The organism is Bradyrhizobium cajani (assembly GCF_009759665.1).
GTDB lineage: Bacteria > Pseudomonadota > Alphaproteobacteria > Rhizobiales > Xanthobacteraceae > Bradyrhizobium > Bradyrhizobium cajani.
In genome coordinates, this window is sequence record NZ_WQNE01000014.1 from 57672 (window position 1) to 114524 (window position 56853).

The window sequence follows — 56853 nt, forward strand, 5'->3', positions numbered from 1 at the left end:
TCGTCGTCATCATGGGCGGTGTCGGCAATGTCATGGGCGCGCTGGTCGCGGGGTTGCTGCTCGGCGTGGTCGAAACCGCGGTGGCCCGGCTGGTCGATCCGGGCCTGACGCTGGCTGCGACTTATGCGTTGTTTCTCGGCGTGCTCCTGATCAAGCCGACCGGCCTGTTCGGGAGAGCCGCGTCATGACGATGCTCGTCCGCACATCGCTGTGGTGCGCCGGCCTCGCCCTGGCCGTGGCGATCGTCGCCTATCCGCTTTATGCCAACGGCTATTATCTCGCACTCGGCATAAGCGTTCTCTATTTCACGATCCTGGCGACCGCCTGGGCGATGTTCTCAGGTCCCACCCGCTACATCTCGCTTGCGACGGTCGCCTTCTTCGGCCTCGGAGCCTACACGGCTGCCGTGCTTGGGGAGACGACGCCCTGGCCGGTCGTGCTGCTGGCCGCGGCCGGCGTGGGCGCGGTGACCGCCGCCATCACCGGGCTTTCCACCCTCCGCCTCTCCGGCATCTATTTCGTGATCTTCTCCTTCGGGCTCGCCGAGCTCATCCGGCAACTCGTGATCTGGTACGAGGTCAACATCCACAAGTCCGTCGGCCGCTATCTGTTCAGCGCCGTAACGCAGGACATCCTGTACTGGCAGCTCCTTGGGCTGACCGCGCTCGTCTTTCTCGTGGGATGGCTGCTCGGGCGCTCACGCTACGGGCTGGCGCTCCGCGCCATAGGCGCCGACGAAACCGCCGCCAGCCATTCCGGCATCGACGCCACGCGGGTCAAGCTCGGCGTATTCATTCTCAGCGCGACATTCATGGCGATGACCGGCGCGGTGATGGCGCCGCGCTGGACCTATATCGATCCCGCGATCGCCTTCAATCCGACGATCTCGTTCCAGGTCGTGATCATGGCCTTGCTGGGCGGCGCAGGCTCGCTGTTCGGGCCCGTGCTGGGCGTCATTCCGCTGGTCTTGCTGTTCGAGGTGCTGACCGCGACCCTCCCCAACCATTTCAGCATCGTGCTCGGCATCATCTTCGTGCTCATCGTCATGGTGCTGCCGAATGGCGTGATCGGCCTGTTCGGAGCCGGACGCCGCCACGTCCCAGCGGGTGCTCCCGCCGCGGCGTTCGCCCGCACGATGGACGATGCGCCGCTCCTCGCCGTCGAAGGCGTCAGCAAGTCCTTCAGCGGATTGCGCGCGGTCGATGGCGTCAGCTTCACGGTCGCGCCGGGCGAGATCATCGGCATCATCGGCCCCAACGGCTCCGGCAAGACGACGCTGTTGAATACGCTGTCCGGCGCCTTGCGGCCCTCGTCGGGCACGATCCGGTTCGGTGGCACCGTCCTCACCGGCCTGCGCGCGCACCAGATCGCGCGCCTTGGTCTTGCCCGCACTTTCCAGCTGGTGCGCGTGATGCCGGACCTCACGGTTGCCGAGAACGTCGCTACCGCTCGCCTGTTCTCCGCACCCGCCTCATCGAGCGGTTCGGACACGACGGGACGCGAGCTGCTCGACCTGGTCGGGCTTGGCGCAATGCACGACGCGCCCGCGCGCGAATTGACCTATATCGACCAGAAGCGGCTGGAGCTTGCCCGCGCGCTTGCGCTTCGGCCGCACCTTATGCTGCTCGACGAATGGCTGGCGGGCCTCAATCCGAGCGAGCTCGAAACGGGTATCGCGCTGATCGCGAAACTGCGCGAGCGCGGCCTGACCATCATCATGGTCGAGCATGTCATGGATGCGATCCGGGCGCTCTGCGGCCATTGCATCGTCATGAACGCCGGCAGCGTGATCGCGCGCGGAGCGCCCGACGAGGTGCTGTCCGATCCCAAGGTCGTCGCTGCCTATCTCGGAGGTGACGATGCTTGAGGTCGCCGCCCTCTCCCATTTCTACGGCAAGCATCAGGCGCTGGCCGACGTCACGCTCGGCATCGCCCAGGGCGAGATCGTCGCGATCCTCGGCGCCAACGGCGCCGGCAAGTCGACCTTGCTCAAGAGCATCGCCGGCCTGATCAAGCCAGCCCCGGGGGCGACCATCCGGTTCGAGGGGCAAGATATCGGCGAGTTGCCGGCTCATCTGATCGTGGAGCGCGGCATCGCCCTGGTACCGGAAGGACGCGGCGTGTTTGGTGACCTGACCGTCGCCGAGAACTTGCAGCTTGGCGCCTACCCAGCCCGTGCCCGCGCCGGCGAAGCGGAGCGGCTCGCGAAAACCCAGGAACTCTTCCCGCGCCTGGCCGAGCGCCTGACCCAGGCCGTTCGCACCATGAGCGGCGGCGAGCAGCAGATGGTCGCGATCGGCCGCGCCCTGATGTCGAACCCGCGGCTCCTTCTGCTCGACGAGCCTTCGCTCGGGCTGTCTCCCCTGCTCAGTCGCGAGGTCTTTCGCGCGCTGACGCAGATACGCGCCAGTGGCGTCGGCGTGCTGCTGGTCGAGCAGAATGCCCGGGCAAGCCTCGACATCGCCGACCGGGTCTATCTGATCGAGTCCGGCCGCAACGCGGGCAGCGGGCTGGCCAGCGCGATGAAAAACGATCCCGAGATCCAGCGTGCCTATCTCGGCAAGGCGCGCGCCGCATCACCCCCGCAATAATCACCCCGGCAACCCACGGAGGGCTCCATGAACGCAATCGACCTTCTCATCGGCGGCAAGGATCAGTCGGCCAGCAATCAGCGCACCTTCCAGCGTCACAACCCCATTTCCGGCGAGATCGCGACCATCGTGGCGGCGGCCTCGATCGACGATGCGATGCGCGCTGCCGACGCTGCGGCCGCGGCTTTTCCGGCCTGGTCGCAGCTTGGCCCTTCCGAGCGCCGCAAGCGGCTCAGCGCTGCCGCCGACATCCTCGCGCGCCGGGCGGCGGAGTTCACCGCGCTGATGGTGGCCGAGACCGGTGCCACCGCGGGCTGGGCCGGCTTCAACGTGCATCTCGCCGAGGGCATGCTGCGCGAAGCCGCAGCAATGACCACGCAGATATCCGGCGAGGTCATTCCGACCGACAAGCCCGACAATCTCGCCATGGCGTTCCGCCAGCCCGTTGGTGTCGTGCTCGGCATTGCGCCCTGGAACGCACCGGTCATCCTCGGCGTGCGGTCAGTTGCCATGCCGCTCGCCTGCGGCAACACCGTGGTGCTGAAGGCCTCCGAGATGAGTCCCGGCGTGCACCGCCTGATCGGAAGCTGCCTCACTGAGGCCGGCCTTGGTGACGGCGTCGTCAATGTCGTGACCAACGCGCCCGAGGATGCGCAGGCCGTCGTCGAGGCGCTGATCGCCCACGCTGCCATCCGCCGCGTCAACTTCACCGGCTCGACCCGGGTCGGCCGCCTCATTGCGCTGGCTTGCGCCAGACATCTGAAGCGTGCGCTGCTGGAACTCGGCGGCAAGGCCCCGCTCGTCATCCTCGACGACGCCGATCTCGACGCGGCCGTGAACGCGGCTGCCTTCGGCGCCTTCATGAACCAGGGTCAGATCTGCATGTCGACGGAGCGGATCGTCGTGGACGACAAGGTCGCCGATGCCTTCGTCGCCAAATTCGCGGCCAAGGCCAAGGGGCTTCCTTTCGGCGATCCAAGCAAGGCAAATGTCGTGCTCGGCTCGCTCGTCAGTGCTACTGCCTGCGACCGTGTCAGGGGCCTGATTGACGATGCCGTCGCCAAGGGAGCAGTGATCGCGGCGGGCGGACACGGAAGCGGCACCATCATGCCGGCCACCATCGTCGATCACGTCACGCCGACAATGCGCATCTACGGCGAGGAAAGCTTTGGTCCGGTCGTGACCGTTGTCCGCGTCAGCGGAATCGACGAGGCCGTGCGGGTCGCCAACGACACCGAATACGGCCTCTCCTCCGCCGTGTTCGGCCGCGACATCGCGCGCGCCCTCGGCGTTGCCAAGCGGATCGAGGCCGGCATCTGCCACGTCAATGCCCCGACCGTGCACGACGAACCGCAGATGCCCTTCGGTGGCACCAAGGCGTCGGGCTACGGACGCTTCGGCGGCAAGGCGGCCATCGACGAATTCACCGAGCTGCGCTGGATCACCGTGCAGACTGGGCCACGGCATTATCCGTTCTGACCGGAGGACGGACTATCTCTCTTGGCAGCACGAGCGCCCGGCATCCTTCTCGTTTCCAGCCAGCACGCTGCGGCTGTTGCGGTCCGGCGGGATATCGCCGGCTGCATTGGCTGCAAAGAAGCCGGTCGGCTTCAGCGTGAAGCCGGCATACTCGACCGGCATGATCGGGAAGTCCTCGGGCTTGCAGACATGGGTGTGGCCGAAGGAGTGCCACACCACGATGTCGGCGTTCTCGATGCTGCGATTCTGCGCGGCGTAGCACGGCAGGCCGTCGCCGCCGGCATGGACGTTGGGATAATCGCCACTGGCGTACTTTTCGCGCGCATCGAACGCCGTGACCCAGACGTGTTTGGTGGCAAAGCCGCCGCGCTTGCGCACATAGCTGCCCTCCTGCGCCAGCATCAGCGGGCTCGGATTGACGACGAGCTTGTAGGCCGGCGCATTGCCGACCGAATTGGTCTCGTTGGGATTGCTGATCTTCCAGAACCGGCCGGTCTCGCCATTGGCGACCGCCGCTGCGTCGCGCTCGCGTGACAGCACGCGCGTCGTGACGTCGAAGACGTTGCCATGGGGATTATCGTGGCCCCAGGGCCGCGGCACGAAGTCGTGCTCCGTCACCGTGTTGCCGCCGTCGTCGAGGTCCATGTGCAGGCGCACGTTGAAGAAGTGCTGATGGGTCGGCCCGCCCAGATAGTCGTCGACCATGCCGCCCCATTTGTACTTTTCGCCTGATAGCACCGCAGCGGTCTGGATGATGCCGGTGAGTTTTGTCTCGAGCTGGATCGTGCCGTCCTGATAGAGATACCAGTAGAAGCCATAGTCGTAATTGCCGACGGTGGCGAAGAACGAGATGACAAGCCGCCGGGATCTGCGGACCTCGAACAGGCCGTTGCGGAATTCGTAGTGTTTCCAGGCAATTCCGTAGTCTTCTTCATGCATGCAGATCGCGTTCTGCATGACAAAGGGCTCGCCCTTGCTGTCGGCGGCCGGGATGTCGAAATAGTGGATGTTGCCGAGGCAATCGCAACCGAGCTCGAGCGCATTGGCGAGCATGCCGAGTCCGTATTCACCGGCGTCGAAGGCCGACTTCCAGAAATGGTTCGCGGTCGGATCGGCATAGGGCACCACCATCTCGGTGACGCTGGCGCGGTGGATGAGCGAGCGCTTGCGCGTCCCGTCCTGGTAGGCGAGCTGATGCAGCACGAGCCCCTCGCGCGGCGTGAAGCCAACGCGAAAGCTCCATTTCTGCCAGTCGACCTTCCAGCCATCCACGCGAAAGCACGGGCCTTCGGGCTGCTCGATATGCAGCGGCTTGATGTCTGTGCGCGGGTTTGTGGTTTCGTGCGCGCCATAGTTCCGCTTCTTGCGTGGGATCGGCACGATGGGGTCTTCATCGGTGAGGTCGATCACCCTGCCGCCGATCAGGTCGACGACGGCGACCACGCCCTCGATCGGATGGGCATAGCCGTTGTCCTGGAGATGCTCGCGGAAATAGCTGACGGCGCGGACGATCCGGGCGCCGCGCTCGAACTCCTTGTCGAAGAAGCCCGAGGAGAACGGATCGACTTGGACCAGCTCGATATCCGCGGCGGTGAGCCCGCGCCGATGCATCGCCGCGCGCCAGCCGGGATCGGCCTTCACCACGGCTTCGCACTTGAAGAACTCCTCCAGCATCACCGGTGGCTGCCCGTAGGGCGCCTCACGGTTGGGAAGGACCTTGCGTGCGACGATCTCATTGCGGGCGAGGTCGACGATGTGCTCAATCGCCTCGCCGGTGGCCAAGTCGAGCGTCAGCGCAAAGGCGCGGCGCCCTACCCCGCCAGCGGCCAGCTCCTGTTTGGTCGGTTCCTCCAGCCGCACCGTCGGGAAGCGGCAATTCTCCGGCGAGGTCGCGGCGGTACGCACCAACGTGCAGGCCGCCTTGATCTCCTCAGCGGTTAGCGGATCGAGCGGATGCGGCGCCGCGGCCAGCGCTTGCGATTTGACGATATCGAGCATCGTGATGTCCAAAGGTCAGCGCGGAGCGAGATGCGCGGTGATGGCGTGGAAGCCTGCGAACCAGCGCAGATCGATCGGCACGTCCATCGCCTTCGGCTGCGTCGCGAGCTTGACGATGACGGTGTCCGAGTCCAGGTCGACGTAGAGCAACTGGCCGTGAATGCCGATCGCTGTGAGCGCGTGGCGCGACGGATCGATCGTGAACCATTTGCTGCGGTAGCGCGCACCCGGGAAGAACTCGGCGAGGTCGCCGTCGGCCCAGGCCTTGGGGTCGCCGTTCTCGCGGATGTCATCGATCCACCAGCCCGGCACCACCGGTCGTCCCTCGACGACGCCGCGGCAACGGATCATCTCACCGAAGCGGATGAGATCGCGTGCGGTGACGGAGAGACCGCCGGCGATGCGGCCCATGCCGTGGCTGTCGAGCGTGAGGGAGCCGTCCTCCTCCGCGCCCATCGGCTGCCACAGGTATTCGGAGAGGATGCGCTGGTATGGCATGCCGCAGGCGCGTTCATAGATCCAGCCCAGCACCTCGGTGTTGGGCGAGACGTAGTGGAACACCTTGCCGTGCGGTTTCCCCGTCCCGCGCAGCGTGGCGAGATAGGAGCGCTGATGGCCAGCCTCGACGCCGGGCGGCGGCACGTCCCAGCCCGAGGAGAAGCGATAGCGCGCGACGTCGCCTGCGGGGTCCTCGTAGTCTTCCTCGAACTTGATGGCGACGGCCATGTCGAGGACGTTGCGGACGGTGCAGCCGCCATAGACCGACGTCTCGAGCTCCGGCACGTAGCGCACCACGCGCGCCTCCGGATCGACCAGGCCGCGCGCGGCCAGCACGCCGCCGAGCGTGCCGGCGACCGCCTTGCTGATCGAGCAGATCAGATGCGGCGTTGTCGCGCTCATGCCGTCGCCGTACCATTCATGGACCAACGTACCCCGGTGCATCACCAGGAGCGTATCGGCAAAGGTTTCGCGCAACGTCGCCTCGATCGTGGTGGGCTGTCCGTCCGGCGCGGTGAAGCCGAGCTTTGAAAGCTCGCGCGGCGCGGTCCTCATCGGTGTCGGCTGCGCCGAGCGGCGGACCTCAGCTGTCGGGAGCACCTCGCGTGTGTGGGTAAAGCCCCAGCGGATGGCGGGAAAGCTGCGCCAGTTGGCGCGGGTTACCTGGGCCTCGGGTGCGGGCGGGCTGCCGCGCATGACATCGGTCGGTCGCATGTCGATCCTCCGCGAAGCGCCCCCAAACCTGATGTCGGGAGCGGCCGGGAGGGAGAGTGCACGGAAGGCCGCATCGGGCGTTATCGAGATCCGGCAATATTTTGCTGGACTGCGCCCGTGGTCGTGCCAGTCTGGCGTGGTTCTTGCTGGCAATTTGACTTGCAGATTCCGACGTAAGACCATGGCCTTAGGTGCAACTCTTCCGATTCAAGACTCGGCTGCGAACCTGTTCCAGGCCAGCAGCACGGATGTCGATGAGCATTGCGCCAGCCTCGGCCGCTGGCGGCTGAGCTACGACCAGATCAGCGCCGGTGCCTTCCGTGGCAGCTTCACGCAACTCTCTTTGCCTCGGCTCGAGGTCTTCTGCGAGATCACCAGCCAGCAGGTCCGCCAATATGGCCAGTTAGGAGCCGACAGCTTTGGCATCGGGCTGCCCTGGCACGGCGACGGCGAGGTCAATTGCAACGGCGCCAATGTTGCAGGCGCCCAGGTCATTGCGTGCATCGATGCAGAGGTCGACATGTGCACGCCGAAGGCGTTCGAGCTGCGCGGTGTCGTCGCCAGCGCGGCGCTGATCGAAGAGCTCGCCGCCCGCCTCGACATCGTGCTGCCGCGTGCCGTCTGGCACCAGCTACGGGTGATCGAAATGGCGGAGGAGCCCGTCGCGCGGCTCCGCGCTCATCTTGCTGCCATCCACGAGACCATCACGACCGCGCCAGAACGATTCAGCGATCCGACGACGCGACAGGCGCTGGAAGACGCCCTCCTCGTCGAAATCATGGACATGTTGCCGACGGCTCGGCCCAGCGATCCCGGCCGCAGCTCTGCGGCGCGCAAGCGGACCGTCGATCGGGCCCGCGAGCTGATGCACGGCAGCGGCGAGCGCGCCCTGTCGCTGCTGGAGGTCTGCAAGGCCGTTGGCGCGAGCCCGCGCAAGCTCGGCTATTGCTTTCAGGAAGTCGTGGGCACGAGCCCGATGCACTACCGGCGCGCGATGCGCCTGAACCGTGTCCGGCGTGACCTGAAGCGTGCCGTCGGCGTCGAGACCTCGGTCTATGATATCGCCGTGCAGCACGGCTTCTGGCACTTCAGCCAGTTCTCGCTCGACTACAAGCGCCATTTCTCCGAGCTGCCCTCGGAGACCCTGCGGCGCGCCAGGCTTGCCGCCTGAGAAAGCGCGTTGAAGGCTTCGCTATCCGGAAGTCGGTGTCAGCGCTGGCGCAGCCGGCGGTTGACGCGGCGCGCGAGATAATCGCCGGCGCTCTGGACGAGCTGCACCAGTGCGATCAGCACGACCACGACGGCCAGCATCATCTCCGGCATGAAGCGCTGGTAGCCGTAGCGGATGCCGAGATCGCCGAGGCCCCCGCCCCCGACGGCGCCGACCATCGCGGAGTAGCCGAGCAGGCTGACGATTGCGAGCGTCAGCGCCAGCATCAGGCCCGGCAATGCCTCGGGGATCAGCACCTTGAACACGATCTGGATCGGCGACGCCCCGAACGAGGATGCGGTCTCGATCAGGCCGGCATCGACCTCGCGGATCGCGGCCTCGACAAGGCGCGCGATGAACGGCGTCGCTGCGATCGTCAGCGGCACGATCGCCGCGGTTGATCCGATCGAGGTGCCGGCGATGAGGCGCGTGAACGGAATGATGGCGACGACCAGGATGATGAAGGGCGTCGAGCGCGTTGCATTGACGATGACGCCGAGCACGCCATTGACCGCGGGGGCCGCGAACAGCTCCCCCTTTCGGCTAGTGGCGAGAAAAACACCGATCGGCAGGCCGAAGACGGTGCCGAGCAGCGCCGCGATCCCCACCATGAACAGCGTTTCGCCGGTGGCCTGGACGATCAGGTTGATGAGTTCAGGCGACATGGCCGAGACGCTCCGCCGGAGATTGATGTTGGGAAAGCCAGGCGAGCGTCCGCGTCGCCGCGCCCTCTCCGCCGGGAATGCCGAGAACCAGCGAGCCGACGTGCTGGCCGCCGATCTCGTCGATGCGCGCCGAGAGCAGCGAGACGTCGAGGCCGAGCTCGCGGGCGAGCCGCGCGACCAGCGTGTCGCCGGCGCCCGCGCCCCGGACCTGGACGCGGATCACGGCCTGCCCGCCCCCGACAGGTTCCGGAACGATGCGGCTCGCCAGCGACACCGGCAGACTGTCGCCGATCACCTCCGCCAGGAAGGACTGCGTGATCGGATGCCTGGGATGCGTGAAGATGTCGGCGACATGGCCGCTCTCGACCACGCGGCCGGCATCGAGCACCACGACTTCCTTGGCGAGTTGGCGCACCACGGACATCTCATGGGTGATCAGCACGATGGTCACCCCGAGCTCGCGGTTGATGCTCGCCAGCAGATCCAGGATCGCACGTGTGGTCTGCGGATCGAGCGCGGACGTCGCCTCGTCCGACAGCAGCACGCTCGGCCGCGTCGCCAGCGCCCGCGCGATACCGACGCGCTGCTTCTGGCCCCCGGACAGTTCCGACGGATAGCGGTCGTGCTTGTCGGCGATGCCGACGAGTGCAAGCAGTTCGGCGACCCGCGCCTTGATGTCGGCCTTGGTCCAGCCGGCGATCTCGAGCGGCAGCGCGATGTTGTCGGCGGCCGTGCGCGATGACAGCAGGTTGAAATGCTGGAAGATCATGCCGATCGAGCGCTGCGCCAGCCGCAGCTCGCGCCCTGCAAGTGCCGAGATATCGCGGCCATCCACGATCACGCGGCCCAAGGTCGGCTTCTCCAGGCCGTTGATCAGCCGCACCAGGCTCGACTTGCCGGCGCCGGAGCGGCCGATCACGCCGGTGATGGAGCCGCGCGCAATCGCGAAGTCGATGTCTTGCAGCGCGTTGACGCCCGCCTTGCCGCGATAGGCCGGATAGGTCTTCGAGATGTTCTCGAACCGGACCATCGCATCGGCAGCGGTTGCGGCAGGTGAAATCGCTTCGAGCGTTTCGATCGGCTGTCCGATCGCGAGCGATTGGTGGGCGTTCATGGAGGCGGCTTTCATGCACAACAGTTCGCTAGCCCGCCACACGTGCGGGAAGCCCTGGTCGCATCACGCGACGGGGATGGGAACCGCGATGAGGGCTGTGGGAAGCGCGCTGCACCGCAGCACGCACCATCGCCGTTTCAGGCCTTTCTTGCAATGTCAGATATTTGCGGGGAGTTGGACAAAGTTTTCCAAATCCCTCCCCGGCGAAGAAAATTCATCTGCCGGGGATCAGCCCCGCCCCGCTCACCGGACCATCTGGAGCCAGGGCAGCACGATCAGCAGGAGTCCCGCGAAATAGAGCAGGCCGAAGATCAGGCCAAAAGCCCAGAACTGGCCCTTGCCGATATAGCCGCTGCCGAAATACATCGGCGCGGGTCCGGTCCCGTAAGGCAAGATCACGCCCATCAGGCCGAGCGAATACATGCAGAGCATGGCGAGCGTTCCGACCGGCAGGTCGGCGATGCCCGATCCGACCGCGAGCACCACCGGCAGCACGGCGGCCGCATGCGAGGTGATGCTCGAGAAGAAATTAATGGATCCAGAAGAACAGCGTGACCAGGAGGATCATCGCGGTCGAGGGCGACAGCCCGGCGAGCGGTTTGGCGTATTCGGCCGCGAACCATTTGATGAAGCCGATCTCGTTGAGGCCCCGAGGCCAGCGTCAGCAGCCGCGTATACGGACTGACGCCAGCGCACAAACGGCGTCACGAACACGTGGCCGGATTGCGCTGCAACGAACGCTCGACAGAAACGGACCATTCCGACTATCTTTCGTCCCATGAGCCATGATCACGACCACCACCATCACCACGATCACGATCATTCGGAACTGTCCGAGACCGAGCTGCGCGTGCGCGCGCTCGAGACGATCCTGACCGAGAAAGGCTATGTCGAGCCGGCCGCGCTCGACGCCATCATCCAGGCCTACGAGACCAGGATCGGCCCGCATAACGGCGCGCGCGTCGTCGCCAAGGCCTGGACCGATCCGGCGTTCAAGACGGCGCTGCTGGAGGACGGCTCCAAGGCGATCGGCACGCTCGGCCATGTCAGCCGCGTCGGCGACCATCTCGTCGTGGTCGAGAACACGCCACAGCGGCACAACATGGTCGTGTGCACGCTGTGCTCCTGCTACCCCTGGGAGATGCTGGGCCTGCCGCCGGTCTGGTACAAGGCTGCGCCTTACCGCTCGCGCGCAGTAAAGGACCCGCGCGGCGTGCTCGCCGATTTCGGCGTCACGCTGCCCAAGGACATCGAAATCCGTGTCTGGGACTCGACGGCCGAGACGCGCTTCCTGGTGCTGCCGATGCGCCCCAGAGGCACGGAGGGCTGGAGCGAAGAGCAGCTCGCCGAACTCGTCACCCGTGATTCCATGATCGGTACCGGTTTCCCCAAAGCTCCGGGAGCACCGTCATGAACGGCGTGCACGACATGGGCGGCATGGACGGGTTCGGCAAGGTCAAGCCGGAGCCAAACGAGCCGATGTTCCACGCCGATTGGGAATCGCGTGTGCTCGCGATGGTGCGCGCGATGGGTGCAGCCGGCGCCTTCAACATCGACACGTCGCGGTTCTATCGCGAGACGCTGCCGCCGCATGTGTATCTGTCGAGCTCCTACTACAAGAAATGGTTCCTCGGGCTCGAGGAGATGCTGATCGAGAAGGGCTACCTCACCAGGGAGGAGGTCGCCGCCGGTCATGCGATGCAAGCCCCGAAGGCGCTCAAGCACGGCAAGTTCGATCTCGCCAATGTCGAGCGCGTGATGGTGCGGGGCAAGTTCGCCCGCCCTGCTCCGGCGCCGGCGAAATTCAAGATCGGTGATCGTGTGCGCGCGAAGAACATTCATCCGGCCACGCACACGCGGTTGCCGCGTTACGTCCGCGGCCATGTCGGTGTCGTCGAATTGAACCATGGCTGCCACGTGTTTCCGGATTCGGCTGCCATGGAGCTCGGCGAGAACCCGCAATGGCTCTACACGGTCGTGTTCGAGGGTCGCGATCTCTGGGGCGAGGATGGTGATCCGACCCTGAAAGTCTCGATCGACGCGTTCGAGCCGTATCTGGATCCGGCGTGATGACCGCCAATGCTGCGGCCGCCGCGACGGCGGCCATCCCGAGCATCCCGCACGATGACGAGGGCCCCGTCTTTCGCGCGCCCTGGGAGGCGCACGCGTTTGCCATGGCGTTGACGCTGCACGACCGCGGCGTGTTCACCTGGCCGGAATGGGCCAGCGCGCTTGCCGACGAGATCAAGCGCGCGCAGGCCGCCGGCGATCCCGACACGGGCGAGACCTATTATCTGCACTGGCTCGCGACGCTGGAAGGCCTGGTCGCACGCAAGGGCGTCGCGTCGATCGAGGCCCTGCACCGCTACCGCGACGCCTGGGACCACGCGGCGCATCGCACGCCGCATGGCAAGCCGATCGAGCTGCGGCCGGAGGATTTTGGTTAGCCCGCGCCACATACTCCGTCATTGCGAGCGCAGCGAAGCAATCCAGAATCTCTCCGCGGAGGGACTCTGGATTGCTTCGTCGCAAGAGCTCCTCGCAATGACGGCGGGACTACCGCCCCGCCACAAACTCCCGCCATCCCTTCGCCCGCAGGCTGCACGCCGGGCACTCGCCGCACCCGTAGCCCCAATCATGCTGTGCGCCGCGTTCGCCGAGATAGCAGGTGTGCGACTGCTCGCGGATGAGGTCGACCAGCCCCTCGCCGCCGAGGTCATGCGCCAGCTTCCACGTCGCGGCCTTGTCGATCCACATCAGGGGCGTATGCAGCTCGAACTTGCGCGCCATGCCGAGCGAGAGCGCGGCCTGCATCGCGCGGATGGTCTCGTCGCGGCAATCGGGATAGCCGGAATAGTCGGTCTCGCACATGCCGCCGACGATGTGGGTGATGCCGCGCCGGTATGCCAGCGCCGCGGCGAAGGTCAGGAACACCAGGTTGCGGCCCGGCACGAACGTGTTGGGCAGGCCGTCGGCGCCCATCGCGATCGCGACGTCGCGCGTCAGCGCCGTCTCGGACACCGCCGCCAGCGTCGGGATCGACAGCGTGTGGCTCTCGCCGAGTTTCGCGGCCCAGTCGGCGCGCAGGTCCTTGATGCCGTCGAACAGCCGGTCGCGGCAGGCGAGCTCAATGGCGTGGCGCTGACCGTACTCGAAGCCAAGCGTCTCCACGCGGGCGAAGCGGCTGAGCGCCCAGGCGAGGCAGGTGGTGGAATCCTGGCCGCCGGAAAACAGCACCAAGGCGATTTGTGATGAAAATGCGTCGCTCATGGCCCGCGCTTTAGCACTGCGCAGACCGCCCGCCAATCGGTGGAAATCAGCCCGTTCCGTCCCGCCGCGCTGGGAACGGCGGCCCGCTTTTGGCATAAGGCTTTGGAGCCAGGAGACTGCCCCGCAATGACCCCTTCCCGCGACATTTCCCGCCTGATCGAGATCATGGCGGCGCTGCGCACGCCGGTGACCGGCTGCCCCTGGGACCTCGAGCAGGATTTCGCGACCATCGCGCCCTACACGATCGAGGAAGCCTATGAGGTGGTCGACGCAATCGGCCGCGGCGATCTCGACGATCTGCGCGAGGAGCTCGGCGACCTCCTGCTCCAGGTCGTGTTCCACGCCCAGATGGCTTCGGAACAGGACGCGTTCGCGTTTGGAGATGTCGTCGAGGCCATCACGCGCAAGATGATCCGCCGCCATCCCCATGTCTTCGCGGACAAGGACGGCAATCTCGCCTCCTCCCACGTCAAGGAAGTCTGGGACCGTATCAAGGCCGAGGAGAAAGCCGAGCGCGCCGCGCGTCGGCCGCCGGAGGCCAAGTCATCGCACAAATCGCTGCTGTCGGGTGTGAAGGCCGGCCAGCCGGCGCTGACGCGCGCCATGGAGCTCCAGCGCAAGGCCTCCACCGTCGGCTTCGACTGGAACGATCCGCGCGCGGTCCTGCAAAAGATCCGCGAGGAAGCCGACGAGATCGAGGCCGCCCTCGACCGCAACGACAAGCAAGAGCTTGCAGAGGAGACCGGCGACCTGATGTTCGCCCTCGTCAACCTCGCCCGCCATGTCGACGCCGATCCGGAAAGCGCGCTGCGCGCGACCAATGCGAAGTTCGAGCGGCGGTTCGCCTATATCGAGCGGACGCTGGAGGCGCAGGGGCGGACGCTGGAGCAGGCGTCGCTGGCGGAGATGGACGCGCTATGGAATGCGGCGAAGGGCGAGGAGAAGAAGGCATCGGTGGGACTCAAGGAAGCGCGCCGCTAACCCTGGTGTTGTATGTAGGGTCGCAAGCGCCCAACCTGCTCGCTGTCGTCCCAGCGAACGCAGGGACCCATACCGCGTGATTTCTCCGCAGCACGACGCGGCCAATATCACGCACCAAACTACATCCTGTGGATATGGGTCCCGGATCTGCGCTTCGCTTGTCCGGGACGACACCATTTACGCCGACAGACGCGGCACGGCGTCGAACCTGTTCACCACGATGTCCCGCTTGGTCTCGTCCACGCGCACGGTCATGTCGAAGCGGCCGTCGTGCAGCTCCTTGGCCAGCACCTCGGAATTGCGATGCAGCCAGCTGATACCGGCGCCGTCGGCGGCGTCGATCGACAGGTCGAGCGTGGTGCGTTTGGCCGCCAACCGCTGCTCGATGGCGGCGAGCAGTGCATCGATCCCCTCGCCCGACACGGCGGAGACCAGCATCGCCGGGTGATCTTCCGGCCGGCGCGCCGCGATGTTCAGGAGCTCTTCGCGCTGTTCGGCGTCGTAACGGTCGATCTTGTTCCAGACCTCGATGATGCGGCCGGAATCGTCGGGATTGATGCCGAGCTGGCGCAGCACCGCATCGACGTCGCTCTGCTGCGCCTCGGCGTCCTCGTGCGAGATGTCGCGCACATGCAGGATGACGTCGGCTTCCAGCACCTCCTCCAGCGTGGCGCGGAAGGCGGCGACCAGCTGCGTCGGCAGGTTGGAGATGAAACCGACGGTGTCGGACAGCATCGCCTTGCCGCCAAGCGGCAGGTTGAGCGCGCGCAAGGTCGGGTCGAGCGTCGCAAACAGCATGTCGGCGGCCTGCACGTGGGCGCGGGTCAGGCGGTTGAACAGCGTCGACTTGCCGGCATTGGTGTAGCCGACCAGCGCGACCACGCGATACGGCACGCGCTGGCGGCCTGCCCGGTGCAGGCGCCGCGTCGCCTGCACCTTCTTCAGCTCACTCTCGAGCTTTGAGATGCGCTCCTGGATCAGGCGGCGGTCGGCTTCGATCTGCGTCTCGCCGGGACCGCCCATGAATCCGAAACCGCCGCGCTGGCGTTCGAGGTGGGTCCAGGAGCGCACCAGGCGCGAGCGCTGGTAGTTGAGATGCGCCAGCTCGACCTGGAGCGAGCCTTCCCTGGTCTTGGCGCGGCGTCCGAAGATCTCCAGGATCAGGCCGGTGCGGTCTAGCACCTTGGCGTGCAATTCCTTCTCGAGGTTGCGCTGCTGGATCGGCGCCAGCGCGCAATCCATCACCACGAGCTCGACATCGAGGCTCTTGATCAGCCCGGCGATCTCCTCGACCTTGCCCTTGCCGATGTAAGTCGCGGGCCTGATCTGGCTGATCGGCGCGATGATGGCGTCGGCAATGACGAGATCGATCGCACGCGCGAGGCCCGCAGCTTCATCAAGCCGGGCCTCGGCGTCACGCAGGACATGACTGGACGAGCCATGACTGGACGAGCCATGTTTGGACGAACCATGGCTTTCCGATTGCGCGTCGGCACTTCCCGCACGCAGTCGCAAGTAGGGGCCGATGACCAGCACCCGCCCCGTTTGCTTAGCCCCTGCCGGCCGCGGACGGTCGGCATCCCCGTCGAAATTCCGGGGTTCCAATCAGATCACTCTCAAGCCGGCTGATCCTCGCCGCCTTCGAACAGCTGGATCGGAGCACCCGGCATGATGGTCGAGATCGCATGCTTGTAGACCAGCTGCGAATGACCGTCGCGCCGAAGCAGCAAACAGAAATTGTCGAACCAGGTCACGATGCCCTGGAGCTTCACTCCGTTGACCAGAAAGATCGTCAGTGGCGTCTTGGTTTTGCGAACGTGATTAAGGAAGGTGTCCTGTAGGTTTTGTGCGCGGTCTGCCGCCATTGTTTTTTTCTCGCTTTGAGTTTCTTTTTATTGCGCCGGTTGCGGCCCTCTTTGCGAAATTCGGGGCCTCTCCCGGTTGCCGCTCCTCATGAGATCCCCCTCGGAAGGAACAGCTGTGCGATTAGAGGACAGGTGGACTTATTAGGCAAGCCGCTTCACGCGGCAGCCCCCGTCGTATTGCTCCGAAAAACTACGGAAATCGATGATTTTCCTCGCTTATTGTGAACGTGTGCCCGTCAGGTTGCATCATCATCCGACGCCGAGTGCCTTCAGTTTCCGGTGCAGCGCCGAGCGTTCCATGCCAACAAACTCAGCCGTGCGAGAAATATTTCCTGAAAAACGGCTGATCTGTGCAATCAAATAGTCGCGCTCGAACACTTCGCGCGCTTCGCGCAGCGGCAGGCCCATGATGTGCTCGCCATTGTTGCTGGTGGGCATCGCCGGCACCATGGATCCCACGTCCTGCGGCAACATGTCGGCGGTGATGATCACCTCCGGTCCGCCCGCGGCCAGAATCATGACTCTCTCAACATTGTTGCGAAGCTGGCGCACATTGCCTGGCCAGACGTGCGATTGCAGCACCGCCATCGCGTCCTGCCCGATCTGGCGTCTGGGCAAACCGCTTCCGGCCGAAATCTGCTCCATGAAATAGTCGATCAATTCCGGAATGTCCTCGCGCCGCTCCGACAGTGCCGGCACGCGGATCGGCACCACCGAGAGGCGATGATAGAGATCCTCCCGGAAATGACCGGCCGCGATCTCCTCTTCGAGGTTGCGCGCCGTGGAGGAGATGATGCGCACGTCGACCTGCACCTTGGCGGTGCCGCCGACGCGCTGGAACGATTGCTCGACCAGCACGCGCAGGATCTTGTTCTGGGTCTCGCGCGGCATATCCGCGATCTCGTCGATGAACAGCGTGCCGCCATGGGCTTCCTCGAGCGCGCCGGGCTTGCGCGGCTGCTCGCCATTGGACTGCTCGACGCCGAACAGCTCGTGCTCCATGCGCTCGGGCGTGATCGCAGCCGCGTTGATGACGACGAAGGGACCATCGGCGCGGCCCGAGGCCGTATGCAGCGTGCGTGCGGTCAGCTCCTTGCCGGCGCCGGCGGGGCCGACGATCAGGATGCGGCTGTTGGCCTTCGCCGCGCGCTCGATGGTCTGGCGCAGCTGGTTCATGCTGGGCGAGCGGCCGACGAGCTGGCTGGCGCTCGGCGCGAGCTGCTTCAGCTCCTTGACCTCGCGCTTGAGCCGCGAGTTCTCCAGCGCCCTGGTCGCGACGAGGATCAGACGGTCGGCCTTGAACGGCTTCTCGATGAAGTCGTAGGCGCCGCGCTTGATCGCGGCGACCGCGGTCTCGATGTTGCCGTGGCCGGAGATCATCACGACCGGCAGATCGGCGTTGTCCTTCTTGACCTGCTCCAGCAGCTGCAAGCCGTCGAGCTTGGAGCCCTGGAGCCAGATGTCAAGGAACACCAGGTGCGGTCTGCGGTTCGCGATCTCGGCGAGGGCCGAGTCGCTGTCGCGCGCGGTTCGGGTGACGAACCCTTCGTCTTCGAGGATGCCTGCAACGAGATCCCGAATATCGGCCTCATCATCGACAATCAGAATTTCACTTGCCATGGGTCGCGCCTGTCTTGTCAGCTGCCTGTTGAGGCTTCGATTTTCGTTGAATCATTGGTCTTTTCAGCCGGCTCTTTGGTTTCGGCCGCCGGCTCTTTTGTTTCCTGGTCCCTGGCCGGGTCGCTTGCCGCTTCCTTTGCTGCCGGCGCCGGCTCGACCGCCTCGGCCTTCGCGGCCTGGCCGGAGATCGCAAAGCGCATCCGCATCCAGGCGCCGCGCTGGCCTTCGCGGAAGTCGGAGGCGTCCTTCAACTCGATGCGTCCGCCATGGTCTTCCAGCACGCGGCCGACGATCGCAAGGCCAAGGCCGGTGCCCTTGGCGCGTGTCGTGACGTACGGCTCGAGCAGCCGCGAGCGCGCGACCTTGGGCAGGCCTATGCCGTTGTCGACGACGTCGATCAGCACGTCCTCGCCCTCGCGCGACACCACGACATCGATGCGCCCCTTGCCGAGCTCCTCCGGCGGGACCTGCTCGATTGCCTCGGTGGCGTTCTTGACGATGTTGGTGACCGCCTGCGAGATCAGCCGACGGTCGAACTGGGCGCGGAGCGGATCACTCTTGAACTCGGCCTCGATATCGATCTCGGGATGGGCGACCTTCATCAGGAACACCGCCTGCCGCACGGTATCGGCGACGTCCTCGCCCTCCATCACCGGCTTCGGCATCCGCGCGAAGCGCGAGAATTCGTCGACCATGCGCCTGATATCGTCGACCTGGCGCACGATGGTGTCGGTGCACTGGTCGAAGATCGACTTGTCCTTCTCTTCCGTGATGGTCCTGCCGAACTTGCGGCGGATGCGCTCGGCCGAGAGCTGGATCGGCGTCAGCGGGTTCTTGATCTCGTGGGCGATGCGGCGCGCCACGTCGCCCCAGGCCGAGGTGCGCTGCGCCGACACCAGCTCGGTGATGTCGTCGAGCGTGATGATGTAGCTGTCGCGCGGCTGGCTGGTCTTCTCGGCGCTGACGCGGACCGACAGATTGCGTTCGGTGCCGTCGCGCGTGATCGTGATCTGCCCCTGCACCAGGCGCTGGGTGCCCTCCCGCGCCGCCTTCATCATCTCGTCGAGTTCGGGCAGCACGTCGGAGAGCGGATGGCCGAGCGTCTCCGCCTCGGAATGCCCGATCAGCTTCTCGGCGGAACGGTTGAGGATGCCGACGCTGCCGGAGGCATCGACGCCGATGATGCCGGCGCTCGCAGAGGACAGCACGGCCTCGATGAAGCGTCGGCGGCTGTCGATGAGCTCGCTGGCGTTGACGAGCTCGTCGCGCTGGCTGCGCAATTCCTGCGTCATCTTGTTGAAGGTCTCACCCAACTGGGCGAGGTCGCCTTCCGACTGATGCACCGGCACTTTCACATGGAGGTCGCCGGTCGAGACCGTATGGGCCGCATTCATCAGCCGCCGGATCGGCGCCACCAGTGAATTGGCGAAGTTGAGCCCGATCAGCACCGAGGCCATCAGGATGGTCAGCGCAATCACCGCGAACATCAGCGCGAAGGCGACCTGGATGCCGAGCCGGCGCGACTCGATCTGGGCGTATTCGGCGACGCTGACCTCGGTCTGCTTGAGCTGGTTGACAACGTTCGGATCAAGCGGCCGCGCGACGTAGAGGAATGTGTCGTTGAAGGCGCGCAGGCGGATCACCGCAGCGACGAAGCTGGCGTCCGGCAGCACCGCGATCTCGGGCTCGGATTCGTTGACGTTGCTGAGGAAGTCCGGCGCCGGCGGGGAATAGGCGAGCCGCATGCCGGTATCGGCGGATTCCAGGATGTTGGTGTTCTTGTCGATGAGCATCGCGCCCGGCAAATTGCGCGAGCCCGCGCTGGCCGTCAGCATCTCGCGGAACGAGCGGCGATCCTGGTCGTAGAGCGGCCGGGCATGGGCGATATCGTTGGCCATGCCGAGAATGTCGCCGCGGATCAGTTGCGCATGGTCCTGCATGTAGGCCCGCGCGATCGTGAGCGAGTTCTGGATCACTTCCTTGGTCGGCCCCGAGAACAGCCGGTCGAGGCCGCGCTCGATGGTGACGTTGGCGACCACGGCGACCAGCACGGCCGGCAGCACCGCCACGATCGAGAACAGGCTGACGATCTGGACATGGAGGCGCGCGGCGGCCCTGCCCCGCCGCCGCGCCAGGATCAGCTGCCAGAGCTCGCGGACGATGATCCCGACCAGGAGCAGGATCGTCGCCGCATTGATCAGATACAACGAGCGGACCACTTCCGGCGTCGGATCGATGCCCGTCAGCCCGGTCAGGACCAGGAAGGTCAGGAGGGCCGACAGCAGCGCCAGCGCCACGGCAAAGGGTGCCAGCCAGCGGCGCAGCGACCAGCGCCGCGGCTCTTCCGCTGGGGCCGTGTCAAAGGATGCGGCCGAGGTGTCTGCGCTGGTCATTCCGGCAATGGGGTGCTGAAAAAACGGGTCCGCGGTGGGCGGATACTGATGTATTCGTACCACATTGTTGCCGAATTGCGACAATTCCGCGGCGCCCTCACCGCTACGGACCGGGGCATCCACAGGCCAGTCGTCTGGCAGACCTGGTTTGTGGGAACGGATTTCCCTCCCCGCGGCTTGTCCGCGATGGATAGGTTCTTTCTCGCAGTGATGGTGTCGGCCGTGCTGCTGCTGATCGTGGCCGCCGACCTTCTGGTCAACGGCCCCGGCTTGCAGGAGCCGCCGTCGAACTTCGCCAGCGCCATGCCCACATCAGGCCGGCTGGTCAGATAGGCGTGACACTGTGCCCTGCGGACGTACAACGAATTCGTGTGCTCCACGGAACATTTCGGTCCGATTCGGACTTCTGCTCTCCGCGCCAGCCACAACGGCCAGCGCGATCCGGACAGGCTCAGCTCCGCTTTGGTAGGGGGAGCTGAGCCACCGTCCGTTTGCGCGAACGACTTTGCCCGCGCCATCGCGGCTCACCTCTTGGTGCGGTCGTCTATTTCGGGGGGACCTGAAAGAAGTTCAAAGTTTGGGGCCGCGGAGCTTGATCCTGTCGGCGACCAAAAGACGCGGCCTTGAGACGTTTGCTTGAAGTCGGGCCGACGCTTCCACGCGAAGAACAGTTTTGCGTCGCCTCCGGGGCCGTACAGGCGGTGTACAGAAGGTCGATAAGTATGAGGTTGCGAGCTGATAAAGTCGAAGTCGAAGCGCTGAGCATCGAGCACGAACATGAAGCTAAAAAAGGCGAGGTTGATATGAATTCCAACAACCGCGCCCAAAGCTGGGTTGTTGTGAAGCGTGTGCTGTAAGCCATGCTCATTTGGACGAATGTTGGCCAAGACGTACATGCCGGCCCCCTCTTCCAGCTCCCCTCGTTCGATCACCGCGCGCACTTTGCTATAGTTGAGAGAATAGTCGAGTTTCACTCCTGCGCGTCGATTCAGCCCAGCGGCATGTGTCCCCGCGAGAACCTTCGCACTCCAAGCTTCAAGACGCGGACCGTCCATAAAAACCCAGCGGCTAGCTAAGGCAGCGCCGAAACGTCTTTTTGAAATGTACTGAGTAGCGGGCAGCAACCGCTCCAGCATCTTTCCAGCTCTATGATCGAGCGGCGAAAGAGCTTCATTATGCCTCTTGCAAAGGACTCGGGAACCTTGCGCTTCAACCGGCACAATCACGTCCACAGTTGGATCGGCGCCCGGGAAACCTCGAACCGCCACGCGGTCGCCAAGTTTCCTCATGACGGTTTGAGAGACGATATGCTCGCGAGTGAGAGGCCCACCACAATTTTGTGTAAAGCTGAGATAGCACCCCTCGCGTGAGTAACCGGTCGGATCACCTGCGGGAGAACAATCAAATCGCTTTGAGCGCGGACTACCGTCAATGCCCCTGCAACAAGCAGAGTAAAGTTCGCCACTCTGGCAAGGACACGCCGGCCCCGACCAAGGCAATTTGACCTTGAACTTCGACATGTGGAGCAAGGTAGTAGTTCGCGCAACCCAAGTCGACTGGGCGCGCTCACGAATGCTGTAGGAGGGCACTCTTCAAAGCCGCCGAGCGGGCCGCAGATGGCGGACGGGCCAGCGCGATCCCGACAGGCTCAGCTCCGCTGTGGTAGGGGAGTTGAGCCACAGTCCCGGACAACCGGTCCCCGCTCCGATAGACTTGGATATCGAGATCCCGGATCTTCTTCCGCAACGTATTGCGGTTGAGGCCGAGCAGCGTCGCGGCTCGAATCTGGTTGCCGCGGGTGGCGGCGGACGCGGCCGTGAGCGGCCGCACCAATCTCCTTCAAGAAGAAGCAGACTAGCACAAGTTGGCACCAACCGCGTCGCTCCCGGCATAGACCATTGGATACGACCCCAAAGTTCTGTATAGAAAGCTTGGCAGGTTTGGTTTCGGTTTGCGACCGCCAAAGCCGCCGCGATGGTCTGCGAGCCGCAGATCGCCTGATCGACGGGACTCAAGCGCGCCGCTTGGGGCGTTCGAACGCCATAACCCTCAATCAGACAGGAGGACAGCTATGTCCGACTACGGCGATATTCTGCGTGCTCGAATTGCGGCTAAGCAATGCCAACTTCAACGGATGCAATCATCGCCCGCTTTAGTTCCAATCGGGGGCTCGGTTGATGCGCCCTCGATTGTCGAGCGAGAGCTACGCCGACACCTCGCCGTGCTTGAGCGGTTGTTGGCCGAGACAGGCTCTTAGCTCAACAAGCCGTTTGAAAGGGCCAATCTGAGCTCACCGGAAGGCGAACCCGGAATCCCAAGATTCTGGGTTCGATCCTAATTTAGTGCAGCTCGCACGGTGCTTAGCCCCCGCTCCGATACACTTGGATGTCGAGATCCCGGATCTTCTTCCGCAGCGTGTTGCGGTTGAGGCCGAGCAGGTCGGCGGCGCGGATCTGGTTGCCGCGGGTGGCCGCGAGCGCGGCCGTGAGCAGCGGCACCTCGATCTCCTTGAGGATGCGGTGATAGAGGCCGGGCGGCGGCATGCCGTTCGGAAAGCCCTGGAAGTGCGAGGACAGGTAGGCCTCCACCGCGCCGCCGAGATTGTCGACGCCCTGCTGGACCGCTGCGCCCGGGCTGACCGAGGGCGGTGCCAGCTCGCCGTCGATGACCGAGGACGTGATCACGTCCTGCGGATAGAGCGCGGCAAGGCGCCGGGCGAGGTTTTCGAGCTCGCGCACGTTACCGGGCCAGCGGTGCTGCTTGAGCCGCTCCAGCGCCAGCGCATCCAGCTTCTTCGGCGGCAGGCCGTCCTTCTCGGCCAGCGTGAAGAAGTGCCGTACCAGATCGGGCAGGTCCTCGATGCGCTCGCGCAAGGGCGGCAGCCGCAGCGGCACGACGTTGAGGCGGAAGAACAGGTCTTCGCGGAACAGGCCCTGCTGGATCAGGACGCGCAGATCCTTGTTGGAGGCCGCGACGATCCGCACGTCGGTCTTGATCGGGGTGCGGCCGCCGACGGTGGTGTATTCGCCCTGCTGGAGCACGCGCAACAGGCGGGTCTGCGCCTCCATCGGCATGTCGCCGATCTCGTCCAGGAATAGCGTGCCGCCCTCGGCCTGCTCGAACCGGCCGGAAGCGCGGGTGTTGGCACCGGTGAAGGCGCCGCGCTCATGGCCGAACAGCTCGGACTCGATGAGATCGCGCGGGATCGCCGCCATGTTGACGGCGACGAACGGGCCGTTGCGGCGCTTGCCGTAATCGTGCAGCGCGCGCGCCACCAGCTCCTTGCCGGTGCCGGACTCGCCCGTGATCATCACGGTGAGGTCGGTCTGCATCAGACGCGCCAGCACGCGGTAGATTTCCTGCATCGCCGGCGAGCGGCCGACCAGCGGGATCGCCTCCATCTCGGCGTCCTCGTCCGGCGTCGAGACCCGCTCCTTCGGCTCGGCGAGCGCGCGGCCGACGATGGCGATCAGCTCCTTCAGGTCGAAGGGTTTTGGCAGATATTCATAGGCCCCGCGTTCGGAGGCGCGGATCGCCGTCATGAAGGTGTTCTGCGCGCTCATGACGATGACGGGCAGATTCGGCCGCATCTTCTTGATCCGCGGCAACAGGTCGAAGGCGTTCTCGTCGGGCATCACCACGTCGGTGATGACGAGATCGCCCTCCCCCTGGCTGACCCAGCGCCACAGCGTTGCGGCATTGCCGGTGAGCCTGACTTCATAGCCGGCGCGGGAAAGTGCCTGATTCAGAACCGTGCGGATGGCGGTGTCGTCATCAGCTACGAGAATGCTACCTGCGGGCATCGTTGATCCTCATTTTGCCCCCTGTGACGCAGACGACGGCTTCCCGGCAGAGCCGTCGCGACTGCTTTGATCGGCATGTTTGACCGATGTGGAATACATCGGCATCAGCACGCGGAAGGTGGTCTTGCGCGGCTGAGATTCGCATTCGATGATGCCCCCGTGATCGCCGACGATCTTGGCGACCAGCGCGAGACCCAGGCCGGAGCCGGTCTGCTTGGTGGTCACGAAGGGATCGAAAAGGTTGGGCAGAAGATCGTCCGGCACGCCTGGTCCGTTGTCTCTCACGCAGAATTCAAGTGGCAGGGATACCCGGGATTTTTGACCGGGGACTGACAGGCGCACGCCGGGGCGGAATGCGGTGGTGAGCTGGATCTCGGCGTCGGGGACGTCGATCAGGGCTTCGGCGGCATTCTTTACGAGGTTGAGGAACACCTGGATCAGCTGGTCCTGGTTCGCCAGCACCGGGGGCAGCGAGGGATCGTAGTCCTCGACGAAGCGGATGTTGCGGGCAAATCCCGACTGCGCCAGCCGTTTGACGTGATCCAGCACCGAATGGATGTTGACGGGACCGCGTACGACCGGGCGCTCGTCGCCGAACACCTCCATGCGGTCGACCAGCGTCACGATGCGGTCGGCCTCGTCGCAGATCAGGCGCGTCAGCATGCGGTCCTCGGAAGAGGCCTGCTGCTCCAGCAGCTGGGCCGCGCCGCGGATGCCGGACAGCGGGTTCTTGATCTCATGCGCCAGCATCGCGGCGAGCGCGATCACCGAGCGCGCGGCGCTGCGATGGGTGAGCTGGCGGTCCATCTTGTCGGCGATGGTGCGCTCCTGAAGCATCACCACGATATGGCCGGGCCGCTCGGTCAGCGGAGCGACATGCAGATCGACCTGGCGATCGCCGCCCATGCGCGGGGTGCCGAGGTCGACCTTGTATTCGTTGACCGGCGAGTTCGACGAGCGCACCTGGTCGATTAGCGCCAGCAAGGGGCTGCCGAACGGCACCAGCTCCTTCAGCGACTGCCGCTTCAGGAACTGCGTCGAGATCTCGAAGAAAGCCTCCGTCGCGATATTGGCGGCGACGATTTTTCCGTCCGGCCCGATCATGAGAACGGGGTTCGGCAAGGCATCCAGGATCGCGTCGCTGTCGGACGGAAGCGGCCGACGATGTTCAGCGGCTGAGCTCATGCAGCAGCGCTCCATGCGAAGTCGTCGAAGGCATCTTGCAGTGACTGGTCGACGCGGCGCGGATCCTCCGCGGTGAGGATGGTCTGGCGCCAGGCTTTCAGCTTCTCGGCCGGCGCGCGGCTCACATCGGCGGCGACGTCGAGCGCCCAGCCCAGATGTTTGCGGGCATGCCTGAGGCCGATGCGCAGGCCATAGAGCGCGCACACACCCTGATAGAGCGTGCGGACGTAATGCAGCTGCGTTTCGAGCGAGGGGGTGGCTTCCGCCGCCCCGCCGTTCAGGCGGCGGCCGATCTGGCCGGGCAGCCAGGGGCGCCCTTGCGCCCCGCGGCCGATCATCACGGCATCGGCGCCGGAGGCGTCGAGTGCCGCGAGCGCCTTCTCGTAAGTGGTGATGTCGCCATTGACGACGAGCGGAATGGAGATGGCCTCGCGCACGGCGCGGATCGCATCCCAATCGGCCTCGCCCTTGTAGAACTGGCAGCGGGTGCGGCCATGCACGGTGACGAGCTTGATGCCCGACGCTTCCGCGCGCCGCGCCAGCTCCGGCGCGTTGCGGGTGCGATCGTCCCAGCCGAGCCGCATCTTCAGCGTCACCGGCACTTTCACCGCCGCGATCGTCGCCTCGATCAGGCTGACCGCATGGTCGAGATCGCGCATCAAGGCCGAACCGGACTGGCCGCCGGTGACGTGGCGGGCCGGACAGCCCATGTTGATGTCGATGATGTCGGCGCCCTCGGCTTCGGCGATCCGGGCGCCTTCAGCCATCCAGTGCGTCTCGCAGCCGGCAAGCTGGACCACGTGCGGACCAATGCCGGTCGCTTCGCAACGCAAACGCGACATCCGGTGGCCGTTGGCGAGCTCGTCGCTGGCGGTCATTTCGGACACGACCAGACCGGCCCCGAGCTCGGCGGCCAGCCGCCGCACGGGCGAGTCAGTCACCCCCGACATCGGCGCCAGGAAGACCGGGGCGGCGACATCAATATCGCCTATTTTCAACGGCTTATAGCCTGATCTTGCCGAGCCGGTCACAGTGGTCTCGTTGACTAGGCAGGGCCTCATCGCGCCTGCCATGACCTATCTTGCGCACAATTCTTGTGCAGTCAAGCGTCATGCCTACACTTTAGACAGTTCTGCAGATCTTTCAAGTGCAGTGCAGCAAAATGCTGTTTCCCACAATCCGGGGAAACCCCCTTTTTTTGCGGGCCTGCCGTGCTAGAGGCATGCCGGCACTTCACCCCACTCCCGACTCTTTCATCGCAACTGAGTATTTGAGTCCTATGGCGAAATCACAGCGCACCGCAGTCGTTCTCGTCGCAGCCGGTCGCGGCTTGCGCGCCGGTGCCGGCGGGCCGAAGCAATATCGCTCGATCGGCGGTGTGCCCGTGATCTATCGCGCCATGGAGGCTTTCAGCCGTCACCCCGACGTGTCGGCGGTGCAGCCGGTGGTGAACCCCGACGACGGCGCCATGTTCACGGCAGCGGTCACAGGGCTCGCGCACGAGCCGCCGGCCAATGGCGGCGCAACGCGCCAGGCTTCGGTACTGGCCGGCCTGGAGGCACTCGCAAAGCACAAGCCCGACATCGTCCTGATCCACGACGCCGCGCGTCCCTTCGTCTCGGAAGGCGTGATCTCGCGCGCGATCGAGGCGGCGAGCCGCACCGGCGCTGCGATTCCCGTCGTTCCCGTCACCGACACCATCAAGCTCACCGGCGAGAGCGGCCATGTCGAGGACACGCCGGACCGGGCGCGGCTGCGAATTGCGCAGACGCCGCAATCCTTTCGTTTCGACGTCATCCTCGAGGCGCATCGTCGCGCGGCAAAGGACGGGCGCAGCGATTTCACCGACGATGCCGCGATTGCCGAATGGGCGGGATTGACGGTTGCAACCTTTGAAGGCGATGTTGCCAATATGAAGCTCACCACTCCCGAAGACTTCGTGCGCGAGGAAGCGCGCCTTGCCAGCCTGCTCGGCGATATCAGGACCGGCACGGGCTACGACGTGCACGCCTTCGGCGAAGGCGACCACGTCATGATCTGCGGCGTACGCGTGCCGCATACGAAGGGCTTCCTGGCTCATTCGGACGGCGACGTCGGCCTGCATGCGCTGGTCGACGCCATCCTCGGCGCGCTGGCCGACGGCGACATCGGCTCGCACTTCCCGCCCAGCGACGCCAAGTGGAAGGGCGCTTCCTCCGATCAGTTCCTGAAATACGCGATCGACCGCGTTACGCAGCGTGGCGGTCGCGTCGCCAATCTCGAAGTCACGCTGATCTGCGAGCGGCCCAAGATCGGCCCGCTGCGCGACACCATGCGCGCGCGCATCGCCGAGATTTCGGGTGTCGACATCTCCCGCGTCGCGGTGAAGGCGACGACCAGCGAGCGGCTCGGCTTCACCGGCCGCGAGGAAGGCATCGCGGCGACCGCGAGCGCCACCATCCGCCTCCCCTGGAGCGCGTAAGGCCATGGGCGGCAGCGACGCACGCGCCCTCTCCCGCTCGCTGCTCGATTTGTGCCGGATGCGGAAGCTGACGATCGCGACCGCCGAGTCCTGCACCGGCGGCCTCGTCGCCGGCGCGCTGACAGACATCCCCGGATCGTCCGACGTGATCGACCGCGGCTTCGTCACCTATTCCAACGATGCCAAGCGCGCGATGCTCGGGGTCGAGGCAAGCACGCTCACCAATTTCGGCGCGGTCAGCAAGGAGACCGCAACCGCGATGGCGATCGGCGCGCTGGAGCGTGCCGATGTCGATCTCGCGGTCGCCATCACCGGCATTGCCGGCCCCGGCGGTGCCACGCCCGGCAAGCCGGTCGGCCTCGTGCATTTCGCGGCGGCCGCGCGCGACGGCCGCATCATCCACCGCGAGCACCGGTTTGGTGCCATCGGCCGCAGCGCCGTGCGTCAGCGCTCGGTGGTCGAGGCGCTGCGCATGCTGATGGATCTCGCCCGCGGCCCGCAGGTCGCGGCCAAACCGCAGCGCGCCGCCGCAAGCCGCCTGCGCCCGCGCGTCACCCGCTCGCCGCGACGTCACGCGGTGAAGCGAAGGCCGCCGCGGTCGCCGCGAGGCTGAAGCGCCTCAAGCCGCTGCGAGCAGCGCGCTCGCGTGATCGAGCACGCGTTGCCTGACCGCATCGGCATCGGACGGCCTCACCTTCGCGCTCACGGTCAATTCCACCACGGGCGCTGCGGGATCGGCAGCGATCACCTTCGACACATTGACCGTCGGCGCGGCGCGATCGTCGATGCGGGGATCGTCGCGCAGCTCTCTCAGGATCTGGTCGGCCAGCGCATTGGCCGCGCCTGCCCTGACTGGAAACGTCACCTTGACCTCGCCCGTGCCGGGATAGGCGCTGTGATTGATGATGGCCGCGCCCCACACCTGTCCGTTCGGCAAGAGTATCTGCGTGTTGTCGGGCGCGACCAACTCGGTCATGAACAGCGACAGCGACCTGACCTTCCCCGCCTTGCCGGCGACCTCGACATCATCGCCGATGTGAAATGGTCGGAACAACAGCAGCATCACGCCGGCGGCGAGATTGGAGAGCGTTCCCTGAAGCGCGAGACCGATGGCCAGTGATGTCGCGCCCAGCACCGCGACAAGGCTCGCGGTCTGGATGCCGAACAGCTGAAGCACGGCGATTCCGACCACGGCGAGCACGGCATAGCGAACGAGGCTCGCGACGAACAAGGTCACCAGGGCATCGACGCGGTGCGTGACGCTCAACACGCGCGTGACGAAACGCTGCATTGCGCCGGACAAATACCAACCGACCGCGAGCAGCAGGATCGCGTAGACCGCGTTCAGCCCGTATAGGACGAGCGATGCTTTCAACGTGTCGAAATTGATGGTCATGGCGGCTCCGGCCCGGACAATCCGGAGAGAACTCGCGGCCGCGCAAAATGATCCCGTCGAAGGCAGGTCCGTAGCCCGGATGGAGCGAAGCGCAATCCGGGACCTTCTGAATTCGCGGAGATGCCCCCGGATTACGCTTCGCTCCATCCGGGCTACAAGGCCTTGCGTTGCCCGACGGGCAAAACACGCCAAAGCTCGGTCAATCGCGACCGGTGGAAATATTCGTCTTTACAGAAATTCGGAATCGGCGCATTCTCCCGTCACCTCATCCCTGTCAGAGGGGCGTATCGCGATCGTCACGAAACGCGGGATGAGCCGCGGTGGACGCTGGCAGCACCGGCGCGAGAGGCATCGCAGGGCGGGTAACCGTGAGCGCGTGCCGCGCGCCTACGACGGGTGCGGTGCTGGCGTACGGCAAAACCGTGTCGTCCTGACGCCCGGGGTCTGTGCGTCAAGTCTTGCGGTGATGTGGCGGCCCGACCGGGCACGTACATCAGCCATCTGCAAGGCGACGGGGGCAATAGTGCATCGCTCCCCGGGGAGAACTCGGCATAAGCCGTCAAACCACTGCGCAGGGAAGGCCGGATGTTTGGCTTCACCTGTATGCCGCTGTGCAAATTCTTGTAGCCACCTTTCGCACAGTGGACCGTGGGTGCCCGGCCGGCACCCGGTCTTCCCTGCGCCCTCTGACTCCTGAGGGCGACACGACGATGTAAAACTCGGGCGAGACGGTCGCGAGATCGCGGCGTCACGTCTGCTTTTCAAAAACCACGCAAATTTTGTCGAAATCGATCGGGATCGGAAATCTGCAGCCGCGACCAAACGTCGTCGCCCCTTTCCCATCTTGCGTGCGACCATATTGGCGCAATAATGCCGCTCTACGTTGTGATCAGGAATCAACTTGGTCCGCTTCCTGGAGGGCGACGGCGTGTTCGCTCGCTACCTTGCTCTGGCAGTCGCCATTGCCACCTTGGCCGCCTTTGATGATGCGGCAGCGCAAACGCCCAACCAGCCGCCGGACACGATGGCGGCGCGGGTGGAGGCATGCACGCCCTGCCACGGCAACAGGGGCGAAGGCACCAGCGACGTCTATTTCCCGCGCCTTGCCGGCAAGCCGGCCGGCTATCTCTACAACCAGCTCCTCGCCTTCCGCAGCGGCCGGCGCAAATATCCGCCGATGAACTATCTGCTGGAGTTTCTGCCCGATCCGTATCTGGAGGCGATGGCGGAGTATTTTGCCAGCGAGCATCCGCCGCTGCCGCCGTCCGCGCCGAGCGAAGTCAGCAAGGACGTGCTCGCGCACGGCGAGCTGCTCGCGACCAGCGGCGATGCCGGCCGCAACATTCCGGCCTGCGTGAGCTGCCACGGCCCGGGGCTCACGGGCATGCAGCCTGGCATTCCCGGCCTGCTGGGCCTGCGTGCCAATTACATCAGTGCGCAGCTCGGCGCCTGGCGTTATGGCACCCGCACGGCGAAATCGCCCGACTGCATGCAGCTCGTCGCCGGTCATCTGACCGAAGCCGACGTCACCGCCGTTGCGGCCTGGCTCGCGACGCGGCCGGCGCCTGCAAATCCGGCCCCCGTGCCGAAAGGCACCTACGCGCTGCCCTTCGGCTGCGGCAGCCAGCCCAACTGACGAGGCGGATGATGGGCTCGAAACTGTCGATCATGCTCCTCACCCTCGCCGCGCTCACCACGGCGGCGCAGGCGCAGGACAAGGACAAGACCAGCGACATCATCGCCCGCGGCGAATATCTCGCCCGCGCCGGCGACTGCACCGCCTGTCACACCGCACCGGAAGGCCGCCTGTTCGCCGGCGGCCGCGCCATGCCGACCCCGTTCGGCACGCTCTACACCTCCAACATCACGCCGGATCCCGACACCGGGATCGGCAAATGGAGTGCGGACGATTTCTACAAGACCATGCACAGCGGCCGCTTCCCCGACGGCGGACTGATCTATCCGGCGATGCCGTTTGCGTCCTACACCAAGGTTACGCGCGCCGACAGCGACGCGATCTTCGCCTATCTGCGCTCGATCCCGCCGGTGAACCAGAAGAACAAACCGCACGACCTGCGCTTCCCCTACGACAACCGCCAGCTCATTCTCGGCTGGCGCACGCTGTTCTTCCGCGAGGGCGAGTTCAAGCCCGACCCGACCAAGTCGGCGGAATGGAATCGTGGCGCCTATCTGGTCGAAGGCCTCGGCCATTGCAGCATGTGCCATTCGCCGATCAACGCGCTCGGGGGCACCGCGCAATCGGACGCCTTCAAGGGCGGCCTGATTCCGATGCAGAACTGGTACGCCCCGTCGCTGACCTCCAATCGCGAGGCCGGTCTCGGCGACTGGAGCATCAAGGACATCACCGATCTGCTCCAGACCGGCGTTTCGGCGCGCGGTGTCGTCTACGGTCCGATGGCCGAGGTCGTGCACAACAGCCTGCAATATCTGAGCGATGAGGACACCAGGGCGATGGCGGTGTACCTCAAAGGCATTTCGGAGCCCTCGCCTCCGCCGCCGGCGAGTTCGACGTTGCCGACCACCGAGAGCAGCCTGCTGATCAGCCTCGGCAAGACCGTCTATGACAAGAACTGCGCGAGCTGTCATGGCCTGCAGGGCGAAGGCAAGCCGCCGCACTGGCCGCCGCTGGCCAACAACCAGTCGATCGAAATGCAGTCGGCGGTCAATCCGATCCGCATGGTGCTCAATGGCGGCTATCCGCCGGGCACCAAGGGCAATCCGATGCCGTACGGCATGCCGCCGTTCGCGGGCCTCCTCTCCGACAACGAGGTGGCCGCCGTGGTCTCCTACATCCGCACCGCCTGGGGCAATCGCGGCACGCCGGTCTCGGCGCGCGAGGCCAACGAGCTGCGCTCCGCGCCGCTGAACTGAGAGACGCCAGAGATCCGTCATGATCAATTCCGATCCGCCGACCAGCCCAGCCGTAGCCGACCAGGCCGTCGAGGAGGTCGTCGCGCAAGGCCCGTCCGGCGCGATCGTGCTCGCCGGGATCGCCACGGCCTGCGTCGTCGCGATGTGGCTCGCCTTCTATCTGTTCGTCTTCCTGCCGCGCGGATCGCTGCAATGACCGCGGAGGAAAGCCATCACAGCGCCGAAGTCGCCGCCCGCGTCGAGCGGCGCTGGGCCACCATCGCGGTGATCATCATCGTGATGATGGCACTGCTGGCGGCATTCGCGGGCATCCATCGCGCGACGATGCCGCAGCCGCGCGTCGAGACCACGGATCCGTCCCGGCTGCATCTGTCCGGCGAGTTCGTCGAGAGCAATCTCGGCAGCGTGCTGGAGGCCAATGGCAATGTGACGGTGCGCGCGATCGGCCAGCAATATTCCTTCACCCCGGCCTGCATCGTGGTGCCGGTCGATACGCCGATCACGCTGCGCGCCACCAGCGCCGACGTCGTGCACGGCATCCTGGTTCAGGGCACCAATATCAACACCATGCTGGTGCCGGGCTACGTCTCCGAGCAGCTCATGCGCTTTACCAGAACCGGCGACTATCTGATGCCCTGCCAGGAGTTTTGCAGCTTCGGCCACGAGGGCATGTGGGGCAAGGTCAGGGTCATCGACAAGACCGAATTCGCTGATCGCGCGAAGGGCGGCGGGAGGTTGAGCTGTGTTGGCCAATAGGAAGCTCATCCTCGCCCATTTCTGGCTGGCCTTCGCCGTGTTCGGCGTCGCGCTCACGCTCGGCGCCTGGCAGATGTTCATCCGCAGCCCGATCGGCACCTGGCTGTCCAATCCGGAGCTCTACTACCGCTCGCTGACCGCGCATGGCACGGTGATGGGCTACGTCTTCCCGACCCTGGTCGCGATGGCTTTTGGTTACGCCATCAGCGAGTCGGCGCTGGAGCAGCGCCTCGTCGGCGTGCGCTGGGCCTGGACCGGATTCTGGCTGATCGTCATCGGCAGCATCATGGCGGTGATCCCGATCGCGCTGGGGCGCGCCTCGGTGCTCTATACCTTCTATCCGCCGCTGATCGGCAATGTGTTCTACTACCTCGGCGTCGTGCTGGTCGTGGTCGGATCCTGGATCTGGGTCGCGCTGATGTCGATCAATCTGCACGTCTGGCGAAAGGCTCATCCCGGCGCGGCGGTACCGCTCGCCATGTACGCCAATGTCGCGGGGTCATACCTGTGGGCCTGGACCGCGCTCGGTGCCGCGCTCGAGCTCTTGTTGCAGATCATCCCGGTCGCAGCGGGGCTGAAGGCCACGATCGACGCGGGTCTTGCCCGCGTGTTCTTCTCCTGGACGCTGCACGCCATCGTCTATTTCTGGCTGATGCCGACCTACATCGCCTATTACACCATCGTGCCGCGCGCGATCGGCGGCCGCGTCTATTCCGACAGCATGGCGCGGATCTCCTTCATCCTGTTCCTGGTGGTGGCGATGCCGATCGGCATGCACCACACTTTCGGCGACCCGCAGGTCGGCGCCGGCTTCAAGTTCATCCATTCGGCCTTCACGGCGCTGGTGGCGCTGCCGACGCTGCTGACCGTCTTCACGATCTGCGCCTCGGTCGAGATCGCGGCGCGCCTGCGCGGCGGCCGTGGCCTGTTCGGCTGGATGAGGGCGCTGCCCTGGGACAATCCGATGATGCTGGCGCTCGCCTTCTCCTTCATCATGCTCGGTTTCGGCGGCGCCGGTGGGCTCATCAACATGAGCTATCAGCTCGATGCGTCCATTCACAACACGCAATGGATCACCGGCCATTTCCACCTGATCTTCGGCGGCGCCATCGTCATCATGTATTTTGCGATCGCCTATGATCTGTGGCCGCATCTGACGGGGCGCGAGCTGATCGACCTCCGCATGATCCGCACCCAGCTCTGGCTGTGGTTCGTCGGCATGATGGTCACGACGTTCCCCTGGCACTGGGTCGGTATTCTCGGCATGCCCCGCCGCATGGCCTATTTCGACTTTGGCGATCCCGCCATCGCGCCGCAGGCGCTTTCGGTCACTCTCTCCGCAATCGGCGGCTTCATTCTCCTGACCTCCGGAATCCTGTTCCTGGTCATCCTGGCCCGCGGCATGCGCACGCCGCAGGCCGACGCCGGTCCCTACCGCTTCGCGCTGGCCGTGCATCAGCAGGCGACCGTGCCGCTCGCGCTCAACACGCACGCGCTGTGGGTGGCGCTGATGATCGCGCTCACCCTCACCAATTACGGCTATCCGATCCTGACGCTGGCCCTGACCGAAGGCACCTCGGTGCCGGCCGTCTTTGTGGGAGCGCAGTGATGAGCGCGCGCGACCTCTTCACGTTCCACAACCGGCATTTCAGGAGCGGCGTCGGCATCACTGCCGCGATCCTGATCGTGACGGCAATTGCCGGCTTCATCGTGCTGCCTTTCGCCCAGCCCTGGGTTCAGTTCGCCAATGTCTGGGATGCGATCTGCAGCGCCGCGGGCGTGCCGCAGCGCGCGGCGAACGTCGCAGCACCTGAGCAGACCAGGCGCCTCTCCGAGGTCGTGCTGACCTCGCATACGCTCTCGCGCCCGAGCCAGGAGGCGATCGGCCGCGGTGCCACGCTGGCGCAGCGTTGCGCGATCTGCCACGGCCCGACCGGCATCAGCCGCGCGGATTCGCCCAATCTCGCCGGCCAGTATGCCGCCGTGATCTACAAGGAGCTGCACGATTTCCGCTCCGGCGCGCGCACCAATGCGGTGATGTCGCCGTTCGCGGTCAACCTGACCGACCAGGAAATCGCCGATCTCTCCAATTATTACGCCTATCTGCCGCGGCTTCCGGCCTATCACCCGACGCCGCAATTGCCGAAACCCAACATCGTGATCTACGGCGCGCCGATGCGGGGCATCGCGCCCTGCGGATCCTGCCATGGCGCCCTCGACAACAAAACCGGTAGTCCGTGGCTCGAGGGACAGTCGGAAGCCTATATGAAGGCCCAGCTCCAGGCCTTCGCCTCCGGCGAGCGGCGCAACGACATCAGCCAGCAGATGCGCAACATCGCGCGCGCGATGACGCCGCAGGAGATCGAGCAGGCCGCCGCCTACTACGCCTCGCAGCCGCCGGATGTCGTGAAGGCGGTGGATTGAGCGGCTTCGTCATTGCCAGCGCAGCGAAGCAATCCAGAGTCTTTCCGCAGAGGGATTCTGGATTGCTTCGTCGCAAGGGCTCCTCGCAATGACGACGGAGGGAGCGTGCCCAGCCACAAAGCCTACGACGACGCCAGCTTCGGCCGCCCGTAGATCACGTCCGCGCGCTTTTCGAACGCGGCGGAAAACCGCGCGAATGCGGCGTCGAACATCGAGCCCATCAGCATCGCCAGCATGCGGCTCTTGAACTCATAGGAGAGGAAGAAGCCGACATCGCAGACGCCCTCGCCCTTCGGCTCGAAGGTCCAGCGGTTTTCCAGGCTGCTGAACGGACCCCTCAGATACTCGACGAGGATTTTCAGGTTGGCCCGGTCGAGCGTCACGCGGCTGGTGAAGGATTCCTTGATCAGCTTGAACGACACCGTCATGTCGGCGACCAGAACCTCGGTGCCGTCCGGCTTCGTCATGCGCTGGCGCACCTTCAGAGCGCTGCACAGCGGCACGAACTCGGGATAGCGCTCGACGTCGGCGACGAGATCAAACATCTCGGACGCGCTGTGATTGACGCGATGCTTGCTCGAAACTCGATGCATAAGAGCTCAGCGCGCCATCGCAGCCCGCGCTGCCTTCAGTCTCGAGAAATCCTCGCCGGCATGGTGCGACGAGCGGGTCAGCGGGCTTGCCGACACCATCAGGAAGCCCTTGGTGTAGGCGACCTTATCGTAGGAGGCGAACTCGTCGGGCGGCACGAAACGCATCACGGCGTGGTGCTTGCGGGTCGGCTGGAGATATTGCCCGATGGTAAGGAAGTCGACGTCGGCGGAGCGCAGGTCGTCCATCACCTGGAGCACCTCGTGGCGCTCCTCGCCGAGGCCGACCATGATCCCGGATTTGGTGAAGATGGTGGGATCGAGTTCCTTGACCCGCTGCAACAGCCGGATCGAATGGAAGTAGCGCGCGCCGGGCCGCACCGTCAGATAGCGTGACGGCACGGTCTCGAGATTGTGGTTGAACACGTCGGGCTTGGCCGCGACGACGACGTCCAGCGCCCCTTCCTTGCGCAGGAAGTCCGGCGTCAGGATCTCGATCGTCGTCGACGGGCACGCGGCGCGGATCGCGCGGATCGTCTCTGCGAAATGCTCGGCGCCGCCGTCGGCGAGGTCGTCGCGATCGACCGAGGTGATGACGACGTGGGCGAGGCCGAGCTTGGCGGTTGCCTCCGCGACGTGCTGCGGCTCGGACGCATCCAGCGCATTGGGCAGCCCGGTCTTGACGTTGCAGAACGCGCAGGCACGGGTGCAGGTGTCACCCATGATCATGAAGGTCGCGTGTTTCTTGTCCCAGCACTCGCCGATATTCGGGCAGCCCGCCTCCTCGCACACCGTGTGCAGGCCGTTCGCCCGCACGATGTTGCGGGTGTCGGCATAGCCGCGGGTGTTGGGCGCGCGCACGCGAATCCAGTCCGGCTTCGGCGGCGAAGCGGAATCGGGCCGGTTCACCTTTTCGGGGTGGCGTGGGCGCAGCGGGTTCGAGATGGTATCGACAATAACGACCATTGGGTGTCCGGTCTGTTCAGGTCCTACCTAGTCGGTCTGGCTGCCCGCTGCAACCCGGCTCGCACCGCTTCAGGGAACATGGCAGATATGGGCAATATCCTGCTCTGTTCTCAAGCGATTCTCACCTCGAATGGCTCCAAGATCGAATGCCTCTCCACCGCGGCTCGGCAAGCCGTTGAAGCGGGCCTTTTTCGGCCGCAGCGTGCACGAGGTCGCGCCCGACCTGATCGGCGCAACCCTCCTCGTCGACGACGTCGGCGGGATCATTGTCGAGGTCGAGGCCTATCACCATACCGACCCGGCGGCGCATTCCTATCGCGGGCCGACTCCGCGGAACCAGGTGATGTTCGGCCCGCCCGGATTTGCCTATGTCTACCGCTCCTACGGCATCCACTGGTGCGTCAACTTCGTCTGCGAGGAGGAAGGCTCGGCCAGCGCCGTGCTGATCCGCGCGCTGGAGCCGACGCACGGGATCGCCGCGATGCGCCGGCGCCGCCATCTCCAGGACGTGCATGCGCTGTGCTCGGGCCCGGGCAAGCTGACCGAGGCGCTCGGCATCGCCATCGCCCACAACGCCCTGCCCCTCGACCGCGCGCCGATCGCGCTGCATGCGCGGACGGAGGATTTGGAGGTGGCGAGCGGCATCCGGATCGGTATCACCAAGGCCGTCGAGTTGCCCTGGCGCTATGGCGTCAGGGGCTCGAAATTCCTGAGCAAGCCGTTTCCAAGGTAGTTGTCATTCCGGGGCGGCTCGCAGAGCCGAACCCGGAATCTCGAGATTCCCCGAAGCGCAATTGCGCTCGGAGGTCTGGTCCTTCGGACCATCCCGGAATGACGACGGCATCACGACGCCTGCTTGAGCCGCTCCAGCGCGTCGAGCAGCTTGGCCTTGCGCGCCAGCGCGGCCTCGCGCTTTTCACGCTCCTCCTCGACGACCTCCTCGGCCGCGTTGGCGACGAATTTCTCGTTCGCCAGCTTGGACTCGGCGCGCTTGATGTCGGCCTCGGCCTTCGCGATCTCCTTGTCGAGGCGCGTGCGCTCGGCGGCGACGTCGATCACGCCCTTGAGCGGCAGCGCGGCCACCTCGCCGCGCACCAGCAGCTGGACCGCACCGTCGGGCGCACGGTCAGCGAAGGACATGTCCGACAGCCGTGCCATGCGCTTGATGACATCAGTCCAGCGCGGCGCGCGCTCCCGGGTCTCGGCCGAGGCGCCGGCGAGCACCAGCGCCGTCAGCGTTGCCGGCGGGATGTTCATCTCGGCGCGCACCGAGCGGATCTGGGTGACGAGGTCGATCACCCAGCCGATCTCGGCTTCCGCCGCAGGGTCCGTAAAGTCGGCATGATCGAAGATCGGCATGATCAACGCCGGCGAGATCAGGGGATCGGTCGGCCCAGTCGTTGCCGCGAGCATCGCGAGCTGCTCCGGCGTCGGCGCGGCCGGCTTCAGCGGCCAAGAGGCCAGTGCGAGCAGACCATCGCGCTTGGCCGTCACCTCCCACAGCTCTTCGGTGATGAAGGGCATGAAGGGGTGCAGCAGCTTCAGGATCTCGTCGCGCGCCCAGGCGACCATGGCGCGGGTCTCGTCCTTGGCCGGGCTGTCCGGACCGAGCAGCACGGGCTTGGCGAGCTCGACATACCAGTCGCAATAGACGTTCCAGACGAAGCGGTAGATGCTGCCTGCGGCATCGTTGAAGCGATAGGCTTCGATCGCCTCGGTCACCTCGCGCGTGGTGTGCGCGCTCTCATGCGCGATCCAGCGGTTCAGCGTCTCCTTGGCCTTCGCCGGCTCGAAACCGGCGGGCACGGCGCAGTGGTTCATCTCCGCGAAGCGGGACGCATTCCAGAGTTTCGTCGCGAAATTGCGGTAGCCCTCGACGCGGCTGGTGGCGAGCTTGATGTCGCGCCCCTGCGCCGCCATCGCGGCCAGTGTGAAGCGCAGCGCGTCCGCACCGTATTCGTCGATCAGGTGGAGGGGATCGATGACGTTGCCCTTCGACTTCGACATCTTGGCGCCCTTCTCGTCGCGGACGAGGGCGTGGATGTAGATGGTCGAGAACGGCACCTCCTTCATGAAGTGCAGGCCCATCATCATCATGCGGGCGACCCAGAAGAAGATGATGTCGAAGCCGGTCACCAGCGCGTTGGTCGGGTAGTAGCGCTGCACCTCGGGCGCGTCTTCGGGCCAGCCGAGCGTCGAGAACGGCCACAGCGCCGAGGAGAACCAGGTGTCGAGCACGTCCTCGTCACGCGTGATGAAGCCTTCGCGCTTGTTGCGGTCGAGCGCCATCTCGCGGCCCTGCTCGACCGTGATCACCTCTTGCTCGACGTAATAGCCAAGCGCGTGGCTGACGGCCTCCTCCTCGGTCTCGGCGACGAACACCTTGCCGTCCGGACCGTACCAGGCCGGGATCTGATGACCCCACCAGAGCTGGCGCGAGATGCACCAGGGCTGGATGTTCTCCATCCAGTCGAAATAGGTCTTGTCCCAATTCTTCGGCACGAAGGTGGTTTCGCCCGAGCGCACCGCTGCGATCGCCGGCTTGGCCAGAGTCTTGGCGTCGACGTACCACTGGTCGGTGAGATAGGGCTCGATCACGCTGTTGGAACGGTCGCCGTGCGGCACCATGTGGGTGTGCGGCTCGATCCGCTCGACGAAGCCGAACGATTCCAGCCGCTCGACGATGCGCTTGCGCGCGGCGAAGCGGTCGACCTTATGGAACTCCTCGGCGAATTGCGATGCGCCCTCGGGGAGGTCGCGCAGGTAATCCTCGTTGTCGAGGAGATCGAGACAGCCTTCCCTGTCAAGCACGCTGATGCGGCGCAAGCCGTGGCGATTGCCGACCTCGAAGTCGTTGAAGTCGTGCGCCGGCGTCACCTTCACCGCGCCCGAGCCCTTCTCCGGATCGGAATACTCGTCGGCGACGATCTGCACCTTGCGGCCGACCAGCGGCAGGATCACGTTCGTGCCGACCAGCTTCTGATAGCGCTCGTCCTCGGGATGCACGGCAACGCCGGTGTCGCCGAGCATGGTCTCGGGGCGCGTGGTGGCGACGACGATGAAGCTCGAGGGATCGTCGGGGCTGAAATTCTTGCCCTCGATCGGATAGCGCAGATACCAGAGGCTGCCCTTGACCTCGGTCTGCTGCACTTCGAGATCGGAGATTGCGGTCAGCAGCTTGGTGTCCCAGTTCACCAGCCGCTTGTCCTTGTAGATCAGGCCGTCACGGTGCAGCTCGACGAACACCTTGATGACGGCCTTCGAGAGGCCCTCGTCCATGGTGAAGCGTTCGCGCGACCAGTCGCAGGACGCCCCGAGGCGCTTGAGCTGGTTGATGATGGTGTCGCCGCTCTCGGCCTTCCACTCCCAGACCCGCTCGAGAAACTTCTCGCGGCCCATCTCGCGACGGCCGGGCTGCTGGCGCTCCATCAGCTGCCGCTCGACCACCATCTGGGTGGCGATGCCGGCATGGTCGGTACCGGGCTGCCACAGCACGTCGCGGCCGCGCATGCGCTCGAAGCGGCACAGGATGTCCTGGAGCGTGTTGTTGAGGGCGTGGCCCATGTGCAGCGAGCCCGTCACGTTCGGCGGCGGGATCACGATGGTAAAGGGCGCGGCATCGCGGCGGTCGGGGCGGCCGGCCTTGAAGGCAAGGCTGTCCTCCCACACCACGGACATGCGGGTTTCGATATCGGCCGGCTGGTAATTTTTCTCGATCATGGGGCTGCTAGAAAGCCGCGCGCGCGGTTCAAGTCAACGGGAAGCTCAACGGCGGGCGTTTCCGACCCGGGCCGCAGGCCGAATATGACGCAGGAGCGGGGCTTTATCGGGGCCGCGCGGCCCTTCTCAGCGACCGCCGCGCGAGACCCGCTCGATTTCGGCCTTCACGATGCGTTCAACGAGGCCCGGCAGGTTGTCATCGAGCCAGGACTTCAGCATCGGACGCAGCATCTCCTTGACCAGATCCTCCAGCGTCCGCGCATTGCTGCTCAGCACCGTATGGGCCAACGAGTTGAAGGCGGATTCGACCGCGGAGACCGTCGATTGCGCGAGGATCGGCTGTTGCGGCGGCAGCGGCGGGACGTCGAAGTCCACCGGCGCGTAAGACGGCGGCGGCGCAGGGCGCGCCGGCGGCGATTCGGCGAATTCCAGATCGTCCCGCGGCTCGACCTTGCGGAAGCTGGGTGGCGGTGGAGCCGGTGTCGGCGCGGGGTCCATCGCCATCTCGTCGGTCAGCTCGAGCACGTCCGGTTCTGGCTCAGGCTCGGGCTCCGGAGCCCGGACCTCGGGCGCAGGCGTGGCCGCATCGAGCCCCGCCAGCAGCGCGTCGATATCGTCCTGACTGTTGGATGCGTCGGCCGCAGGTGCGGGTGGCGGCGCCGGCTTTGCGGCCGGCGGCGGTGCGGGCTTCTCGGCGGCGGGTTTGGGCGGAACGACCTTGGAAGGTGGAATGTCGTTCATCGCCTGCGGCTTTGGCGGCGCGGCGGGCGCCGCAGCTTTCTCGGGCTTGGCGGCCTCTGTCGGCGGAGGCTTGGCCTCATCGTCGGCAATGATGCGCCGGATCGAGGCCAGAATCTCCTCCATCGAGGGTTCTGTGACCTTTGCAGGCTGCGTCATCTCCGACTCCACATCATCAACGCCCTCGCATGCGTTGTTTTACACCAAGCACGACAGGATTGGCCGGTTCCGGAACGACGGCCCGACATTTTCGTCGCGGCAGCCCGACTTGTCCCCAGATCACGGCTCAACGTGCGGCGGTGCGCCCCTGCCCGCTGCACTCAAGCTTCACGCACACGGCATCGATACGGGGCGAATCGACCCGCATCATCTTGGCAAGGCTATGTCAGGGATTTTGATGATTGCAAGCAAAGCGCCGATCGGCCTCGGCAATGTGCGAGGCCGATCGGATCACGACGGAAATCAGCGTCCGTCGGGCGTACGCACACCGGCCCAGCTGTCGCGGACCTGATGGTAGTGCACGCTGGGATCATAGACCGTGGTCGCCAGGCCGAGCACCTGCGGCGACAGACGGCCGACGGCCGCGAGGACGTTATAGGATGCAACGACACGGTCGTGCTGCGCGGTCACCAGCGCGACGCGCGCATTGACCAGCGCCTGTTGCGCGTTGAGGACGTCGAGCGTGGTGCGCTGGCCCGCCTTTGCTTCTTCCCGCACGCCGTTCAGTGCGATCTCGGACGCCGTCACCTGCGCCTGAGCCGACTGCACCTGTGCCTTGCCGGCCTGCAAGGTACCCCAGAACTGCACCACGTTCGCGCGAGTCTGGTCGCGCGTGGTTTCGAGGTTGAGGCGCTGCTGCGCCAGGTTTTCCTTGGATTGGCGGATCAGCGAATATTCACCGCCGCCCTGATAAATCGGCACCGAGACCTGCGCGATCGCGGCTGCGTTGAACGCCCTGTACTGGATCAGCGACTGCTCGTACGACTGCGTGGCGCTGGCCTGCAACGTGACTGTCGGCAGCAGAGCGCCCTCGGCGACCTTGACCTGCAGAAAGTTGACGTCGATTCCGAACATTGCGGCCGTCACGTTAGGATGCTCGACCAGGCTGAGCTCGATGGCCGAAGCGAGCGTCGGAGGCAGGAACCGATCGACAGGCGAGCCCGGCGCGAGATTCGTCGGCTCGTTGCCGATGATGCGACGGAAGTTCGCGCGCGTTGTGGTGAGATTCGCTTCGGCGGTGAGTGCCTGAGTCTTGCCGGCTGCCAGCTGCGCTTCCGATTGCGCGACGTCGGTTCGTGTCACCTCGCCGACATTGAAACGGTCGCGGGTCTGCTTCAGCGTCTGCTCAAGCACGCGCACGTTGCTGCGCTGGACTTCGAGCGTGGCGGAATCGCGCAGATAATCCATATAGGTCGTGGCGGCCTGGAGCACCACACTTTGATCGAGGCTGCGCAGCGCCTCGCGGGCACCGGACACCTGGCTCTCAGCGGCGCGCGTCCGATTGGCAGTCTGGTTGCCGTTGTACAACGTCTGGGAAGCCGTCAGTCCCACGCTCCGCGGAATGCCGGTCCCGTGAACCGGAGGGCTGATGCTGCTGCTCTTGAAGTCCGAGTACTGGTAGCCACCGCTTGCCGTCAGCGAGACCCTGGGGCGATAGCCCGAAAGTGCCTGCGGCACGTTCTCGTCGGTCGAGCGCACCTGGGCGCGCTGTGCGTTGAGCTGCGGATTGTTCTGATAGGCGCGCACCAGCGCGGCCTCGATCGTATCGGCCAAGGCAGGCGTCGGCCCGGCCAGCGCCAGCAACAGGACCGAAACCGCAGCTCCGGTGAAGAGCTTCACCCCATGCATCCCTTAAGTTCCGTTCATTCTCACGTCAGGCTCGTGCCCGCGAACCTGGTTACCGTATCCCAGTGGAGTCGTTGCCCCGTCGCAACATAGGACGCAGTCGAGCGCGACGGAACTACCTAACGGTGGTCCTCGGTGGAAACTCTTCACGTGCAGCATCCCTGCCACACTTCTGATTCGGAACGGGATTTTAACGGGCCCGGCGGTCAGAAGACGAAGGCGGCGGCCCGTTCCAGCCCGGGAAGGACCGGGGCGGCCGCATCGAACAGCGCCCGATGGCCGAATTCACCATGGGTATGGGTCACGATCATGGCCCGCGGCGGCCTGGATTCGGCCGAGACCCCCACCAGGCGCCCACCCTCCTTGAGCTGTCCGAGCAGCCCTTCCGGTGTCACCTCGACCGCGCCGTTGACGAGGATCACGTCATAGGGGGCGGCGGATGCATCGCCGTCGGTGCAGGCCGCGGCCTTGCAGGTCACATTGGCGATCCCAAGGGCGGCCAAGGTCTCCTTGGCCTTCGCGGCGAGGGCCGAATCACATTCCGTCGCAGTGACCTGGCGCGCCAGCCGGGCGGCCAGTGCGGCGAGATAGCCGGAGGCGCAGCCGACCACCAGCACACTGTCCCCCTCACCGATATCGGCGGCCTGGAGCAGCTTGCCGGTCAGCGCCGGCTTGATCAGGAACCGCTTGGCAGCCCCCTCGCTCACATCGAGGTCGAGGTCGAGATAAGCCAACGCCTGCCGGCTGGTCGGCACGAAGGCCTCGCGCGGAACGGTGAGCATGGCGTCGAGAATACGACGGTCGGTGACGTCATTGGTGCGCACCTGGCCATCGACCATTTTTTGGCGCGCGGTCGAGAAACCGGACATTTGCGGACCCTGCAATGCGGACGATGCCGCGGACGGAAATTGGCGGCATCTTTGGAACAGGCTCTGCGAAAACGCAACACGTCCGTTCGCCCGGGCGAGCCCCGGCGCATGCAACTCACGGCATCAGGAGGCAAGGTCTATTCGATCGCGACCGCGAGGCGGCCGATCAGCGCCGCGACCTCGTCCAGCCGGGCCGAATCTGGCGTCTCGACGGCCCGTGCAAGCCGTGCGAGGCATTCGTCGTCGCTCAGCTCGGGGATATCGGCCGGCAGAATCGAGGGAGCCAAGCTTGATTGGTGAATCTGGACGTCTGTCATGGGAATCAGCTCCGCGAGGACCCGGCAGCCGCAAAGCTCAATTCGAATTGAGTCGATTTGGCGCCGTTGCCGTGACGCCGCGGTGCCAACGCACACATCCGTTTGATGAGCTGCGGCAATGACCTCGCGCCGAAACGCAGGATCTGGGCGCAAATCACTGATAATAAAATGAAATTTGGCTCCCCGGGCTGGATTCGAACCAGCGACCATCCGATTAACAGTCGGATGCTCTACCGCTGAGCTACCGAGGAAAGGGCGAACCAGTCGTTCGCGCGCGGCTGCGTATAACAAAGCCGGTTGCGCTTGCAAAGGAGGAATTCGTCATCTTCCGAAACGCGCCTGAGGAAGGGCCGGGAAGCGGCCCCTCCTCCGGCCATGTCAGGTCGAGCTACTCGGCCAGGAACGACGTGGTCTTGGTGCCGGAGTCGTAGCGCAGCCGAAGCGCGGTGATCTTGCAGAGGTTGACGTTCTTCCAGAGCACGGCCTCGTCATAGTTCTGCCAGTCGACGCGGATGTTCCAGACACATCCCTGGTCGTCCTCGTCGAACTCGACATAGGTGCTCGCCTGGTTCTGCAAAACCTTTTCGAGCTCGTTCTCCCATTCATCCAGGCCATCGTCGGGCGCGTTGAAGCCGAGGAATTTGATGGCATAGCCGGTCTCGTTGACGACGGTGACGTTGCGGGCATCGGCCGCCAACGACGGCGCGGCGGCGATCGCAAGGCCGATCGCGATCAGTCCGGACAGAAAATACTTCATTGAAAATCTCCCGATCGAAACAGCCTGTTAAGCGCCTGGCGTCGATCGGCGCAGGCGCCGTGGCAACAAATGGCGTTGCCTTGAAAGAGTCGTCCGGAGCGTGATCGACGGCTTCAAGACACCATCAACCAGCACTCCGGAAGATGTGCGCGACGCGAGACGCGCACGGCCTGCTTCTATCGTTTCGAATTCTCCGCAGCAATGAACGGGCATTCATAGATCGGCGGCGTTTGTTTTCTCCGGTGCGGGCGCGGGCACCGCGGCGCCGTTGCCCTTCCCCGTCACTGCGCCGACCAGCGCCTTCACGGGATCCTCGCCCGGCGCGAAGCCGCTCTGGCGCAGGATCTCGTCGATCATCGGGCGCAGCGCGTGCACCTTCAGAAGCTCGCCGGCGAGCCCTTCGCCGAAGCCGACATTGCTGCCGCCTGCACCATTGCCGTTGCCGCCGAAGGCGCCGCCGGTGTGCAGGATGCGGACATCCTTGAGGTTGGCGATCGGCCTCACCATCTCGGCCAGCGCCGAGGGCGTCATCTCGATCCGCTTCTTGGCGATCTCGAAATCGATGACGTTGCTTCCGAGCTTGTTCTGAGCCTCGTTCTTCATGGTGATGACGGCAGCCTCGGCTTCACCGATATTGCGAACGCCGACGGCCTTGATCTTGTTGGACTCCGCTTCCGCGGTGGCCAGCGTCTTGACGGCCTCGGCGCGATCGAGCGAGGCCTTCTTCTCGGCCTCGGCCGCGACGATCAGCTCGGTCGATTTGCGCTCGGCCTCGGTGCGCGCGGCAAGCACCTGGGTGAGACGGGCGCGATCGGCGACCTCGACGGCGCGCGCGGTGACGACCTTTTCCTCCGCGGAGACCGCGAGCGCTTCGGCGGTCTTGGCTTCGGCCACGGCTTCGGAGGTCTGCTTGCTCTTGGCTGCGATCTGGATCTCGTTCTCCTGGGTCGCGATCTGGATCTCGCGTTGCGCGTCGGTCTTGCGCTTGTTGATCGCCAGGTCCGACTCGATCACCGCCGTTTCCTTGACCTGCTTGGCGCCCGCCTCCTTCTCGGCGACCGCCCTGTCGGTATCGATGCGGGCGTTCTCCTCGGTCAGGCGCGCGGTCTGCGTCGCGGTTGCGACCTCTGCGCGGGTGCTTGCGGTCTTGTTGGCGATGTCGCGCTCCTGCGACAGCTCGGCCTCCTTCTTGGTCCGCTCGATCCCGAGGGTCTGCTGCCGCGCCTCCAGGTCCTTCTGAGCGATCGCCACTTCGTTGTCGCGCACGATCGCATTGCGGTCGCGGCGGCGGGTCTCGGTGACCGTCTTCAATTGGGTCAGACCTTCTGCGTCGAAGAAATTCTCCGGGTTGAAGAACTTGACGTCGGTCTGGTCCAGCTTGGTCAGCGACACCGATTCAAGCTCGAGCCCGTTCGACTTCACGTCCGACTCGACGGTTGACTGCACATGCTTGACGAAGTCCGAGCGCTTCTCCTGCAGTTCCAGGATGCTCATGGTCGCAGCCACCGAGCGCAGGCCGTCGACGAACTTGGCCTCGACCTGGTTGCGCAGCGCCTCCGCATCATTGGTCAGCGCGCCCAGCGTCTGGCTTGCGAGCGCAATGCTCTCCTCGTCGGGGCGGACGCGGACGTAGAACTCGGCGACGATGTCGACACGCAAGCGGTCCTTGGTGATCAGGGATTCCCGCTCCTTGCGCTCGACAGTGAGCCGCAGCGTCTTCAAATTGACGCTGGCATAGGAATGGAAGATCGGCAGGATCATGGCGCCTCCGTCGAGCACGACTTTCTTGCCGCCGAGGCCGGTGCGCACGAAGGCCTCGTCGCGCGTGGCGCGCTTGTAGAGAATGGTGAAGACGATCCCCAGGACGACGATCAGCGCGACGCCGATCATGGCCGGGACTGCGATGTCGAACATGACTTTCTCCGATTATGACGTACTAGCTGCTTTGACTGGGCTTGGGCGGCTTGAGTTCATCCTCGGCCTGCACCGCCACGAAGCGGGTGCCGGCGCGATCGACCAGGAGAACCATGGTTCCCTGTTGCAGGGGCGATGACGAAGGTGCGGCGACCGCCCAGACGAAGTGGCGATTGCCGTGGATGTCGGCGACGCTGACACGGCCGGGCGGTCCCTGGTCGAGCGGGCCGACGACGACCTCGCCGACGCGGCCGACGAGATCGCCGAGGCCGACGGCGTAGCTCTCATCCTTGGGGATGACCCGCGCGATGGCGCCGCTCGCCGCGCGGACCAGCGGAACCGACACGACCACCGCCCCGATCGAGGCGACCGTCGCGGGCAAGGGCCCGGCCACCATCCGCGCGATATCCTGGATCAGGAAGCCGGTGATCGAGAAGGCGCCGAGCAACAGCAGCAGGAAGATCAGGAGCGGCACCCCGCCGACATTGATCCACGAGATCGCATTGACCACACCATTGTCGCTGGGGTGGCCAAAATCGACATGGGTGCCGATCATCTCGCTAAGGGACGCCCCGACCAGCATCGAGATGACCTCAATCGAGCCGACGATGACGATCATCGCCGCCGCGATCGCGAACGGCCTGACCTCCGGCGACATGACGTGTTCGAGCAGTGCGCTCATGACACGGCACTCAGGAGCGCGACTTCAACCGGGCCAGCCTCGCTGCAATTTCCTTGTCGCGATGCAACGTGCTGAGCTCGTCGATGTCGCTCGAATAAGGGATGCCCGCTGGCACGCCAGTGACCCGTGCCACCGCCTTGCCCGCGCGCAGCGCCTTCGCAGCCGCCGAACCGCCGCCCTGCTTCCGGGGTGACGTCGACGCCTGCTGGCTTGCGATGGCCTCGCTCTTTTCGAGATCGGCACGGCGCTGCTCGGCATCCTGGAGTGCCGACAGCACGGCACGCAGCGACGTCACGCATTGCTCGATCTTCTCGTTGTTCTCGTCGATGGCGCGCGAGAGCACCTCGAACTGCGCCTCGAGGTCCATCTGACGGGCAATGCCGGCGCGCGCGAGATCGTCGCGCCCGTCAGCGATCGCGCCCTCGATCTTGGGCGCGAGATCGGTCATCTCGCGCTCGATCTCGGTGCGGCGTGCGTTGAGGCGGTATTCCTCGGCCCGCGCGGCGGCGAGCGCATCGCGCGCCTCGCTCTCGGCACGCTCGATCTCGCGGATGGCCTGTCCGACCACCTTGAGCTTGTTCTTGCCTTCCGCCTGCTCGATCGCGTCATAGGCGATCCCGGCGATCAGGCGCCCGACCCGGGACAGGAAATTGTCGGGAGCGGCAGCGATGGTATCCATAGCGTTCTCCTCCTCTGGCAGACTATTCGGCGTGACGCCGTAGTGGACTTCGAACCCATCGTCGGTGCGGACGAGGCGTGCGGGCACGCTCTGCCCCCAGCCCTCGGTGTAGCCGGCGTAGTCGAAGGGCACGCTGAAGCGCCCCTGCACGGTCGCAATCGAAATGGTGGCGGGTCCCTTGATCTTGGCGAGCTTGTCGTCGAGCGGCAGGCGGCGGCCCTGGGCGGCGCGGTAATCGGCACGGTCGCGCAGGCCCAGCGTCACCAGCCGCGAGGGCAATGCGGTCGCTTTGCGGATCGGATCATAGGCATGGGCATGGAGCAGGACGACGTTGGAGCCGACGTTATGGCTGCGTGCGACCTCGTCGAGGATCTCCATCATGCGGTCATAGGCCTGGAACGTCGCCTCCAAGGCGGCCGTGGCCGCCGGATCGGGGGCAAGCCGGTAACGCAGCGCGGAGGGCGCGTTTCGGGGTGACGGGCTCATGGAAAGCACTAAAGCACCATTTTAGTGCTTTAGGAAGCGGAAGCTTGATCACGTTCCGCTGATCCCTCTGCACTCTGTCGGGTTAGTCGCTGGCCACACGTGCCGCGTTCAACCCCTAGATCACCGCCGATCAAGACTTCTTGCACGCGCGGGTTGCAATTTGAGACGAAGTGAAGAGGCCTCCTGTCCCGGACGCGCTGTAGCGTTCTTACGTTGCTGCCCAGCGTCCGGGGCACGAGACTGTTGTGATGAGGGCACAGCTCTCTCAACGCCGTCATTGCGAGGAGCGCTTGCGACGAAGCAATCCCCCGGAGAGACAGTCTGGATTGCTTCGCTGCGCTCGCAATGACGGAGTGCGAGGCGCGCGCCGCTCAGGCTGTCCCGCGATGCGGGATTCCGAATTCGGCAGAACCAAATAGTCCCGTGTTGCACAATGATCTGCTCAATCGGGAACGCATTTGATGCGATGGTTTGACGTAGATATGACGCCCGAGCAGACGCATCTAGTTGCTTAGGTCCACAGCCTTCCACAGCTTGTCCGCAGCATATCCACAGGCCGACCATGCCGGATTCGCGAGCCCGTGTGGGCCACTTGCTGCGCACAAAATCACAGGTCAGGCATGTCAGCCCCCGGCCTGGTCGAACATGCCTCGGCAAGCCTCGCTCAAGCTTGAGCGGTTACGGCGCAGGCACGCCGTGATGGCACGCACGTTCGGGATTTCTCCGGCGCAGAGGCGGTAGACATCGGGCGTGCAGGCCCGGCGTTGCTCCGGCGTTCCCTGCTGCGCGTTGGCGGCGGAGGCAAACAGCGTCAGGAAAAGCCCGACCGTCGAGGCGCGACGCGCCCGGCTTTTCACGCGTGCAAACCGCAAGAACCTTGCCCTCATGACCAAGTCTCCCGTTCTGCCCTGCCCGGCCGGCCCGCATTGGCCGGTGTCGCGAGAGACCTTGCGAGAAATAAACGTCCGAGAATGTGATCTCTTTCACACTGGGCGGGCGCGGCCGGAGACTAGGTTCCGCGGGGATTTTTTAGGAATCGCTAACCAATCGGGACCCGATCGCCGGATCGTTAAAATGCGAACGATCGGGTCAATCGGGTAACAAACCGGCTTTGCGACATTGCGCCATCCGCGTTCTGCGAGGGTGCAATGAGCGAAGCCGAATTCAACTTGCTGCTGGATGCCGTCCGGGACGCCATGATCAATGAAGATTTTGCGTCCGTGCCGGAGGAGGAATTCGTGCCCCGCTCGTGGACGTACGACGCAACGCCCAAGGTCAGGGCCGCCAATGACAACGAGGGCGCCTGGCCCCTGCTGCCGTTTCCGGACGGCTGGTACGCGGCCTCCTGAGACCGCCGCAGAATTCACCGCGAACGGATGCGCTCGCCTTGCGAGGCGGGTTGGCTTGAGCCACGCGCCGGGATCCGGCGCGGCCACGATCAGTTCTTGACGCGCTCCTCGCCGTCCTGGGAGGCCCGATCGGGCGCAGCCGGCGGAAAGATGCTGTCGTAGATCGCGCGGGCCTCGCGAATGAGGCGTGCCCGCTCCAGCTCTGATTTCGGGATAAATCGGACGATTTCGCTCACGGGACTCCAGCTCCAGGTTCGGGCTGCGTCACTTCGCAGATGCGAACTCTATGCCAGCGAGCCTGAATCGGGGGCCGCCCAAGCCCCGGGCAAACCCGGTGGGCGCGACCCGGCAAGCCTCGTCCGCGCGCGCCGCGGAACCCGTGAGGAACTCAAAATTTAGCTGAAGAATCAGAAGCTTGTGATGGAGGCCACGACCAGAATTGAACTGGTGTACACGGTTTTGCAGACCGTTGCGTAACCACTCCGCCACGTGGCCCCGTAAGGGCGGAGCAATATAGGGGATGAACGGATTAGGCAACCCCGGCGGGGTGGCTACGCTTTCGGCGCCGGAAATCGCGTGAGCGGCCCTTTGCCGCCGGCTTCGGAGCCAGCTCCGGCATTTCGGCCTGCACCTCGCGATAGCGAGCCAGCATCCGCTCGAAACTGGTGTTCAGCGTCACGGCGATGTCGGGGCGCTTTTCGAGGCCGGCCAGGATCGTCGCGGCGGCCTCGATGGTGGAGAGCCCATCCTTCCGCGGCTCCTTGCGCAAGCGTCCGTAGCGCGAGGGATGCGCCGGGTTGAGGATCACGCGCTGGCACTTGAGCATCCAGGGATTGCGCCACCACAGCGCCTTGGCCTGGCTCCAGGTGCCGTCGAGCAGCACCACGCCTTCGAGCTTGCCGAAGATGGCGCGCTGGTTGTCCGCGATCTCGCCCTTGCGGTTGAGCGCGACGATCTCGGCCTCGGCTTCGAGGTCGACCGCGCGTGCCGAGCCGAGATAGAGCACGGCCCAGTGCGAGGCGTTCTCGACCGGATGCCCCAGCGCCTTGGACAGGCTCGGCCAGGACAGGCCGACCCGCACGGTGGCATCTTCGAAATGCTTCGCCAGCAGCCGCGCGGTGCCGAGCGCCCTGTCCTGCTCCTGCGGATGCTGGAGGATCAGGAGCGCGAGCCGGTTTTCAATCGGTGTGACGCTGTCGCAGATGCACAGCGGCATCGGCTTCTGGCAGTGCGGGCATTCGGGGATTGACTCGGCCGGTGCGGCGGCGGTGGGGTTCGACATGGCGGCCGCTATACGCTCGAAGCGGCGTCCCAACAAGCCGTCTGCTCAGGCTTGGCGGTCCGCTGTCCGATAGCCCCTTTTAAGAAAGGACCGCCCGAAGACGGTCCCTCGCGCTTCTAATGCAGTGACCGCCCTGCTAGGCGGGTGTCCCGGCAGCGTCTGTCCAGTGTGCCGTCCCATTTGGGTCTACGCTGGCAACCCAAATGGGCTTTCCGAGACTGGTGTCATAGAATTGATCGCCGACGCTAAGGTCGAGAGTCGGACGGGGACTGCCCACGCCAGTCGCGAATGTATTGGTCTGCCCCATTCGAACGCGCCCGTTGTACGACGTGATCACTCCGGGCGTCCCGCTGTTGTCCAGAATGAGTTGCAACATAGGATTGCTATCTGGTCCGACCCGAGTTGTAATGTACAGGTGGGACCCAAAGGACACGATCTGCGCTCCGTCGAGTTGGAATCGAAGTCTCTGGTTAATCTGATCGTAGATCACGGTATATCGCATCGAGTCAGGCACGGCACATTGTACAATCGCCCCGGCAGCATGCGCTTTCCCTAGCGCAGGGACTGACAATGCATAGGGAGCGAGTTGGCCGCCCAGAGGCCCTATCGTGACGACTTCCTGGTTCGGTCCCGGATCGATCGTGACCGACATCGTACCGTTCGGGATGTAGTCCACGGTGGAAATTGTCGTGTCACCAATTGCCGCAGCGGCTGCGAGAGATGTGACGATGTTAGTGGGGCCGAACTGGACCTGCGGAAACGAAACGGCAGGGCTGGCGCTGACGAGTCCGACGTCAACCTCGCCCATCTTGTTCAAGGCGCCGACAACCCGTCCGTAGTAGAAGTAGTTTCCGAGCGCCGCGAAATCGTTGTTGGCGGCAAATGGACTCGTTGGGAGGGTGCCGAGCTCGCTCGCGGGATCGGTGCTGCCGTCGCTCACGGCCCAGGCGCGCTTGACCTTGGCTGTCAGGCCGGCCGTGTCGCCTTCGAAAAAGATTCCTGGCTCGAGAAAGCACAGACCGCCGGCAAATCGGGACACCCGCGCGTCGCTCCACCCGAACACCTCGCCGTTGGGGCCGAAGACGACAAGACTGTTGCCACGAACGGCCATTTTCACGCGATAGACGGTCAAACCATCATTCTTCATGGGCACTGTCCAGTTGCCCGCCGTGACCGGCTGGAGCGGTGCGCCTGGTCCCACCGCGTCTCCGAAACTGATATTGAATCCGAGCGGCCCGAAGTTGAAATGCAGCATCCTGGTGAGTGTAAGGACCGCGTCATCCGCTGATATTGTCAGCGTCATCGCCGGCACCATCTGAGTGCCGCCCGACCACACGATATCACACCCCAGCTCGCTCACCGGCTTCGGCTGGATCGAGTAAAGGTAGCCAAGCTGGCGGTTGTCCTTGTTCGTTCCGGCGATCAGATAGTGATCAAGAATCCTGGGAGCGGTTGCCCCGGTGGTTTTCCAGGTGGCACCTGCGATCGGCGACTGCCCATCCATGACAACGGTGTTTGCGTAGCGTGTGAAGTCGTCATAGAGGGCGAGATAGGTATCGAAACTGGTTGCGAGCACGGTCATGGTTGTTTGCTCCTTTTTGCCTCGTTGTGCTGACTCAAGCGCAAGCAGCCGCACGCCTGCGAGCGCCGGCCGAGACAACCGCATCGAGGATGGAATGGACTTCTGTGGTAACGCGCCAGCTATACGCGGTCAGGTTGACGGGCGTATGAAGACACTTATGCGGAGCTTGCGACACAGCGGCGCTGCGCCGTTGTGCACCTGTCTATTCCGCCGGCGCGCTCACTGGCCGCGGCTCCGACCGCCGCCGCAGGCGGTCGATCAACAGGTAAATCACCGGCGTGGTGTAGAGCGTCAGGATCTGCGAGACGAACAGGCCGCCGATGATGGTGATGCCGAGCGGACGGCGCAGCTCGGTGCCGGGGCCGGTCGCGACCACCAGCGGGATGCCGGCGAACAGCGCCGCCATCGTCGTCATCAGGATGGGGCGGAAGCGCGCCTGGCAGGCCTCGAAGATCGCCTCCGCCGAAGACAGGCCGCGCTGGCGCTCGGCGTCGAGCGCGAAGTCGACCATCATGATGCCGTTCTTCTTGACGATGCCGATCAACAGGATGATGCCGACGAAGGCGATCACCGTCAGCGGCGTGTTGGTGAGCTGGAGCGCCAGCAGCGCGCCGAGGCCGGCCGAGGGCAGCGTCGAGATGATCGTGAGCGGATGGGCGAGGCTCTCGTAGAGCACGCCGAGCACGATATACATCGCGACCAGCGCGGCGAGGATCAGCAGCGGCTGACGTCCACTGGTCCTGGCGAAATCGCCGGCGTTGCCGTCAAAACTGCCGCGGATGCCTTCCGGCATGTGCAACTCCTCGACCGCGCGCTGGATGTTCTGGGTGGCGGTCTGGAGCGGCACATCCGGCAACAAATTGAACGACACCGTGGTCGAAGGGAATGACTGCGAGTGATAGACGGCGAGCGCAGCCAGCCCGCGCGTCGCATGCACCACCGCCGACAGCGGCACCTGCGCGTCGCCCGCGCCGGCGACATAGATGCGGTCGAGGTTGGACGGGTCGACCTGGAATTTCGGATCGATCTCCAGCACGATCATGTACTGGTTGCGCTGGGTGTAGATGATCGAGATCTGCCGCTGCGAGAAGGCGTTGTTCAGCGCGTTGTCGATGTCCTGGACCCTGACGCCGAGGGCCGAGGCCTTCTGGCGGTCGATCGACAAAGTCAATTGAAGTCCGCCGGGATCGCGGTCGCTGGAGATGTCGGTGATGCCCTCGACGCTCTCCATGCGCTTGGCCACGATCGGGGCCCACTTCTGGAGCAGGCCGAGATCGGTGCTGGAGAGCGTGTACTGGTAGTCGGAATCGCTCTGCCGCCCGCCGGCGCGCACGTCCTGGGCGGCGAACATGAAGAGGCGGATGCCGGGCACCGGGTACAAGGCGCGCCGGAGGCGGTCGATCACGACCTGCGTCGAGACGTGGTCGCGCTGCTCCGGCGGCTTCAGGCTGATGAACATGGTGCCGCGGTTCGAAGTCGCCGCGCCCGGGCCCCCGCCTCCGCTGCCGACGGTCGAGCCGATGCCGGCCACGGCGGGATCCTGCATCACGATGTCGGCGAGCCGCTGCTGGAGGCCCAGCATCGACTGGAACGAGATGTCGGCCGAGGCGCGCGTCGCGCCGATGACGAAGCCGGAATCGTCGGTCGGGAAATAACCCTTGGGCACCTTGATGTAGAGAGTCACCGTGAGGGCGATGGTGGCGAAGAACACCAGCAGCGTCAGCAGCGGATATTCCAGTACGGTGCGCAAGCTGCGGGCGTAGAAGGCAACGATGCGCGACAGCGAGCCCTCGATCAGGCGATCGAACAGCGTCGCTGTCCCCGAGGTGGTCTGCCGGATGTAATGGGCGCAGATCATCGGCGTCACCGTCAGCGACACCAGCGTCGAGACCAGAATCGCGAAGGTCAGCGTCAGCGAGAATTCGCGCAGGAGGCGGCCGACGACGCCGTCCATGAAGATCAGCGGCGTGAACGCCGCGATCAGCGACAGGCTGATCGAGACCACGGTGAAGCCGATCTGCTTTGCGCCTTCCTGCGCCGCCTGGAACGGCCGCATGCCGTGCTCGAGATTGCGGAACATGTTCTCGATCATGACGATGGCGTCGTCGACCACGAAGCCGACCGAGATCGCCAGCGCCATCAGCGACAGATTGTCGATCGAGAAGCCCGCGACCCACATGCCGGCGCAGGTCCCGGCCAGCGCCAGCGGCACCGAGATGCCGGCCGCGATCGTCGGTGTGAGGCGTCGCAGGAAAACGAACACCACGATCATGACCAGCACCGCGGTCGCCAGCAGCGTCCACTGCATGTCGAGCACGCTGGCGCGGATCGTGCCGGTGCGGTCAACCAGGGTGGAAATCTCGACGCCGGCCGGAATCCACTGCTTCAGCGCCGGGATCAGCGCCTTCACCCGGTCCACCGTGTCGATGACGTTGGCATCGCCCTGCTTGGTGATCTGGATCAGCACCGCCGGCTGCTTGTTGAACCAGGCGATCGAGCGGGCATTGCGGACGGAATCTTCGATGTCGGCAACGTCGGAGAGCCGCACGAAATTGCCGTTCGAGCTCTTGATGACGATGTCGCGGAACTCTTTCGCCGTGCGCATCTGCTTGTTCAGCGACAGCGTCTCGCTCTGGCGCTCGCCGTTGAAGATGCCGACCGGGCCGAGCGGGTTGGCGTTGATGATCGCGGTCCGCACGTCGTCGGTAGCGATGCCGGCGTTGGAAAGCGCCACGGGATTGAGCTGTACCCGCACGGCTGGCTGGTCGGCGCCGGACACGGTCACATCGCCGACGCCCGGCACCTGCGAGATGCGCTGCGCCAGCACCGTATCGGCGACGTCGTAGATCGCGCTGGCGGACAGCGTCTTCGAGGTCAGTGCCAGCACGAACACAGGGGCGCCGGCGGTGTTCGCCTTGCGGAAGCGCGGCAGCGTCGGCAGGTCGCTCGGCAGGTCGACCAGCGAGGCGTTGATGGCGGCCTGCACGTCGCGGGCGGCCTTGTCGATGTTGCGGCCGATGTCGAACTGGAGCTGGATGTTGGTTGTGCCGAGCGAACTCGTGGACGTGATCTGGTTGATGCCGGCGATCTCGCCGAGCCGCCGCTCCAGCGGCGAGGCCACCGTCGCCGCCATCACGGACGGATCGGCGCCCGGCCGGCTGGCGGACACGAAGATGGCGGGGAAGTCGACATTCGGGACCGAGGCGACGGGAAGGAACTCGTAGGCGACGACACCCAGCAGGAACAACCCGATCGACAGCAGCGTGGTCGCGACCGGGCGGCGGATGAAGGGCTCCGAGATCGATGCCATCACTGCATCCCCTCGGTCGCGCCGGCGACCGGCGGGCCGCCGGATTCGGCCGGCGGCAGCGCCTGCTCGAGGCGGCGGTTGATGCGATCGAGCGCGAGGTAGATCACCGGCGTGGTGTAGAGCGTCAGCAGCTGGCTGAGCAGCAGGCCGCCGATGATGGAGATGCCGAGCGGAAAGCGCAGCTCGGCGCCGGTGCCGCTCTCGATCGCGAGCGGCAGCGCGCCGAACAGCGCCGCCAGCGTCGTCATCATGATCGGGCGGAAGCGCAGCAAACAGGCCTGCACGATCGCCTCGTTCGGCGACATCCCCTGCCCGCGCTCGGCCTCGAGCGCGAAGTCGATCATCATGATCGCGTTCTTCTTGACGATGCCCATCAACAGGATGATGCCGATCAGGCCGATCACCGAGAGGTCCTGCCCGCACAGCACCAGCGCCAGGATGGCGCCGACGCC

General features: G+C 65.1%; 51 protein-coding genes, 2 tRNA genes and 2 pseudogenes (2 of these 55 running past the window's edge). 20 read left to right on the forward strand and 35 right to left on the reverse strand.

Annotated elements, in window-relative coordinates; translation table 11 throughout:
• The 4 genes in view from GPL20_RS18245 to GPL20_RS18260 are tightly spaced (at most 27 nt apart) and all read left to right on the forward strand, a layout consistent with a single transcriptional unit that may run on beyond the window.
• Positions 1-188, forward strand: partial view of a branched-chain amino acid ABC transporter permease gene (locus tag GPL20_RS18245; RefSeq protein WP_157330892.1) — the end only. 688 nt of this gene lie to the left of the window's left edge; the window shows 188 of its 876 coding nt (coding positions 689-876); its start codon lies beyond the left edge, outside the window; the stop codon is at positions 186-188.
• The gene (locus GPL20_RS18250; protein ID WP_246250659.1) at positions 185-1867 is read left to right on the forward strand and encodes a branched-chain amino acid ABC transporter ATP-binding protein/permease; all 1683 of its coding nucleotides are present in this window, start codon (positions 185-187) and stop codon (positions 1865-1867) included. The genes GPL20_RS18245 and GPL20_RS18250 overlap by 4 nt, the downstream gene beginning before the upstream one ends.
• Positions 1860-2591 carry an ABC transporter ATP-binding protein gene (locus GPL20_RS18255; protein ID WP_157330893.1) on the forward strand — a complete coding sequence of 244 codons (732 nt, stop codon included), beginning with the start codon at positions 1860-1862 and terminating at the stop codon, positions 2589-2591. The genes GPL20_RS18250 and GPL20_RS18255 overlap by 8 nt, the downstream gene beginning before the upstream one ends.
• Before the next feature lie 27 nt (positions 2592-2618).
• Complete coding sequence (locus GPL20_RS18260) at positions 2619-4070, forward strand: aldehyde dehydrogenase (RefSeq protein ID WP_157330894.1); 1452 nt, start codon at positions 2619-2621, stop codon at positions 4068-4070.
• A 12-nt stretch (positions 4071-4082) separates the two neighbouring features.
• On the opposite strand, the gene GPL20_RS18265 is transcribed toward GPL20_RS18260, so the two are convergent.
• Positions 4083-6068: a primary-amine oxidase gene (locus GPL20_RS18265; RefSeq protein WP_157330895.1), complete on the reverse strand. Its 1986-nt coding sequence runs from the start codon at positions 6066-6068 to the stop codon at positions 4083-4085.
• A gap of 15 nt (positions 6069-6083) precedes the next feature.
• Complete coding sequence (locus GPL20_RS18270) at positions 6084-7280, reverse strand: serine hydrolase domain-containing protein (protein ID WP_157330896.1); 1197 nt, start codon at positions 7278-7280, stop codon at positions 6084-6086.
• A 181-nt stretch (positions 7281-7461) separates the two neighbouring features.
• Here GPL20_RS18270 and GPL20_RS18275 point away from each other — a divergent pair, with 181 nt between their 5' ends.
• Positions 7462-8451: a helix-turn-helix domain-containing protein gene (locus GPL20_RS18275; RefSeq protein WP_157330897.1), complete on the forward strand. Its 990-nt coding sequence runs from the start codon at positions 7462-7464 to the stop codon at positions 8449-8451.
• A gap of 38 nt (positions 8452-8489) precedes the next feature.
• Here GPL20_RS18275 and GPL20_RS18280 read toward each other — a convergent pair whose 3' ends face one another.
• From GPL20_RS18280 to GPL20_RS18290, 3 genes and pseudogenes are all read right to left on the reverse strand, one after another.
• Positions 8490-9155, reverse strand: coding sequence for a methionine ABC transporter permease (locus GPL20_RS18280; RefSeq protein ID WP_157330898.1), 666 nt, complete (start codon positions 9153-9155; stop codon positions 8490-8492).
• Entirely contained in the window at positions 9145-10269 is a 1125-nt protein-coding gene (locus GPL20_RS18285) for a methionine ABC transporter ATP-binding protein (RefSeq protein ID WP_167533090.1), read from the reverse strand. Before GPL20_RS18285 ends, GPL20_RS18280 begins: the two co-directional genes overlap by 11 nt.
• A 243-nt stretch (positions 10270-10512) precedes the next feature.
• Positions 10513-10946 (reverse strand): annotated as a pseudogene (locus GPL20_RS18290) (anion permease); the annotation flags it as partial.
• Between the two features lie 101 nt (positions 10947-11047).
• Between GPL20_RS18290 and nthA the strand changes: the two are divergent.
• From nthA to GPL20_RS18305, 3 genes are read left to right on the forward strand one after another with little or no spacing between them, the layout of a single operon-like run.
• Positions 11048-11683: a nitrile hydratase subunit alpha gene (nthA, locus tag GPL20_RS18295; RefSeq protein WP_157330899.1), complete on the forward strand. Its 636-nt coding sequence runs from the start codon at positions 11048-11050 to the stop codon at positions 11681-11683.
• Positions 11680-12339, forward strand: coding sequence for a nitrile hydratase subunit beta (nthB, locus tag GPL20_RS18300; protein ID WP_157330900.1), 660 nt, complete (start codon positions 11680-11682; stop codon positions 12337-12339). Before nthA ends, nthB begins: the two co-directional genes overlap by 4 nt.
• A complete protein-coding gene (locus GPL20_RS18305) occupies positions 12339-12716 on the forward strand; it encodes a nitrile hydratase accessory protein (protein WP_157330901.1) in 378 nt (125 codons plus the stop codon). The genes nthB and GPL20_RS18305 overlap by 1 nt, the downstream gene beginning before the upstream one ends.
• A gap of 109 nt (positions 12717-12825) precedes the next feature.
• Here GPL20_RS18305 and queC read toward each other — a convergent pair whose 3' ends face one another.
• Positions 12826-13539, reverse strand: a complete 714-nt coding sequence (gene queC, locus GPL20_RS18310) for a 7-cyano-7-deazaguanine synthase QueC (RefSeq protein ID WP_157330902.1) — start codon at positions 13537-13539, stop codon at positions 12826-12828.
• 126 nt (positions 13540-13665) lie between these two features.
• Here queC and mazG point away from each other — a divergent pair, with 126 nt between their 5' ends.
• Positions 13666-14520: a nucleoside triphosphate pyrophosphohydrolase gene (gene mazG, locus GPL20_RS18315; RefSeq protein WP_157330903.1), complete on the forward strand. Its 855-nt coding sequence runs from the start codon at positions 13666-13668 to the stop codon at positions 14518-14520.
• 177 nt (positions 14521-14697) lie between these two features.
• Here mazG and hflX read toward each other — a convergent pair whose 3' ends face one another.
• The 4 genes from hflX to GPL20_RS18335 all read right to left on the reverse strand — a co-directional run bounded on the left by hflX (position 14698) and on the right by GPL20_RS18335 (position 20398).
• Positions 14698-16125, reverse strand: coding sequence for a GTPase HflX (gene hflX / locus GPL20_RS18320; RefSeq protein ID WP_167533091.1), 1428 nt, complete (start codon positions 16123-16125; stop codon positions 14698-14700).
• An 11-nt stretch (positions 16126-16136) separates the two neighbouring features.
• Complete coding sequence (gene hfq / locus GPL20_RS18325) at positions 16137-16385, reverse strand: RNA chaperone Hfq (protein ID WP_007591126.1); 249 nt, start codon at positions 16383-16385, stop codon at positions 16137-16139.
• Between the two features lie 249 nt (positions 16386-16634).
• Entirely contained in the window at positions 16635-18005 is a 1371-nt protein-coding gene (gene ntrX / locus GPL20_RS18330; RefSeq protein ID WP_157330904.1) for a nitrogen assimilation response regulator NtrX, read from the reverse strand.
• A gap of 17 nt (positions 18006-18022) precedes the next feature.
• The gene (locus GPL20_RS18335) at positions 18023-20398 is read right to left on the reverse strand and encodes a sensor histidine kinase (protein WP_157330905.1); all 2376 of its coding nucleotides are present in this window, start codon (positions 20396-20398) and stop codon (positions 18023-18025) included.
• A gap of 48 nt (positions 20399-20446) precedes the next feature.
• On the opposite strand from GPL20_RS18335, the gene GPL20_RS18340 reads away from it, so the two are divergent.
• Positions 20447-20731: a histidine kinase gene (locus tag GPL20_RS18340; protein WP_157330906.1), complete on the forward strand. Its 285-nt coding sequence runs from the start codon at positions 20447-20449 to the stop codon at positions 20729-20731.
• A 191-nt stretch (positions 20732-20922) separates the two neighbouring features.
• On the opposite strand, the gene GPL20_RS18345 is transcribed toward GPL20_RS18340, so the two are convergent.
• The 5 genes and pseudogenes from GPL20_RS18345 to dusB all read right to left on the reverse strand — a co-directional run bounded on the left by GPL20_RS18345 (position 20923) and on the right by dusB (position 26384).
• Positions 20923-21687, reverse strand: a complete 765-nt coding sequence (locus GPL20_RS18345) for a hypothetical protein (protein WP_157330907.1) — start codon at positions 21685-21687, stop codon at positions 20923-20925.
• Positions 21688-22096: 409 nt separating this feature from the next.
• Positions 22097-22219 (reverse strand): annotated as a pseudogene (locus GPL20_RS40305) (helix-turn-helix domain-containing protein); the annotation flags it as partial.
• 539 nt (positions 22220-22758) lie between these two features.
• Complete coding sequence (gene ntrC / locus GPL20_RS18355; protein ID WP_157330908.1) at positions 22759-24201, reverse strand: nitrogen regulation protein NR(I); 1443 nt, start codon at positions 24199-24201, stop codon at positions 22759-22761.
• A 9-nt stretch (positions 24202-24210) separates the two neighbouring features.
• Positions 24211-25386, reverse strand: coding sequence for a two-component system sensor histidine kinase NtrB (locus GPL20_RS18360; protein ID WP_157330909.1), 1176 nt, complete (start codon positions 25384-25386; stop codon positions 24211-24213).
• Positions 25383-26384, reverse strand: coding sequence for a tRNA dihydrouridine synthase DusB (gene dusB / locus GPL20_RS18365; protein ID WP_205751182.1), 1002 nt, complete (start codon positions 26382-26384; stop codon positions 25383-25385). Before dusB ends, GPL20_RS18360 begins: the two co-directional genes overlap by 4 nt.
• 281 nt (positions 26385-26665) lie before the next feature.
• Between dusB and GPL20_RS18370 the strand changes: the two genes are divergently transcribed.
• Both GPL20_RS18370 and GPL20_RS18375 read left to right on the forward strand, forming a co-directional pair.
• Positions 26666-27847, forward strand: a complete 1182-nt coding sequence (locus GPL20_RS18370; RefSeq protein ID WP_157330910.1) for a bifunctional 2-C-methyl-D-erythritol 4-phosphate cytidylyltransferase/2-C-methyl-D-erythritol 2,4-cyclodiphosphate synthase — start codon at positions 26666-26668, stop codon at positions 27845-27847.
• A 4-nt stretch (positions 27848-27851) separates the two neighbouring features.
• Complete coding sequence (locus tag GPL20_RS18375; RefSeq protein ID WP_157330911.1) at positions 27852-28460, forward strand: CinA family protein; 609 nt, start codon at positions 27852-27854, stop codon at positions 28458-28460.
• A gap of 6 nt (positions 28461-28466) precedes the next feature.
• Here the strand turns inward: GPL20_RS18375 and GPL20_RS18380 are convergent, their stop codons facing one another.
• Entirely contained in the window at positions 28467-29243 is a 777-nt protein-coding gene (locus tag GPL20_RS18380; RefSeq protein WP_157330912.1) for a mechanosensitive ion channel family protein, read from the reverse strand.
• Positions 29244-30171: 928 nt separating this feature from the next.
• On the opposite strand from GPL20_RS18380, the gene GPL20_RS18385 reads away from it, so the two are divergent.
• The 6 genes from GPL20_RS18385 to GPL20_RS18405 are packed head-to-tail and all read left to right on the forward strand — an operon-like array spanning position 30172 to position 35315.
• On the forward strand, positions 30172-30879 hold the full coding sequence (locus tag GPL20_RS18385; protein ID WP_254125401.1) for a c-type cytochrome: 708 nt from the start codon (positions 30172-30174) through the stop codon (positions 30877-30879).
• An 11-nt stretch (positions 30880-30890) separates the two neighbouring features.
• The gene (locus tag GPL20_RS18390) at positions 30891-32135 is read left to right on the forward strand and encodes a cytochrome c (RefSeq protein WP_167533101.1); all 1245 of its coding nucleotides are present in this window, start codon (positions 30891-30893) and stop codon (positions 32133-32135) included.
• Positions 32136-32154: 19 nt separating this feature from the next.
• Positions 32155-32331, forward strand: coding sequence for a hypothetical protein (locus GPL20_RS38890; RefSeq protein ID WP_167533092.1), 177 nt, complete (start codon positions 32155-32157; stop codon positions 32329-32331).
• The gene (locus tag GPL20_RS18395) at positions 32328-32891 is read left to right on the forward strand and encodes a cupredoxin domain-containing protein (protein ID WP_157330914.1); all 564 of its coding nucleotides are present in this window, start codon (positions 32328-32330) and stop codon (positions 32889-32891) included. Before GPL20_RS38890 ends, GPL20_RS18395 begins: the two co-directional genes overlap by 4 nt.
• Complete coding sequence (locus GPL20_RS18400; RefSeq protein WP_254125389.1) at positions 32878-34500, forward strand: b(o/a)3-type cytochrome-c oxidase subunit 1; 1623 nt, start codon at positions 32878-32880, stop codon at positions 34498-34500. Before GPL20_RS18395 ends, GPL20_RS18400 begins: the two co-directional genes overlap by 14 nt.
• Positions 34500-35315, forward strand: coding sequence for a c-type cytochrome (locus GPL20_RS18405; protein ID WP_157330915.1), 816 nt, complete (start codon positions 34500-34502; stop codon positions 35313-35315). Before GPL20_RS18400 ends, GPL20_RS18405 begins: the two co-directional genes overlap by 1 nt.
• A 122-nt stretch (positions 35316-35437) precedes the next feature.
• Here the strand turns inward: GPL20_RS18405 and GPL20_RS18410 are convergent, their stop codons facing one another.
• Positions 35438-35908, reverse strand: a complete 471-nt coding sequence (locus tag GPL20_RS18410) for a type II toxin-antitoxin system RatA family toxin (protein ID WP_157330916.1) — start codon at positions 35906-35908, stop codon at positions 35438-35440.
• 6 nt (positions 35909-35914) lie between these two features.
• A complete protein-coding gene (gene lipA / locus GPL20_RS18415) occupies positions 35915-36871 on the reverse strand; it encodes a lipoyl synthase (RefSeq protein WP_157330917.1) in 957 nt (318 codons plus the stop codon).
• Between the two features lie 130 nt (positions 36872-37001).
• Here lipA and GPL20_RS18420 point away from each other — a divergent pair, with 130 nt between their 5' ends.
• Positions 37002-37604, forward strand: a complete 603-nt coding sequence (locus GPL20_RS18420; RefSeq protein WP_157330918.1) for a DNA-3-methyladenine glycosylase — start codon at positions 37002-37004, stop codon at positions 37602-37604.
• 110 nt (positions 37605-37714) lie between these two features.
• On the opposite strand, the gene GPL20_RS18430 is transcribed toward GPL20_RS18420, so the two are convergent.
• The 11 genes from GPL20_RS18430 to GPL20_RS18480 all read right to left on the reverse strand — a co-directional run bounded on the left by GPL20_RS18430 (position 37715) and on the right by GPL20_RS18480 (position 49765).
• Entirely contained in the window at positions 37715-40591 is a 2877-nt protein-coding gene (locus GPL20_RS18430; protein ID WP_157330919.1) for a valine--tRNA ligase, read from the reverse strand.
• A gap of 126 nt (positions 40592-40717) precedes the next feature.
• Positions 40718-41488 (reverse strand): PopZ family protein, encoded by a 771-nt coding sequence (locus tag GPL20_RS18435; RefSeq protein ID WP_157330920.1) that lies wholly within the window; start codon positions 41486-41488, stop codon positions 40718-40720.
• A gap of 303 nt (positions 41489-41791) precedes the next feature.
• Positions 41792-43177, reverse strand: a complete 1386-nt coding sequence (locus GPL20_RS18440) for a TolC family outer membrane protein (protein ID WP_157330921.1) — start codon at positions 43175-43177, stop codon at positions 41792-41794.
• Positions 43178-43380: 203 nt separating this feature from the next.
• A complete protein-coding gene (locus tag GPL20_RS18445) occupies positions 43381-44043 on the reverse strand; it encodes a protein-L-isoaspartate O-methyltransferase family protein (RefSeq protein WP_167533093.1) in 663 nt (220 codons plus the stop codon).
• A gap of 137 nt (positions 44044-44180) precedes the next feature.
• Positions 44181-44360 carry a hypothetical protein gene (locus GPL20_RS18450; RefSeq protein ID WP_157330922.1) on the reverse strand — a complete coding sequence of 60 codons (180 nt, stop codon included), beginning with the start codon at positions 44358-44360 and terminating at the stop codon, positions 44181-44183.
• Positions 44361-44536: 176 nt separating this feature from the next.
• Positions 44537-44611: transfer RNA gene (locus tag GPL20_RS18455), tRNA-Asn, on the reverse strand.
• Positions 44612-44748: 137 nt separating this feature from the next.
• Entirely contained in the window at positions 44749-45117 is a 369-nt protein-coding gene (locus tag GPL20_RS18460; RefSeq protein WP_157330923.1) for a hypothetical protein, read from the reverse strand.
• 213 nt (positions 45118-45330) lie between these two features.
• Positions 45331-47031 carry a flotillin family protein gene (locus GPL20_RS18465; RefSeq protein WP_157330924.1) on the reverse strand — a complete coding sequence of 567 codons (1701 nt, stop codon included), beginning with the start codon at positions 47029-47031 and terminating at the stop codon, positions 45331-45333.
• Between the two features lie 22 nt (positions 47032-47053).
• A complete protein-coding gene (locus GPL20_RS18470) occupies positions 47054-47713 on the reverse strand; it encodes an OB-fold-containig protein (RefSeq protein WP_157330925.1) in 660 nt (219 codons plus the stop codon).
• A 10-nt stretch (positions 47714-47723) separates the two neighbouring features.
• Positions 47724-48887, reverse strand: a complete 1164-nt coding sequence (locus GPL20_RS18475) for a PspA/IM30 family protein (RefSeq protein ID WP_254125387.1) — start codon at positions 48885-48887, stop codon at positions 47724-47726.
• Positions 48888-49501: 614 nt separating this feature from the next.
• Complete coding sequence (locus GPL20_RS18480; RefSeq protein WP_157330927.1) at positions 49502-49765, reverse strand: hypothetical protein; 264 nt, start codon at positions 49763-49765, stop codon at positions 49502-49504.
• Positions 49766-50026: 261 nt separating this feature from the next.
• Between GPL20_RS18480 and GPL20_RS18485 the strand changes: the two genes are divergently transcribed.
• Positions 50027-50227 carry a hypothetical protein gene (locus GPL20_RS18485; RefSeq protein WP_157330928.1) on the forward strand — a complete coding sequence of 67 codons (201 nt, stop codon included), beginning with the start codon at positions 50027-50029 and terminating at the stop codon, positions 50225-50227.
• A gap of 89 nt (positions 50228-50316) precedes the next feature.
• Here GPL20_RS18485 and GPL20_RS18490 read toward each other — a convergent pair whose 3' ends face one another.
• The 6 genes from GPL20_RS18490 to GPL20_RS18515 all read right to left on the reverse strand — a co-directional run.
• Entirely contained in the window at positions 50317-50463 is a 147-nt protein-coding gene (locus tag GPL20_RS18490) for a hypothetical protein (protein WP_246250696.1), read from the reverse strand.
• Between the two features lie 185 nt (positions 50464-50648).
• A tRNA-Cys gene (locus GPL20_RS18495) sits at positions 50649-50722 on the reverse strand.
• A gap of 34 nt (positions 50723-50756) precedes the next feature.
• Positions 50757-51509 (reverse strand): tRNA-uridine aminocarboxypropyltransferase, encoded by a 753-nt coding sequence (locus GPL20_RS18500; RefSeq protein WP_157330929.1) that lies wholly within the window; start codon positions 51507-51509, stop codon positions 50757-50759.
• Positions 51510-51645: 136 nt separating this feature from the next.
• Positions 51646-53091, reverse strand: a complete 1446-nt coding sequence (locus GPL20_RS18505) for a hypothetical protein (RefSeq protein ID WP_157330930.1) — start codon at positions 53089-53091, stop codon at positions 51646-51648.
• A 202-nt stretch (positions 53092-53293) separates the two neighbouring features.
• Complete coding sequence (locus GPL20_RS18510) at positions 53294-56401, reverse strand: efflux RND transporter permease subunit (protein WP_157330931.1); 3108 nt, start codon at positions 56399-56401, stop codon at positions 53294-53296.
• Positions 56401-56853, reverse strand: the final stretch of a protein-coding gene (locus GPL20_RS18515; protein ID WP_157330932.1) for an efflux RND transporter permease subunit. 2697 nt of this gene lie beyond the right edge of the window; the window shows 453 of its 3150 coding nt (coding positions 2698-3150); its start codon lies beyond the right edge, outside the window — the gene reads right to left on this strand; it ends in the stop codon at positions 56401-56403. Before GPL20_RS18515 ends, GPL20_RS18510 begins: the two co-directional genes overlap by 1 nt.

Excerpts from the sequence above, each read along its gene's own strand:
- GPL20_RS18405 (WP_157330915.1), top strand. The coding sequence starts at position 34,500 with ATGAGCGCGCGCGACCTCTTCACGTTCCACAACCGGCATTTCAGGAGC.
- GPL20_RS18420 (WP_157330918.1), top strand. The coding sequence starts at position 37,002 with ATGGCTCCAAGATCGAATGCCTCTCCACCGCGGCTCGGCAAGCCGTTG.
- nthB (WP_157330900.1), top strand. The coding sequence starts at position 11,680 with ATGAACGGCGTGCACGACATGGGCGGCATGGACGGGTTCGGCAAGGTC.
- GPL20_RS18505 (WP_157330930.1), bottom strand. The coding sequence starts at position 53,091 with ATGACCGTGCTCGCAACCAGTTTCGATACCTATCTCGCCCTCTATGAC.
- GPL20_RS18265 (WP_157330895.1), bottom strand. The coding sequence starts at position 6,068 with ATGCTCGATATCGTCAAATCGCAAGCGCTGGCCGCGGCGCCGCATCCG.
- GPL20_RS18410 (WP_157330916.1), bottom strand. The coding sequence starts at position 35,908 with ATGCATCGAGTTTCGAGCAAGCATCGCGTCAATCACAGCGCGTCCGAG.
- lipA (WP_157330917.1), bottom strand. The coding sequence starts at position 36,871 with ATGGTCGTTATTGTCGATACCATCTCGAACCCGCTGCGCCCACGCCAC.
- GPL20_RS18275 (WP_157330897.1), top strand. The coding sequence starts at position 7,462 with ATGGCCTTAGGTGCAACTCTTCCGATTCAAGACTCGGCTGCGAACCTG.
- GPL20_RS18285 (WP_167533090.1), bottom strand. The coding sequence starts at position 10,269 with ATGAACGCCCACCAATCGCTCGCGATCGGACAGCCGATCGAAACGCTC.
- GPL20_RS18375 (WP_157330911.1), top strand. The coding sequence starts at position 27,852 with ATGGGCGGCAGCGACGCACGCGCCCTCTCCCGCTCGCTGCTCGATTTG.
- GPL20_RS18450 (WP_157330922.1), bottom strand. The coding sequence starts at position 44,360 with ATGACAGACGTCCAGATTCACCAATCAAGCTTGGCTCCCTCGATTCTG.
- queC (WP_157330902.1), bottom strand. The coding sequence starts at position 13,539 with ATGAGCGACGCATTTTCATCACAAATCGCCTTGGTGCTGTTTTCCGGC.
- GPL20_RS18500 (WP_157330929.1), bottom strand. The coding sequence starts at position 51,509 with ATGTCGAACCCCACCGCCGCCGCACCGGCCGAGTCAATCCCCGAATGC.
- GPL20_RS18470 (WP_157330925.1), bottom strand. The coding sequence starts at position 47,713 with ATGAGCGCACTGCTCGAACACGTCATGTCGCCGGAGGTCAGGCCGTTC.
- ntrC (WP_157330908.1), bottom strand. The coding sequence starts at position 24,201 with ATGCCCGCAGGTAGCATTCTCGTAGCTGATGACGACACCGCCATCCGC.
- GPL20_RS18340 (WP_157330906.1), top strand. The coding sequence starts at position 20,447 with ATGTATTCGTACCACATTGTTGCCGAATTGCGACAATTCCGCGGCGCC.
- GPL20_RS18445 (WP_167533093.1), bottom strand. The coding sequence starts at position 44,043 with ATGTCCGGTTTCTCGACCGCGCGCCAAAAAATGGTCGATGGCCAGGTG.
- ntrX (WP_157330904.1), bottom strand. The coding sequence starts at position 18,005 with ATGGCAAGTGAAATTCTGATTGTCGATGATGAGGCCGATATTCGGGAT.
- GPL20_RS18380 (WP_157330912.1), bottom strand. The coding sequence starts at position 29,243 with ATGACCATCAATTTCGACACGTTGAAAGCATCGCTCGTCCTATACGGG.
- GPL20_RS18390 (WP_167533101.1), top strand. The coding sequence starts at position 30,891 with ATGGGCTCGAAACTGTCGATCATGCTCCTCACCCTCGCCGCGCTCACC.
- GPL20_RS18510 (WP_157330931.1), bottom strand. The coding sequence starts at position 56,401 with ATGGCATCGATCTCGGAGCCCTTCATCCGCCGCCCGGTCGCGACCACG.
- hfq (WP_007591126.1), bottom strand. The coding sequence starts at position 16,385 with ATGGCGGCAGACCGCGCACAAAACCTACAGGACACCTTCCTTAATCAC.
- GPL20_RS18435 (WP_157330920.1), bottom strand. The coding sequence starts at position 41,488 with ATGACGCAGCCTGCAAAGGTCACAGAACCCTCGATGGAGGAGATTCTG.
- GPL20_RS18305 (WP_157330901.1), top strand. The coding sequence starts at position 12,339 with ATGACCGCCAATGCTGCGGCCGCCGCGACGGCGGCCATCCCGAGCATC.
- nthA (WP_157330899.1), top strand. The coding sequence starts at position 11,048 with ATGAGCCATGATCACGACCACCACCATCACCACGATCACGATCATTCG.
- GPL20_RS18270 (WP_157330896.1), bottom strand. The coding sequence starts at position 7,280 with ATGCGACCGACCGATGTCATGCGCGGCAGCCCGCCCGCACCCGAGGCC.
- GPL20_RS18440 (WP_157330921.1), bottom strand. The coding sequence starts at position 43,177 with ATGCATGGGGTGAAGCTCTTCACCGGAGCTGCGGTTTCGGTCCTGTTG.
- GPL20_RS18260 (WP_157330894.1), top strand. The coding sequence starts at position 2,619 with ATGAACGCAATCGACCTTCTCATCGGCGGCAAGGATCAGTCGGCCAGC.
- GPL20_RS18485 (WP_157330928.1), top strand. The coding sequence starts at position 50,027 with ATGAGCGAAGCCGAATTCAACTTGCTGCTGGATGCCGTCCGGGACGCC.
- GPL20_RS18335 (WP_157330905.1), bottom strand. The coding sequence starts at position 20,398 with ATGACCAGCGCAGACACCTCGGCCGCATCCTTTGACACGGCCCCAGCG.
- GPL20_RS18255 (WP_157330893.1), top strand. The coding sequence starts at position 1,860 with ATGCTTGAGGTCGCCGCCCTCTCCCATTTCTACGGCAAGCATCAGGCG.
- GPL20_RS18480 (WP_157330927.1), bottom strand. The coding sequence starts at position 49,765 with ATGAGGGCAAGGTTCTTGCGGTTTGCACGCGTGAAAAGCCGGGCGCGT.
- GPL20_RS38890 (WP_167533092.1), top strand. The coding sequence starts at position 32,155 with ATGATCAATTCCGATCCGCCGACCAGCCCAGCCGTAGCCGACCAGGCC.
- GPL20_RS18250 (WP_246250659.1), top strand. The coding sequence starts at position 185 with ATGACGATGCTCGTCCGCACATCGCTGTGGTGCGCCGGCCTCGCCCTG.
- GPL20_RS18460 (WP_157330923.1), bottom strand. The coding sequence starts at position 45,117 with ATGAAGTATTTTCTGTCCGGACTGATCGCGATCGGCCTTGCGATCGCC.
- mazG (WP_157330903.1), top strand. The coding sequence starts at position 13,666 with ATGACCCCTTCCCGCGACATTTCCCGCCTGATCGAGATCATGGCGGCG.
- GPL20_RS18395 (WP_157330914.1), top strand. The coding sequence starts at position 32,328 with ATGACCGCGGAGGAAAGCCATCACAGCGCCGAAGTCGCCGCCCGCGTC.
- GPL20_RS18430 (WP_157330919.1), bottom strand. The coding sequence starts at position 40,591 with ATGATCGAGAAAAATTACCAGCCGGCCGATATCGAAACCCGCATGTCC.
- GPL20_RS18465 (WP_157330924.1), bottom strand. The coding sequence starts at position 47,031 with ATGTTCGACATCGCAGTCCCGGCCATGATCGGCGTCGCGCTGATCGTC.
- GPL20_RS18370 (WP_157330910.1), top strand. The coding sequence starts at position 26,666 with ATGGCGAAATCACAGCGCACCGCAGTCGTTCTCGTCGCAGCCGGTCGC.
- GPL20_RS18345 (WP_157330907.1), bottom strand. The coding sequence starts at position 21,687 with ATGAGGAAACTTGGCGACCGCGTGGCGGTTCGAGGTTTCCCGGGCGCC.
- GPL20_RS18280 (WP_157330898.1), bottom strand. The coding sequence starts at position 9,155 with ATGTCGCCTGAACTCATCAACCTGATCGTCCAGGCCACCGGCGAAACG.
- GPL20_RS18360 (WP_157330909.1), bottom strand. The coding sequence starts at position 25,386 with ATGAGCTCAGCCGCTGAACATCGTCGGCCGCTTCCGTCCGACAGCGAC.